Consider the following 57,671-nt stretch of genomic DNA (forward strand, 5'->3'; position numbering starts at 1 on the left):
TCCTCCGGGAACGACCGGTGTCGAAGAACTTACGGTCAAGGGCATTGCTGAAACGGTTGCCCTGGAATTCGATACGGATTTGATGGCGCTTTCGAGCAAGCGTCAAGATGCTGGTGTCGCTTTGCCGCGCAAGGTTGCCATGTACCTTAGCCGCGAAATGACAAATACCTCTCTTGTGAATATCGGCGAATTCTTTAATAGGGATTACTCTTCTGTTATCGCCGCAATCCGTTCACTTGTAAAGCAGATGGATAATGACGAAGACCTTGCCCGCAAGGTCAAGGATATCCGCTATTTGCTGGAAGCCTAGCAATGATTGCTTTGGTGACGGGTGGCGCAGGCGTCGTAGGGAAGGCGCTCTGTCGGGAACTTTTAGCGTGCGGTGTGTGTGTTCGCGTGCTTGTGCTCCCGGGCGATACCCAGGCTGGGTTTTTACCCGAGGGGGTGGAGGTTTTTTATGGGGATGTGTCGGACGCGGAATCGATCCGCGAAGCCTTTGTCGGCGTAGATTTGGTGTACCATCTCGCCGCGATACTCCTTTCGACTAAACCGGGTGCCTTTGAGCGCATCAATGCCGGTGGAACGTGCAATGTCGTTGCCGTTGCCCAAGAGGCCCACGTAAAGCGCTTGGTCTATGTTTCTAGCATTTCGGTAACGTATCCCGTGCTGACGGAGTATGGCAAAAGTAAGTTGGCGGGGGAGTCGTATGTCAAGAATTCCGGTTTGCAATGGACAATCGTTCGCCCGACGCTTGTCATCAGTTCTCCTATCGGTACCGGCGGAATTGAATTCAATATGTTCGTAGCCTACGTGAAGCGTTTCCCGGTGTATTTGATGCCGGGTGGGGGCAAGTGCCTCAAGCGCCCCGTTAAAAGTACGGATTTGGTCAAGGGCATCGCCTTGGCGGGCCTTTCTGAACGTGCGGTCGGTAAAACGTATGCCCTGGCTGGGGAGATTGTGCTTTCGATGGCGGATATGGCCAAGGCGGTCTTGAAACAGGCCGGTAAGCACCATTTGATGATTCCGCTCCCGTGGTGGATTTCCAAAAAACTCGCTGTCCTTAAAAGTTGGATTGGCGGGCGCCCGGTGACTGCGGAACAAGCCTTGGCTGGCTTTTTGTATGACGCCGCGCCCGATATCGAGAATGCCAAGGCCGATTTAGGCTATGAGCCCGGTTCTCCCTTAGAAATTTGAGTCAAAAAGCGTTTTTTATCACAAAAAAACGCATTCTGTTTACATCGCCGGCATTTTTGTATATATTCGTATGCAGAAAAACGAGGTATTTATGAATTTTAAAGCTTGTTCGGCGGTCGCTTCCGCCTTTGCCATGTCTTTGATGCTTGCCGCTTGCGGCAGCGATGACAATTCGTCGAATGTGGAACGCGGTGAAGACAGTTCTTCGAGCGTTAAGGAATCGTCTTCTTCTGTCGAAGAATCTTCGTCTTCTGCCGCTCCGGAACTTCCGAAGGGCTTGCGTGCTGCAACCTTGGAAGATCTTGAAAAGAACATGACTCTTGGTGAAATGTTCGGAACGCAGATTTATCTTGCTGCCGGTGCAAAGCAGGGGGTGTTCTCTATCTGGATTCCCGATACGGCATGGATTGCGGTCCGCTCGGATTTCGAAAACGGCGTGATTGAATACGGCAAGTCCAACGGTTCGTTCATGGGTATCAATTCGAAGGCTTCGGATGATATGCAGAAGTTCTTTGAAAAATCCGGCAAGCTCCAGTTTGTCGTCAAGGACGAAAAGAAACTGCAGGTCTCGATCAACGATGGCGACTATATCGATGTCGAAAAGGCCAATGTGCCCGTATCTACGAACTGGATTTCGGACGGTACCCAGTTGCAGGGTGTCAAGCTTTCTTGCAAGAACGGTGACACCAAGCAGGTCTATTCGTTCTACAAGGGCCGCTATGTTGTCGAAGAAACGGTCAAGGAAGAATCGAGCTGGTCTGCGGGCTACTACGATATCGAACGCAGCCACTTGCTGATGCTTCCGGTATTCTTCGATCAGGCGGTTTATTCGCTGGTCTCGACCCAGGTCAGCACCGATTTCGACCTGAATATGGATACGGGGGAATCGTACAAGTGCGAAAAGTCCTCGATTAAGTATAAGGATATCGACAAGGAATCCTTGGCGGGCGAATGGGTCGCTCCTGAAAATGGCCTTGACTGGACGCTTACGCTCAAGAAATCGGGCGATTACTCCGTTGTCGCTAAGAAGGGTGCCAATACCGAAGAACTCAAGTCCGGCATTTGGGATGTCTATGGTGATGTCCTTATGCTCAAGAATTCCAGCTGCATGCGCCCCAGCGAATGCGCCTCGGCGGTCAAGGGTTCTATCGAAGGCTTTGACGCCAAGAAGGGTTTCACCTTCAACCATGATGACGACGATACTCCGGCGGTGCCCACGACTTGGACGCTCCCGCAGTACGAATAAGCGTCGATGAACGTGCTTTTCTAGAAAACAAAACGCTCCGCTTCAAAGCGGGGCGTTTTAATTTTTTTTAAAAGGCTTTTGATTACTTGTTATGGTGCTTGTCGTGGTTGGGGCAGCCGCAGCCACCGTTACCGTCGCAGTTTTCCTTGTGGCCTTCGCCGCCACATTCGCATTCGTGGCCTTCTTCGCCGCACTTGCATTCGCTTTCGCCGTCGCCACCGCAGCAGCAGTGGTGACCCATAGGCTTCAGGTCTTCTTCGGTAGCTTCGCGCACGGAAACGACTTCGATGGCGAAATTCAGGTTCTGGCCGGCGAGTTCGTGGTTGGCGTCGATGACGGCGGTCTTTTCAGAAACGGACTTCACGCGGATCGGCATCGGGCCGGCCGGAGTCTGGGCGTAGAACATCATGCCTTCGACCACCTTGTCGACACCCTGGAAAACGTCCAGCGGGACTTCCTGGGTCATTTCTTCGTTGTATTCGCCGTAGCCTTCGGACGGAATCACCTTGACGTCGAACTTGTCGCCCACGTCGTGGCCGACCATTGCCTTTTCGAGACCGACCACGATCATGTGGGCGCCCTGAATGTACTGCAGCGGTTCGCGGCCTTCGGAGGAATCGATGACCTTGCCTTCGTCGGAGGTCAGGGTGTAGTGCATCTGGACAACGGTCTTGTCAGCAATCTTCATAGAAAATCCTTTGTTTGATTTGGCGAGGAGCCGTAAGAATGGATGTGCAAATATAGTAAAAAACTATTGCTTTTGATTTTCGGGCGAGGGAATAAATCGCACTACGTCGGTGCTGCCGTTCTTTTGCGTAAGCGTCGGCGGTAATTTCTTGCCGAATCCCTGGAACTTGAGGCGTTCTTTGCGGATTCCTTTCTTGACGAGGTAGTTATAAATGAATTCGGCACGCTCGTTAGAGATTCGTTCGGCGTTTGCTCCGGCTTCGCTTGCAGAACACTGGATCTCGAGATTCATGGGGTATTGACGCATGTAGTAAACGATGTCGTTCAATGCGGTGTAGCTCGAATTCACCAGGACCGTGTCGATACCCTTGAAGCGGATATGCTTTGCAAACGTATTGAAGTTGTGCCTCTGGTTGGTGGGGCAGCCGGAAATGTCGATAAAGGTGTTGGGTGCGGTTCCCGGGCATTGGTCTGCCCAGTCGGCGATACCGTCTCCGTCGGAATCGAGCGGGCAACCGAGGCTGTCGATCGGGGCGCCTTCAGGTGTACCGGGACATTTGTCCTCTTCGTCAAAGATACCGTCGCCATCTTGGTCTATGCGGCAGCCGAGAATATTGACTGCGACGCCTTCGGGGGTATCGGCACATTCGTCCTTTGTGTCGGGAACGCCGTCCTTGTCGGAATCCAGGGGACATCCCGATTCGCCGACTAGTTCGCCTAGCTTGCTGTTGGGGCAGTTGTCGATATCGTCGGGGACTCCGTCACCATCGAAGTCGAGCGGGCAGCCGTTCTTGTCAATCGAAATGCCTTCGGGGGTGTCGGGACATTGGTCCGTTTCGTTGGGAATGCCGTCTTTATCCTGGTCCAAGGGGCAACCGTCATTTCCGACGGGTTCTCCGTGCGGAGTCTCGTGGCACTTGTCGTTGTTGTCGTCAATGCCGTCGCCATCGGTGTCGAGCATGCAGCCGGTAGAATCGACTGCAAAGCCGTTCGTCGTATTGGGGCACTTGTCGAGGTAATCGGCGACGCCGTCGTTGTCGTGATCCAGGGGGCAACCATTGTAATCGACTTCAAGGCCCGTGGGCGTGTTCGGGCAAAGGTCAACGATGTTGAGGATTCCGTCCTGGTCTTCGTCAACAGGGCATCCGCGGGGGTTTACCTTCTGGCCTTTAAATGTGTTCGGGCACATGTCTTTACGGTCAATGACGCCGTCGTTGTCGTCGTCGCCCCAGCTCAGGTTGAATACCTTGCTAAGGCTAATGGCGATGGCGACTTCAGGCGAGCCGGATGTCTTGTAATGCAGGTTGTTTTTGCCAGATTTGAGGTTGACTGACAAGGCGTCTTCGGAATCGAGCTCCTTGAAGTAATGGAAACCCACGTCGCCCGAAAGGGTGAGATAGGCTTCGTAAGGCAAGTGCAGTCGCAAGCCCGGAGTGAGTCTGAAGGGGCTATTCAAGAAATGATAGCTCATTCGCGTGGAGCGCATGGGTGTTTCGCCCGATGCTTCGAAAATCAGCGTAAGGGTCTTTTCGGGGAAGATATTGAAGCCGGCTCCCCACAGGAGGTATTTTGCCTTTTCGCCGAAATCGCTCAGAAGACCGGCGTATCCGTTAAAGGTCAGGTATTGCCTAAGGTCAAACGAAAAATGGACGTTGACGTTGGCGGCCGGATAGTTCGAGGTGAAGGCATAGGCTTCTCCATCCGACTTGACATACCAGCGGTGCCTGGGGCGGAATCCCTTTTCGGTAGAACCTGTCGGGGCAAAAAGTTCACCGCTAAGACCCAGATAAAACCATTCGTTCACGGGAATGGAACCTTTCGCGGACAAATGCAGGTCGCCGAGACCGAAACCGTCCAAATCCGTGTTGTTGATGTCACCTTCGTAATGGAACGGTATCGATACGCCTAGTTCAAGGTTGTCCAGGACGGCGAAACTCGCGTAAAAGGTTTCATCGTTCGAGGGCGTATTCTTTTCGAGGGTGACAAAATTGCCTTTGGAATCGGTGTAGCCGCCGTCCAGGCTCAAGGGGTTTCCGTCGCTCACCATTTCGAAGGTGCCGGAAATGTAAAGAAATCCTTGTGGAAGCGTCTTTGCCGAGGGGGCGTGAATGCCGCTCGTTGACCTTACGATTCCTACCTGAGCCAAGGCAGGAATACACATTAGGCTTAATGCGGCAAACAGCTTCTTCATAATCCGCTGTATAACATAGAAATTTAACGGATAGGGAAATTGCGATTTGTTATATTTAACCCCGCAATGAATGAATCGAATGAAAAACAGGAACTGCCGTCTTGGCACCGTAAGTCGCAAAAGGCCTACCGCGTAAACCGCATTATCATCATTTTGCAAATGGTTGCTGCGTTTGTCTTGGCTGGTGTCATTTGGTTCGGTGTGGAACGCGTGACTGGCAATTAGGTGGCCTGTAATTAGGTGTCTGGAATTTTTTTGATGAGATTTTTCTTTTTTGGCATAGTATCTTTATTCGTGTTGTTGGTGTCCGGTTGCGCAAGCAAGCCCGATATGACGCCCAAGGTTGACTCAGCAAATTCGTCCGATACGGAATCTTTTTCGGAACGGGCCCTCAAAGAAAAAATCTCGGATTCCCTTGCGATTCGTCCCTCTTGGACCTATTACCAGTATGCCTTGCAGGCCATGGACAATCAGGAATGGCTCTTGGCCAGGCATTATCTGGATGAATCCTTAAGACAGTTGGTTTCCGAACGGTTTGATTCGACCTATAAGAATGTTTCTGCCGCTGAAGATTCGGCCTACCGTGCCAAAATGCCGCTTCGCATTGTGCGCGCCCTCGATGAAGTTTACCCCAATGTGGCTGAACTTGGCGAAAATGCCGAAAATTTTGTGCGAAACGAAGTCTCGATCGAAGGTGTGGACGCCCTTGATGAAAGTGAAGCCGACAGCGCCGCCTTGCTTGTAATCGAAAGCTTCTTGGATACGCTCGATGTGTCGCAGTTTACGCTCCCGGTAAGGTTTAACGAACGCGTGCTGCAAGAAATCTACTATATGACCAATTCGGCTCGAGCCTTTATGTCGGGCTCGCTGAACCGAAAGACTGCCTATGATTCGCTGATTTATGCACAGCTCGATGCGGCAAAAATGCCTCGCGACTTGATTTACCTCGCCCTTGTGGAATCGGGCTTCAAGCTCAAGGCCTATAGCCGCGCCAAGGCTTCCGGCATGTGGCAGTTCATTCCGGAAACAGGCAAGCGTTACGGACTCGAAGTGGATTACTGGGTCGACATGCGCCGCAATCCGGAACTGGCGACGATGGCAGCCCTCAAGTACTTGAACCGCCTGCACGATGAATTTGGCGACTGGCTTTTGGCTATGGCTGCCTACAACTGCGGCGAAGGACGTGTGCGCAGGCTCTTGCGTGAAATGCAGGAAGATTCGACCCGCGACACGTCGGTGGCGGTGACTTATTGGGACTTGGAACTCCCGAAAGAAACCATGCGCTACGTGCCGAGAATTCTTGCGGCCATGGTCATCGGTCATTATCCGGAACAGTACGAAATGACGGTCGAACAAACGTACCGCCCTGATTTCGATACCGTAACCGTATTTGATTCGTTCCCGCTCGAAGAAGTGGCAAAGCTTTTGAAGGTTACCGAAGATACGCTGCGCAGCCTGAACATGGAACTGGTGAAGTGGTGTACGCCTCCGAACAAGGAATCTTACCTGTTACGCTTGCCGGTCGGAACCCGTACCGCATTTGTCGATGGCTACGACAAGATGGAAAAGAACAGTTTCTCCAGCTGGCACCACCATAAGGTCCGCAAGGGCGAAAACCTTGGCGTGATTGCACGCCAGTACGGTATCAAGGTGTCTGAATTGCAGCAGGCGAACGACATGAAGAGTTCCCGCATTCGCGCCGGCCAGACCTTGCTGATTCCCATCAAGGTGACTCCGAAGCCCAAGGCAAACAAGGGCAAGAAACCGCACAAGGTCCGTACCTATGTCGTGCAGTCCGGCGATGATGTGGCCTCTGTCGCACGCAAGTTTGGCATTTCCCAGGATTCCGTGCGTTCCTGGAATTCTCTGGATGTCGCTGCAATCGTAAAAACGGGTGATACCCTGGTTGTTTCTAAACCCGAACCGATACCCCAGGTTGAAAGTGAACGCCCGCAAAAGGATCGTCCCAAGATTTCGAAGGGCGCCAAGTATGCGGTGCGCGAAGGCGATACCTTTGCCGACATTGCAAAGTCTTACGGAGTGCCGGTCGTGATGCTCATGCAGGCAAACCAGGGATTCAACAAGCGTCTTACGGTAGGCGATTCCCTGGTGATTCCGGAATACGTGAAGAAAAAGGCCGAAAAGAAGCCCGCCAAGTCCGAATCCAAGCCTGCAGCCAAGAAGACCTCTAACGAAAAGGTATCTGTCTATGTTGTGCAGCAGGGCGATAACTTGAGCAGTATTTCCCGCAAGTTCGGCACCACCGTGGCCAAGATCCAGGAACTCAACAACATGGGTAAGTCCACGAGCTTGAGCGTCGGTCAAAAGCTGAAGGTCGCTTCTGCTCCTGAAGCCGAATACAAGGTCCATACCGTTAAAAAAGGCGAGGGTCTCTGGGACATCGCTCGCCAATATAATGTGACCATCGAAGATATCGTCAAGTGGAATGACTTGAAGGATACCAAGATCAAGATGGGCGAAAAACTTAAGATTAAGAAATAAGCTTTCCTAGAAAAATGACTGTTAGAACAGCGTAATTCCGAGGCTTACGTAAGGCTGGAAATACGTGGTGTAATCCAACATGAATTCGTCGTTTTCGCGGTCAGTGCCCGTTTTACGCTCGAAATAGGTGTGGAAGTATTCGTGGTTGTTTCTAAACCCGGAAGACAGGAAGAATCCGTGCCATGCGGTACGGATGCCTGCGCCGTAGGCGTAGCCGTAAATAGCGGGCGAGGTGAACTTGGTATCGTCGGCAAAGAATGTCTTGCCGAATACGGCACCGCCAAAGGCGTAAAGCTTGATCATGAATTGGTGCTTGTAGTTCATCACCAGCGGTAGGGCGAAATCGAAACCCAGCTGGAAAAGGGCGGTGTGGATTTCGTGGCGACCTTCGATGTCGCTGGAATCGAACGGGGCTTCAAAGAAATCGTCCCAGTCTTCGAGATCCTTGTAGGCGGCATCCTTGTTGCGCGGCTTGTGGCTTACGCCCAGGTACTGATAGCCGGCCATCAGGTAAATGTCGAACCATTCCGTGAGGGGGAGGCTACCCGAGGCACCGTAAATGTAGGTGTTGTCGACCGTGATGTCGTGCTTTCTCCCGTTTACCTTGTAGGAGTATTCCACGTTTTTCATCTTGATGTTGTTGAATTCGACATAGGGGCCAAAGGAACCTCGGTCCTCGAATTCTCGGTCTTCGCTGTTGGTGGAGGCTGCCATGGTGGTGTCGATGACCACTCGGTCGGCAAAAGTGAGGGTGCTGAAAAGCAAAATCAGGGTGTAAATTCTCTTTCTCATGTCCTAAATATAAAAGGTTTGTCTTAAATTGAGAAAAAGGGCTGTGGAGCCGTAGGGGATATTTTGGTAAAAAAAAGTTGTGATTTGAGTTTTTTTGTGTTAATTGGCCAAAAATTGTTTATTTTTTAGACCAAAAATAAGAAAAACCTCATTTGGAGCACAATTTTATGAAAAAGCAGTTGTTGGCCCTTTGCGCCGCCACTATGATGATGTCCATGACCGCTTGCGACAGCAAAATGGACCCGAATGATCCTCAGTCCGTGCGCAAGTACCTGACCAAGCAGCAGATTGCCTTTACCCCGAACCAGTTCGTTTCTTATGCCGTGAACGGCGATACTGCCAAGATGACCCTCTTCTTGCAGGCTTCTTTCGAAATTGACGCTCCGGCCGATAACGGCAACAACGCTGTGGCTATCGCTGCTAACAAGGGCAACATGGTTGTGCTTAACTACTTGTTCGATCATGGTGCTAAGGCCGACGTGAAGAACGGCAACGGCGAAGCCGTGCTCGACAACGCCGTGATGATGGGCAACAAGGAAGTGGTGAACCGCCTCTTGACTCAGCTCAAGGCTGAAGGCGCTGAATCCCAGACGCTCGGTACTGCAGTGCTTCTCGCTGCCAAGTCTGGCAAGGTTGATATGCTCGAAATTCTGGCCGATGCCGGTGCTCCGCTCGATTCCCGCAGCGCTGACGGCTACCTCCCGATTCACTGGACCGTGAAGAACGGCAACTACGACGCCATGATGTTCCTCATCAACAAGGGTGTCGACGTGAACGCCAAGTGCGGTCAGGGTTATTCTGTGCTCGACTGGGCCACCAACGAAGGCTATACCCGCCTGATCAAGGCCCTTAAGAAGGCCGGTGCCAAGAATACTCCGCAGTACTTCAAGGATTCCAAGAAGTAATTCTTGAAATTTACGCAAATTTCGCGATTTTCTCGCTTAGAACCGTGGTCTAGTGGCCGCGGTTCTTTGTATTTTTTCGCATATGAAATTTCATTTACTCACCAAGATATTCCTTTGCCTGAGCCTTGCGGGCGTTGTTTCGCAGGCGCAGGAAACGGTAGAAAGTGTCCGTCGCCAGATTAAGGCGGTCGAAGCCGAAACTGCCCGCGAAAAATCGCTCCATGACGCTGAAAAGAAACGCCATGCTGAATTTGTCGAGGTTGGCCGTAAAAAAGTGCAGGCTCTTGCTTCTCAGAACAAGACCTTGAAGGCCGAAATCGATTCCCTGAAGGCGGAACTTCAGAATTTGGCAAGCGTGCGCCAAAAGTCCTTGGGTACGGTCAAGTACTTTGAAAACCGTAAGGCCAAGTACGGCGAATCGCTCGCCATGGTCATTGATTCCTTGGTGCCGGTGTTTGAATCGGACTTTCCGTACCGCAACGATGAAACCGTCAAGAGCATTCAGGAAATTGCAAACCAGCTCCATAAGGGTTTGATTGAAGCGGATGACGGTTTGAACCGTGCGCTCGAAGTCTTTTACGACCGCATTCGCCTAGGTTACACCACCGAAGTGTATAAGGGTTTCCTGCAGGTGGATGCCCGCAATGTTCCGGGAACTTATTTGCGCTATGGTGCGGTTGCCTCGGTTTTCGTGAGTAACGACGGCAACGACGTGTTGTGGCTTACCCGGACGGCCGATGGCGGTTATGTCTGGAAAAACGTGTCCGATGACCTTACCATGCGAACGGTCTTGAAAGACGTGATGAAAGTTGCCGAAGGAAAAACCGCTCCGAGACTTGTCTTGATTCCGGTAACGATTCCGAAGGAGGGCAAGTAATGTTTAGACTAAAGAACGCTCGCAAGCTCGCTACAGACGAAAGACGAAAGATTGTTTCTAAAAAAACTCTCGTCTCTCGTCTCTCGTCTCTCGTCTTCATAGCCTCTCTCGCTACATTGGCTCCGCTTTCTTATGCCCAGCAAAATGCTGATATTGACGCTGTCAAGAAACGTGCCGCGTTGAACAGCGCTAAGGCTGATTTGGAAGAAGCCCGCAAGAAACGTGATATGGCGGTTGCCGCCCGCTGGAAGGATCGTGAAACGGCCAACCAGGAACGCGAACTCTTTAACGAAAAGTATAACGAAAGCAAGGAAAAGGTCGACGCCTTGATGTCGGAACGTGCACGCCTGTTCGAAGACGTGCGTGTTGCCCGTGAAGACTTGGCGCAGGTCAAGTTGCAGGCAGAAAAGGCTCGCGCCGAATACCTGTCGTTGGCCGCTGGTCCTGAACGCTTGGAAACGCTAGCGAAGTTCAGCGAACAGGGAATCCCGTTCAAGATTGCAGAACGCGTCGAAGTGCAGAACAAAGTCAAAAAGGAAATGGGCCTTTATAGGGATGATCCTTTGCGCATAGCCCAGTCTGTTTTGAATGCAGCGAAGAACGAACTTGAATTCACCCGTGAAATTCAGGTGGAAAAAGCGGAACTCGTTTTCGGCAATGCTGTGGCTCAGGGTGGCCGCATGCGCCTAGGCGGGCTTTACGCGATGCAGATGGCTAATGCTGTCGATATCAACGGCTTGCATCCGGCGGCTTTGATGCTTCCGGTAGCTGGCGAAAAGAAGCGCGTGTTCAGCTGGCAGGAAAACTTGACGCCCGATACGAAGGGCGATATTAGCAAGGTCTTTGCATCGGCTAATGATTCCGCCTTTGTGATGGTGCCGGTGGATGTGCTCTTGAGTACCGAACTTTCGTCTGAAATGGCGAACCACCAGGAAACCACCTGGAAAGACGACTTGAGGGAATTCTTCAAGAACGGCGGTCTTCTGATGTATCCGCTGTCGGTGCTCTTTGCACTTGGCCTTTTGATTGCTCTGTGGCGCTTCGTGTGGCTTTCTTACAAGGGCTTTGGCTCCATTGCTGCACACCGCGTGATCAAGGCTCTGAAGGCGGGCGATATCGAAGGTGCCCGCAAGCTTGCCGTAAAGACCCACGGCGAAGTGGGCCGTGTGCTCAAGACGGTGCTGACCAAGAATTACAAGGACCGCGAAAGTGCAGAACGTGCTCTCGAAGAACTTTTCTCTGCCGAAGTTCCCAAGCTGGACTTTGGTCTGAACTGGATTTCTGTGTTTGCGGCTGTGGCTCCGTTGCTTGGCCTTTTGGGTACGGTGATGGGTATGATCGAACTTTTTGACGTGATTACCATGCACGGTACTTCTGATCCGAAGCTTTTGGCAGGCGGTATTTCGATTGCCCTTGTCACGACGGAAACGGGCTTGATTGTCGCCATTCCCTTGCAGTTGATCCACACGTTCCTGGTTAACCGTTCCGAGGCCTTGCGCGGTCGCATGGAAAAGGCCGGCCTTGCCGTGTTGAACGCCCTTTGGATTAAGGAAAAGTAGTGCCAGCGGTAGACCAAAATTCCGTACTTGAAGCAGCAATGTCCATCCTCTTTAGAGGTGGCTGGGTGCTTGCCCCGATCTTTGTATTGGGGTGGTTCGGCTGGTTTTTGATGCTAGAACGCTACGCCTATTACTTTATGCTGCGTGGCGGAACTGTCAATGGCGTGGTCGGTGGATTCTGGAAAAATCTCGAGAAGAAGGGCGAAGATTTTGCCTTCGAAAAACTTTCGCACCATCGTTATGGATATTTCTATGCGCTGGCTCGCGATGTCCGCCATTACCGCGATCAGGGGCCTACCGCTGTTCGCAATGCCATGGAAGAAACGCGACACCGCATATCGCTTAATCTGTCCAGGTCGCTCAAGACTATTTCGACATGCGCCGCCCTTTCTCCGATGCTTGGCCTGTTGGGTACGGTTTCGGGCATGGTCCATACGTTTGAAAATATCAAGCTGTTCGGTTTTGGAAATCCGGTGCTTTTTGCCGATGGCATTTCTGAAGCTCTACTTACGACGCAGGCGGGACTCTTGATGTCGTTCCCGCTGATGCTTGCCTATAACTTCTTGGCAGGCCGTGTCGAAAAAATCGAGGAACTGGCCTGGAGCGAAGCGCTCAAGTACGAAAGCTACGTTTTTAAAGAAGGAAAGTTTGAGGTCAAATAATGAGTTTTATCCGTAAAAGAGTTCTTGATACAGGAAAGATTGACGTGTCGCCGATGCTCGACTGCGTCTTTATCCTGCTTATCTTCTTTATTGTGACGTCAACTTTCACGCGCGAAACGGGCGTGGACGTTACCAAGCCCAAGGCCAGTTCTGCAAAGGACTTGGCCAAGGAAAGCATTTTGATTGGCGTGACTCGCCAGGGAACGATTCACATTAACGAAACCCAGGTGAATCTCTCGACTTTGAATACGGTGCTCCGTCAGATGATGGCCGAAGCCCCTGACCGCCCGGTGATTATCGTGAGTGACCGCGATGCCCCTAACGGTGTTGTCGTCGACATTCTCGATGAATGCAACCTCGCCAAGGTTCGCAAAGTTTCGATTTCGGCGAATAAGGAAGAATAGTCCCGTTTTTTATGCTTGATTTTGTTGGAAAATACCTCCGTTACCCGATTGCACTGGTGCTCTCCTTTGTGTTGAGCGCGGTGTTTTTCCTTGCGATTCCGGTAATCAATGTGTTGATTTCGGACAAGGGTGTAAAGGGTCAAAAGGAACTCGAGGCCGTGACCGAGGTCGAAGTCCTGGTGAGCGAAAAGAAGCCCGAGGTCAAGCAGAAAGTGATTCGCACGATTGTGAACCCGAACCCGTTCAAGATTACCTCGAATATGGGCGTGTCTCGCAGCCAGAATTTCCAGATGGACTTGTCGCTTGCCCGCGGTGCCGCTGGCGATGGCGTGGCCGTAGGAACGGGCTCCATGGAAAACGTGGTGTATGAGGCTGGCGAAGTGGACGAACAGGCTCAAGTATTGCGTGAAATCCAGCCCAAGTTTCCCGAAAAGGCGAAACGCATGGGTATTTCGGGTTACGTGAAAGTCTTGATTGTGATTGATGTGTATGGCGATGTGGCGCAGGCCCAGGTGCTGACGCAGGAACCTGCCGGCTATGGATTTGATAACGAAGCCTTGAAGGCTGTAAGACAGTGGAAGTTTAGTCCGGCTCAGTTGGGTGGATTCCCCGTGGCACAGAAGGCCACAAAGGAGTTCCGCTTTGTTAACTAGACTCTTCGCGCTCGTTTTTTTCTTGACGCTCCCGCTGCTTGCTGCTGAAGATTACTTCTTCAAGGCTAACGAACTTTATGACCAAGGCAAATTCAAGGAAGCGGTGCCGCTGTATCGTGCGGCGATTGACGAAGGCCGCTACGAACCCTTTGCCTGGTTTAACTTGGGCAATGCGATGGTGCAACTGGATCGCAAGCAGGTGGCCATGGTTGCTTACAAGCGTACGGTAGAACTTTTGCCGACGTTTGAAAAGGCCTGGATGCTCCTTGGCGACCTTTACTACTTGGGTGGCGATGTGGGCGAGGCCATTGCGGCCTACCAGCGTGCCGTAGAACTTGGCGTGGAATCGGACCATGTACATTTTGCCTTGGCAGAATGCTACTTGAAGGGCCGCGATTGGACCCTTGCCCAGAAGAACTTTGAACGCGCCCTGCAGCTGAACCCGGACCGTATGGATGCGTGGTATGGCCTTGCAGAAGTCTACGAAAAATTGGGCGACTACGAATACGCCATCAAGACGCTTCAGAATGCGTTGCAGATGACCGCTACCGCGGGCGCCGATGTTCACTTTACTATGGCCTATTACTACCGCAGCATGGATTCCACGAGACAATCCTTGAACGAAATGGAAAACGGAATCTTGATGGATCCGGAAAATGTTTCTGCCCGCCGCTACTTGGCGCAAATGTATGTGCAGAACAATTCTCCGTGGATGGCTATTTTCACGCTTGAAGAAGGACTTCGACACAATAAGGGCAAGGCGGATTTGAACCTGGATTTGGGACAAATTTACTTTACCCAGAAACGCTACGACGAAGCGTTCGATTGCTACATGAAGGCTTGGCTTGCGGGAAATTCGCAAGGGCGCATCGGTGCCGAAAACGTAGGCCACGTATTCTCGAATGCAGGCGATGTTGAAAAAGCCGAAAGCCTGTACAAGCGCATTCGCGAGAAAAAGTAGATCCTTCGTGGTGTAGCGCTTGCTTTTACTCGTTGTCATATATGCGGCCTTTATTGGCCTAGGGCTTCCTGATACAGTGCTTGGGGCTGCATGGCCCGTGATGCAGCTTGACCTGAATGCGCCTCTTTCGGCGGCGGGGCTTTTGTCGATTATTGTAAGTGTCGGAACGATTGTTTCGAGCTTGTGGACTCCCGCGCTTTTGCGTTTGATGGGGACTGGTAAACTTGTTTTTGTGAGTATTGCGCTTACGGCGGTGGCTTCGTTTGGTTACGGATTTTCGACGACATTTTGGATGATGTGCCTGTTTGCGGTTCCTATGGGAATCGGGGCGGGCGCGATTGATGTCGCGATGAATAATTTTGCAGCCATATACTTGGAATCGAAGCATACGAGTTGGCTGCATGCCAGCTGGGGCGTGGGTGCATGCCTTGGCCCGGCTCTGTTTTCGATTTCGGTGGTGACTGGTGTCGGCTGGCGTGGTGCCTATGACATGGTCGCCTTGCTGCTTGCGGTGATTGCCGCGATGATGCTTATAACGCTCCCGATTTGGAAGAAGATGGAGAAACGCGACGCCTCGCAACAGGAGTCGGCGGTAAAAGATATCTCGCTGCGGGCGGCCCTCAAGGTGCCCGGAATGAAGCTTTCTTTTTGGGTGTTCTTCTTTTATTCGTCGCTTGAAATTTCTACGAGCCTTTGGTGCGGTACTTATTTGGTGGCCCGCGGCTTTGAACCAGAAATCGGAGCAATTGCGGTTTCGCTCATGTTTGCCGCTGTCATGGTTGGGCGCATTCTGAGCGGATTTTTCGCCATCAAGTTTACGGATATGCGCTTGGTGCATGCGGGTATTGCGATTGTGGTGTTTGGTTGCCTGGTGTTGGTGCTGCCTTTGCCGCTCTGGTTTACTCCGGTGTGTATTTGCCTGCTTGGGCTTGGCTGCGCTCCTGTTTATCCGTCTCTTATTCATGCGACTCCGGCACGATTTGGCGAAGAACTTTCGGGCCGCGCCATCAGTATTCAAATGGCGGGGTCTTACGTGGGCTCCATTTTGATGCCGCCCGCATTTGGCCTTGTGGCGAGCAAGACATCGGTGATTGTGTGGCCTGTGGCGCTTGCGGTGTTTGTGGGCTGCCTTTTGCTATGCGTGTGTTTGCTCGATTATGTGACGCGGAAAAAGTTACATAATGCTTTTGCGACCGAGCGAATCAAGGACATTTTGCACCAGGTGGAGGTTATGGCAGAACTCCGCCGCAAGCTCCGTAAGGAACGCCGCCGTGAACGCCGTAAAAACAAGCTGAAACAAGCGCGAATCAAACGAAAGCTGGACCGGCATTAAATAGAGGACTGTGTCTTTTTCTACATTTGGTCTCATGGCAAAGAAGAAAAAGGTATGGAAATCTCCTGCCATGGCACAGGCCATGCGCAGCAAAGAAGACAAACTCCGTGAAACGCTTACGCAGATTGTGAGCGGACAGAGCAGACTTTTACACCGCCCCGAAGACTTGTACGAGGCAATTGCAAACGGCATTGACGATATCGAAAACTTCAAGAATCCGAAAGACCAGCTGGAACTTTTGGCCTGGACGTTGCGTGCCGACTTTATTTCGTTCAAGGCTGACACCGACGAAGAAAAGGAATACTGGGACAACCTCTTTTACGATGCCGGAACGTTCTTTGTGGAACTCGCATCGCAGTATACCGACAAGGATTATGTTGCAGACTTGGTTCATGACCTTGCCATGCGCCATGTAGGTGGCGAAGGCCGCTCGGTGGTGTTCTTGAGTGTCGAAGAAATTTTGCCAAAGGAACGTGCGCAGGCTTTGCTCGAAGAACTGATCAACAAGGTTACCGAAGTCGATCAGGGCAACCGCGAAGATATTCTGGATGCCATTTGCGATATGGCTGATTCTATCAAGGATGCCGCGAACTTTGCGAAAGCCGCCCTCCTTAAGGACCCGGACAAGAGCAACGCCACGCTTATTGATATTGCTAATGCCCAGTTTATGGCAGGGAATATTGAGCTTGCCAAGCAGTGGCTCGGCGATGTCCGCAACCCCGGCTCCGAAGACGAAGAAGCGTACCTGGATTTGCAGGCCGCCATTGCCGACAAGGAAGGCCGCAAGTCCGATTGCATCAAGATTGCACGCACACTGTACGAGACATTCCCGAAGGTGATGAACCTCGGACGTTTGGCAGCCTTCTTGCCTGATGCCGAAGCCGATCGCGTGCTCAAGGAACATGAACAGTTCCGTAACGGCAATACGGCGAATCTTGAATTTATGCAGTTGCTCGCCGGCATGAAGCGTTACAACCAGCTTTCGGGCTACGTGGACCGCTTTGAAAAGGACTTGACGACGCTCGATGCCGAAGAACTGACGGACCTTGCCGATGCAATCGAAAAGGACGGCCAGAAGGCTCTTGCAGACCACATCCGCGACTGGATTGTGGAAGAACCCGAAGAAGCTCAGGCCTTTGATAACAAGGATTAAGTTCTGATGGCGAATTTTGGTCATGTTTACTTGATTGGTGCAGGTCCTGGCGATCCGGGGCTCTTGACGATTCGCGGAAAAGAAATTCTGGAACGCGCCGACGTGGTGGTGTACGACCGCCTGGTTTCTCCGGCGGTTCTGGGAATGTGCAATTCAAAGGCGAAGATGGTCGACGTGGGCAAAATGCCGACACACCACAAGGTGAAACAGTCCGAAATCAATAAACTCCTGGTGCAGTATGCGCAGGAGTACCCGCAGGGCATTATTGCTCGCTTGAAGGGTGGCGATCCGTTCGTGTTCGGGCGTGGCGGCGAAGAAGCGTTGGAACTGGTGGATGCAGGCGTGGAATTCGAAGTCGTGCCGGGCATTACCTCGGCAATTTCCGTGCCGGCTTACGCGGGCATTCCCGTGAGCCACCGCGGCATCGCGACGAGTTTCCATATCATTACCGGGCACGAAAAAGCCGAATCGAACGGAGAACTTTCGCTCGATTTTGAAAATCTCGCGAAGTGCCAGGGCACTCTCATCTTCTTGATGGGCATTGCCAATATGGACTTTATCGCCAAGCGCCTTATGGAATGTGGCAAGGCCCCTAAAACTCCGCTTGCTTTTATCGAAAAGGGAACCACGCCGTACCAGCGTACGGTCATGGCGACGCTTGAAACGGCGGGGGAGACGATTGTTCGCGAAAATGTGACGGCTCCCGCGATTACGATTATGGGCGGTGTCGTTGAACTGGGTAAGACTCTTGCCTGGAAAAAGAATTTGCCGCTTTCGGGCAAGCGCCTGGTGGTGACTCGCGCTGCCAAGCAGGCTAGCGGAATTACCGCCCGCCTTACGGCCCTCGGTGCCGAAGTCATCGAGACTCCGATGATTGAAACGCGAGCGGTTGAGGGCTCGTTCAATTGGGCGGACCTTGCGAACTTTGACGTACTCGCCTTCACAAGTACGAACGGCGTCGAATCTTTCTTTACGCAGTTGCTCGCTTCGGGCAATGACATTCGCGTTCTTGCTGGCAAGAAGATTGCAAGCGTGGGCAAAATTACCGAAAAGAAATTGCTTGAATATGGCATCCGCTGCGATTACGTGCCCGAAGACCATACCGGCGAAGGCCTCGGAAAACTGTTGGTCTCACACGTCATTGCGAGCGAGCAAGGCGAGCGTGGCAATCTTATTGACGAATCCCGCATCCTTCTCTTACAGGGCAATCTCGCTGATGACACCCTGCTGAAACTTTTACCGCAGGCAACGCGCTGGGTTGTTTACGAAACGCTCCCGGTGGCTGAACTCCCTGAATGGAAACGCGAAGCCGTTGAATCCGCCGATGCAATCGTCTTCGCCAGCACTAGCGCCGTTGAGAACTACGTTAAGATGACGGATGCGCGACCTCGCACCTCGTTCTGCATTGGTCGCATGACAGAATCCGCCGCCCGCAAGCATGGTTTTGGAACCGTCACCTCCGACGAAACCACCATGGATTCCCTCGTCAAGAAAATCGCGGAATATTACGCAGGGGGGCGTGCATAATGAAGGCAATCCTGATTATCGCGCATCACTGCATTTTGCCGGGGGCCTACAAGGGCTTCGAAGAAATCATGGATAAACTGCACCATGATTTGCCCGGTACGCGCGTGGCAAGTACGAGCCTGTTGGATTTGGAAAATGACTTGCGCACGCTCTTACGCGAAGATGTTGAATCGGTGACGCTTTTACCGTACTTGCTGCTGAATGGTCAGCATACCAAGAATGATGTGCCCAAGGTCGTGGCACACCTGCAGGCGGAATTCCCGCAGATTCCGATTACGCTTTTGCCTTGTCTTGGCGACTGGAAAGAATTTGCCGACATGGTTGTGGATGGTATTCGTTCTGCCCAGAAGAAAACTGAACCCGTCATTGCGAGCGAAGCGATATACAAGACTAGGGACTTTAGTCCCTTAGTCGCGTTAGATTCGCAGGAGCAGCAATCTACGCCATCACAGAATCGATCCCTTTTTTCCATCGAACTGAATCTCGAAGGCAAGAATGTTCTCGTGGTGGGCGGTGGCCGCATTGCCCTTCGCAAGGTGAAAACACTTTTGCCCACGGGTGCCCGCATTACCGTAGTCGCCCCGCAGTTCGATCCGGAATTTGCTGCGATACCGTCTCTCGTCTTGAAAAATCGTCCCTACGAGCCGCTTGACCTCCGCGGAATCTTTATGGTCTTCATTTGCACCGATCAGCCTGCGGTCAATGCCCAGGTCAGTAACGATGCCCGTGCTCGCCGTATCTTGGTCAATAACGCCTGCGACTACCTTGACGGCGACTTTATCGTGCCCGCCCGTATGGATTTCGGTGAAAATATCGCCGTAACGGTCTCTACACAGGGCCGCGCCCCCTCGCTCGCCAAAAAACTTAAACAGAAAATTCAAACGGATTGGGCCGAAGAACTTTCGCAAATTGAGCGAAATTTCGACAAATAAGGCGATTCCTTTCTAAACCATTCGTGATTGATATCACCCCTATTCCGAGTTGGAATAGGGGTTGGCGTTCTTTTTCTCCAACAAAAGTATAGTTTTTTAAACAAAATTATAACAAGGAGCAAAATATGAAAAAGTCACTGTTCTTAGCCATGGCTATCTCCATGGGTTTACTGGTTGGCTGCGGCGACAGCTCTTCCGAAAATTCCAATCCTGTCGGAGGCAATGGTGATAGCTCCATCGTCAAAGATGGTGACGTTTCCCTTACGGCGTTTTTCCCTGCGGAACTTAATGCGAGCGATGTGGTGGCATGGTATGCAACCGATGTCGAGACCGAAAGTCGAGAAGGAGTGGCGCTGACTTATGTGTCTGCGGTATACTTGTTTAAGGACGGCTCCTTTATTGTGACAGAAAGTCAATTGAGAGATTCTAAAGGCTACCATAAGGGTGTCGTTGCTGAAGGTGGATGGTCCGGCTCCGATTACAGCAATGGAATCATTGAAATCACGATGAATGGCAATAAACTTCCGCTCGAAATCAAGAATGGAAAGTTCTCGATCAATCCTGATGGCGAGGGGGAAATGCACTACACTCTCATGAAATCGGACGTGCCGAAGGCCAGTAATGGCGGAAGCAGTGTAGAAGACAATAGCCAAGTCGTGGAAGAAAGCCGCAACGGCACTGAAGAACAGCTTGAAAAAGCGAAGTTGCTTATTCAGGGTTCCGGAGCAGAAGCTGCGGAGGGAATTGCCTTTGAAATTGCTGAACCGGAATGGGAACAAGTTGGCGTAGTGTATAAGGCTGTTTATACAATTACGGTAGCTTGGGATGACGAAAAATTCGCAATTGACGATTCTGAAAATGCGATAGGAATCGGCCAGTACCCGGTACACGCCATTGGTGTGCAGGAAGAGTCCTTGCCGCGTGATTGGAATAATAACGAGTGGGATCTTCTGAATATCTCTCGTGGAGAAAAATCGGTAACGGTAACCATTTCTCAGAAGATTGATAACCTGAAAATTGCTCGCGCTTATGTTGTCGGTCAGTATAAGGGAAAACTCTTGACGTTGTACAGCAAGGCTTTCTTCATTATTCCTCCGGGAACCGAAGTTGAGGGCTATACCTCTTCTCCTGCATCTTCGGGTGATGATGTCGGTTCTGATATTGAGGTTCCTGAAAACAAGGATGATCATCTGCCGGAAACTGTAGATGCGCAGGATGCAGAAACTGTTGAAGTGACTCCGTTCTTCCCGACAGGCTACAATGCCGAAGATGTGGTTGCATGGTATGCGAGTGGCTTGGATACGCTTGTGGAATCGAGCCAAACCAAAATTATGGTGATTGCGGTTTACCTGCTTAAAGACGGATCCTATGTGGTGACAGAAAGCAAGGTGAAATATAAAACGGACCGCACCGTCATTGAAAAGGAAGTTTCAACTACAGGAACTTGGAGCGGCTCTGGTGAAGATTACCGGAATGGAAACTTTGAAATGACTGTCGAAGACATGGTTATGCCGATTGAAATCGTGGACGGCTCCTTTGTAATCGAAGGGGAGGAATCGCCGATGGCATTCTCGCTGATGACATCGGATGTGCCGGAGCCTAGCGAACCTTCTAAAATTGAAAAATAGACTCTGATTAAAAATGAATCCAGCCTCCGGGCTGGATTTTTCTATTATTGGGACATGATTATACGTCCACGTCGCTTACGCAAGAATGCAACAATCCGCAACATGGTGGCAGAAACCGCCGTGAATCCCGATTCTCTCGTTTACCCGATGTTCGTGGTCGAAGGGGAGAATGTCAAAGAAGAAATTCCTTCGATGCCGAACCAATATCGTTTTAGCATCGATGAAATCCTGAAGGAACTGGAAAGCTGTGTGGCGTTGGGCGTCAAGTCCATCTTGCTTTTTGGCATTCCCAGCTACAAGGATGAAATGGCATCGTCCGCTTACGACGATGATGGAATCGTGCAGCGTGCGGTTCGCTCCATTAAGGCGAAGTTCCCCGAACTGTACGTGATTACCGACGTTTGCCTTTGCGAATACATGAGCCATGGTCATTGCGGGATTGTCAAGGAAGATGGCGATGTGGATAACGACCCGACGCTTGAACTTTTGGCAAAGACGGCGCTTTCCCATGCCGAAGCCGGTGCCGACATGGTTGCCCCCTCTGACATGATGGATGGCCGCGTGGCGGCGATTCGCGAAAAGTTGGACGCGAATGGTTTTACGAATTTGCCGATTATGGCCTATAGTGCCAAGTTCGCGAGTGCTTACTACGGTCCGTTCCGCGATGCGGCTGACTCTGCACCACATTTTGGTGACCGCAAGAGCTACCAGATGGATGTTCGCAATGGTCGCGAAGCCTTGCACGAAGTGGAACTTGATTTGGAAGAAGGTGCCGATATCGTGATGGTCAAGCCTGGGCTTGCTTTCCTCGATGTTTTGCGCGAAACGGCTGAATTGAGCAATGTGCCGGTGGCTGTGTACAATGTGAGTGGCGAGTATTCCATGGTGAAGGCTGCTGCCCAAAACGGTTGGATCAACGAAGATGCGATTATCCGTGAAAACTTGATCGCCTTCAAGCGTGCCGGTGCCGATATCATTATCACTTACCATGCTAAAGAAGCTCTTGAAAAAGGGTTGCTGAAATGAATCATTCGTTGAGCGAAAAGCTTTTTGCCGAAGCCAAGACTTTGATGCCGGGTGGCGTGAATAGCCCGGTGCGTGCCTATAGCAATGTGGGGGCGACGCCTCCGTTTATCAAGCGTGCCAAGGGTAGCCACATTTACGATGTGGACGGTAATGACTATATCGATTACGTGGGCAGTTGGGGCCCGATGCTTTTGGGACATGCTCACGATGCCGTCATCAAGGCGGTGGCCGATACGGCCCAGAATGGCCTTAGTTTTGGCGCACCTTGCGGACTGGAATCGGAACTTGCGAAGCTCGTGATGGAACTTGTTCCGAGTGTCGAGATGATTCGCATGGTGAACAGCGGCACCGAAGCCACCATGAGTGCGATTCGTGCGGCGCGTGGTTTCACGGGCCGCGACAAGATTGTCAAGTTTGAAGGTTGTTACCACGGCCATAGCGATAGCTTGCTGATTAAGGCGGGCTCGGGGATGCTTACCACCGGTAAGCCGAGCAGCAAAGGCGTGCCGGCGGACCTCGCTAAATATACGCTGACGCTGCAATACAATGACGTGGCCGGCGTCCACGAATTGTTCGATAAGATTGGCGACGAAATTGCAGGCGTCATTGTAGAACCCGTGGCCGGCAATATGGGCGTGGTGCCCGCAAAGCCGGAATTCTTGAAGGCTCTCTCCGAAGAAACCAAGAAGCATGGCGCACTCTTGATTGTAGACGAAGTCATGACGGGTTTCCGCGTCGGCATTCACTGCGCGCAGGGCTTGTACGGAATCAAACCGGATCTGACCACTTTCGGTAAGATTATCGGCGGCGGCATGCCGGTGGGCGCTTATGGTGGTCGCTTGGATGTCATGCAGCAGATTGCGCCGCTCGGCGGAATTTACCAGGCGGGAACCTTGTCAGGTAACCCGGTGGCGATGGCGGCAGGGCTCGCCACGATGCGCGAATTGAATTCGCACCCCGAATATTATGTCCGAGCCGAAAATAGCACCAAGAAGTTGATTACAGGCCTGCAGGAAGCGGCAAAGTCGGCTGGAATTCCGCTGGCTACAAATCAGGTGGGCTCCATGGGCTGTATCTTCTTTACCGAAGGTCCCGTCACCTGCTTTGCCGATGTGCAAAAGTCCGACTTGGAACTGTTCCGCAGGTATTTCCTCGGCATGCTTGACGAAGGTATTTACCTTGCCCCGAGCCAGTTTGAGGCGATTTTTGTGAGTGCGGCCCATACCGAATCGGATATCGACCGTACCATTGATGCTGCCCGCAAGGTTTTCAAGTCGCTATAATTTCTATTTTTGGACTTCGAAAAATTGAGGATTTAAATGATTGTATCTTGGATGACTACCAACAAGTGTAACCTGACCTGTAAGCACTGCTATCAGGACGCAGGCGAGAACAAGGCTGCCGAACTCACGACTGCCGAGGCCATGAAGTTGATTGACGAAATCGCGAAGGCGGGGTTCAAGATTATGATCTTTAGCGGCGGCGAACCGATGACCCGCCCCGACATTGTGGACCTGGTTGCCCATGCCTCGAGCAAGGGACTGCGCCCGGTGTTCGGTACCAACGGCACGCTCATCACGCATGACTTGGCTTTCAAGCTGAAGGCCGCCGGTGCCATGGCCATGGGTATCAGCATCGACAGTATCGATCATGACCGACACAATGATTTCCGCGGTCTCCCGAATGCATTCGAGCTCACGATGATGGGCATCGAGAACTGCAAGGCGGCTGGCCTCCCGTTCCAGATTCACACGACCATCATGGACTGGAATCAGAACGAAATTTTCGACATTATGGACTGGGTCAAGGAAATCGGCGCGGTGAACCACCAGATTTTCTTCCTCATCCCCGTGGGTCGCGGCAAGGAAATTGAAGGGCATGCCCTGCGCGTCGCCGAATACGAGGGACTCCTCCGCAAGATTATGGAAAAGAGCCGTACGCTCGGCATCCCGGTGAAGCCTACTTGCGCGCCGCAGTTCCTGCGCATTGCCGACCAACTCGATATCAAGACGCGCTACAGCCGCGGCTGCCTCGCCGGTCTCGACTACTGCATTGTAAGCCCGATAGGGAAGGTTCGCCCTTGCGCTTACATGATGGAAGAGGCGGGTGATGTGCATGATACGCCTTTCGACGAAATCTGGGCGAATGCCGAAGTCTTCAAGAAGCTCCGCACCAAGGCCTACGCCGGTGCCTGTGGCAAGTGCAAGTTTAACGACCGCTGCGGTGGTTGCCGTGCCCGCGCCGCCTACTACCACGATGGCGACTACATGCAAGAAGATTCCTACTGCGCTTACGGGAGAGGCCTGTGAGTTTCACTGCCGACGACGAAAAGTTTATGCGCATGGCCCTCCGCGAAGCGGAGAAAGCTTTTGACGAAAAGGAAATCCCTATCGGTTGCGTTATCGTGAAAGATGGGGTAGTTATCGGAAAAGGCCACAATCAGATTGAAATGCTCAAAGACGCTACCGCCCACGCCGAGATTTTGTCGATCGGGACGGCGGCAAGCAGCCTTGAAAATTGGCGTTTGGATGGCTGTACCTTGTACGTGACTCTTGAACCCTGCCCGATGTGTGCAGGAGCCATCCTCAATAGCCGCGTTTCCCGCGTGGTCTATGGTTCCCCGGACACCCGTTTTGGCGGCTGCGGTACTACCGTTGACGTTATTTCGAACAACGCCCTCAAACGCGAAGTCGAAGTGGTTGGCGGCCTCCTTGCCGACGAATGTTTAGGCATTTTAAAGGCTTTTTTTCAAAAGATGCGCCTAGAAAAAGGCGATAGCGGCAACAAGGGTGAATTTCAGGGTTCTCCCAGCTAAGTTTAGCCGACGATTTACTACATTCTAAATATGAATTTCTTAAAGCTTTTTACGAGCGCTAGCGCTCTTTTTGCCCTTTGTGCCTGTGACGGAAATGAGTTTGCTCTTTCGTTCAACACTCAGAATGCTCCTCAGCAGACATACTACCTCGAATCTTCCTTGAACGCAATCCTTCCGACAACGGATTCCGTGTCCGGAACGCCCGAAGCGATGAATACGCACCTCAATGTTCGTGCGACCAATTCGCTTTTGACCGCGTACGACGATGGTTCTGCAAAGTTCCAGCTCAAGATCGACTCGGTGGACTACAAGTCCGACAAGCGTACGGTCGAAGAATTTAGCAGCATGGAACGCTACATGTCTACCGAACATTTCCAGTTCAAGATGGCAAAAGATGGCGATATCCGCGATGCCGTCATCGAAGATTCCGTGATGCTGGGGACCGAGGCTTTGGACCTTATCCGCATTTTCCTCAAGGTGCAGCCGCTTTTGCCGGGTAAGCCGGTCAAATTGGGTGAAACTTGGGACCGTCAGGTCGAAATTCCGGGTGCTTCTAAAAAGACGGTGGTGTATAAGTCCTTTACGCTTGAAGACCATTACGTTCATGATGGTGTCCAGATGGCCAAGATCGGCATGAACATCAAGTACAAGGAAATTGCCGATTCGACCTCTGACTTGCGCATGGAAAGCAAGGGCTTTATCGTGGGTACAGGAACAATCCTGTTCGATATGACGCATGGTGCAATTTCGAGTGTGAAAATGGAATTGTCTGGCGACCTGAGCGTTAACGACATTGTCGCCGACAACGTGATTCCCGATATGCATGTGATTCAGAAAATCAAGCTGAGGAGTGAATTTTGATTTTAGGCATTAAAAAATGGTCGGGGTTAGCCTTAACGTCGCTTTTGTTTGCCTGTGTCGCGGTAGCAGGGGAGATGCCCTTTCCGCCAATTGAAAATGGCAAGGTAAAACTAGTGGTGGCGGATAGCCCTTACTTGTTGGAACAGGGTGCCGTTTTCTCTGCAAAGGATACCCTGGAAATTGAACCGGGTGTAACGGTCTTGATGGGCGAATATGCAAAGCTCATGTTCCGTGGCTCGGTAAAGATTATCGGTACCGAAGCGGCTCCCGTGGTCTTCAAGAGCGCTGATTCCGTCAAGAGCTGGAACGGTGTCCACTTTGTGTCGGCCAACCGCCCGTTTGAAATCAAGAACTTGGTCATTGAAAATGCGTTCCGCAATACGGTGTTCCGTTCCAAGGGCATTTTCGAAAACGTGAAGTTCGTGAACAACTACTACGGCCTCTGGATTGACGATGTGCCCGAAGTATTCTTGGCCCGTTGCGAGTTCGTGCGCAACCGTTTCGCTCTTTCGATTCGTGCAGGCCAGGTGGTCTCTGCCGATACCAAGATCAGCGACAACGTTTATGGCCTCTATCTTGAACCCGGTGGAAAGTTCGATGGCGACAAGAGCTTGATCAAGGATAACCTTGAAGCCGACGTGCGTAACGAAGCCGAAGAACTTGCCGCACAGGGCAAACGCGTGAACAGGAATATTTGGCATCGTATTGAAACAGCTTTCTAAGAGGTTGACTTAAGTGCAAGAAGCTTTTCGCAGGTCCATACGCAAGATGACGGGCAGTAGCGTCCGTCTATCGGTATGCCCGAACCGCTCGACGATGGTGGCGACACTTTCGCAGTCGATGATGGTGACCTGGTCGATTGTATTGCATGAACACTTGGATGCCATGCTGAATGATCCGGCGGTGAACGTCGGAACGACAGAATTGATTTCTTTCAGCGAGACTGCCTGGAAACTGGCCGATTCCAGTTTTCCGCAGATCATTGCGGACGCCAACAAGCTTTACGATGAATTCCGCACCAAGTGGATGCAGCGCTTTTCGACTGACGAAGTGATGCGCCTGTTGCTTGAAGGCGGAGATTTCTTGCATCATGACGAAGAAAAAGGCTGGGCGCTCACGGTCAAGAATAACAAGCAGGACATCAATGCTTTTTATTCCGCGACGATTCACTTGCTGGTGAGCGACGCCGAACCGTTGTTCGTCCGCATGCACGGGCGCGTGATGCAGTTGCAGGAAAAGTTGTGCAAGTACTGGCATTCCGAAAGCGCCGTGGATGCGGTGTCCAAACTGCTCCCCAGTTTGGAAGCGTCGCTCCGCGATAAAGAAAATGCCATGGTCGTTTCGCTTCGTAGCTCGCTGAATGCGCTTGCCAAGAAACGCTTTGCAGCCGCCTTCAATACCAAGAGCCCTGCTCATTACTATAGTTCTGCGGCTTCTTGTGCGCGCAATGTGGGCCGTTTCTGGAATCCACATTACGCTTATGAAAACGGCTTCCTCGCATTTACCGATGATTTTTGTGATTACGCCCGCGGGCTTACCATTCAGATTATTGAATGGTACCAGAGCAAGTGGGCTTTGTTCTTGCGCGGATTCTCGCGCGGTCAATTGAATTTGTTCGAAACAACAGGCCCTACAAGGTCTTAAAAGATGCAGGTATGAAATGAAAAATGCATTCCAGATAATTTTAGCGCTTACCATCGTAGGACTCCTTGCCCTTGTGGTCGCCGCCTTCTATTTTGGCGCTCCGCTCTTTGGCTGGATTATCATGGCGGCCATTTTTGCCGTGTTTATCGGAGAACAACTTGTCGCTCTCAAGATGGTGAAGCAGATTGCCACCGAAACGGATATTCTTGAAACATGCGAAAAGCGTGGTGGTTATGTGACTGGCGATGGCGTGGTTGCAAAGCGCGTGGCTCTTGCCCGTAACTTGCTCGCCAAGAACATCCGCCTCGATTCTTCGATGGCCTACGAAGTGCTTTCGAACAGCGTTGAAATTGCAGTTCCGAAGAGTGCCGGCGGTACGGTGATTCTGCTTGGCTTGATGGGTACGTTCTTTGGTCTTATGTATTCTGTGGCAACGGCCGGCGGTGCAATCGACAATTCCACGACGCAGGGCACGCTCGATACCATCCAGCTCTTGTTCCAGAACATGAAGGGTATTTTTGGCACGAGCCTTTGTGGCTTGTTTGCTGCCTTGATTTTGAATGCTAGCCGCAACATGATGGTTTCTGCCCGTGATGCCTTTGTGGCACGCCTCGATGCCCTGACGCTTGACTTGCAGGGTGCTGCCGGCGATGGCAGCGAAGAGGCCCAGGCCCAGACGGAACTCGAACGCCTGTTTGATTCTGTCGAAAAGAATTTGGCTGTCGTGGCCTCTTCTGTAAAGGATGGCCTCTCTGGCGTTGTCGCCATGGTGGGTGATGAACTTTCTGCCATGACGACGAAGTTGAACGAATCTCTTGCCAATGTTTCGCAGAACATGAACAAGGCTGTCGAAAACTTGGGCCCCTCTGTCAAGGATTCCTTGGCCGGTGCATTCACTCCGATGGAACAGAACATCAAGACGCTTTCTGCTTCTGTGGAATCGATCCCGGGCAAGCTCGACGAAAAGTTGAACGGTATTTCTTCGACGCTCAAGGCTTCTCTCGAAGGCGTTGCTTCTGCAACGGAATCGGCCATGAATGATTCGACGAAGAATGTGGCCGCCGCCGTGGCCGATCAGGTCAAACAGTCTGGCGAACAGTGGAAATCCTTCATGGAACGCCTTGCCGCTGAAACTTCTGCCAATGTGGACAGCCAGAAAGAAGGTCTCGAAACCCTCAAGAACGTGGCCTTGCAGGTGGCCGAAAAGGCTCAGGCCGGTTCTGCCGAACTCAGCAATTCTGTTGCCGAAAAACTTTCTGCTCTTTCTTCGGATATTCTCGGCGCATTCCAGAAACTTTCCGAAACCTCTGCCGTGCTGCTTGAAGCCCAGAAGGCCCTTACCGAAAGCATTGACAACCGCGTGGTCAAGGAAAAGGAAGCAACCGACGCCTTGGGCGGCAACATCGTGGAAACCGCGGAACTCATGCGCGTGAACCAGTCCGAACTCAGTGCGAACCTCGAAATGCTGCGCGCCGGCCTCGAAACGATTTTGGAAAAGCTCTCGGGCGATACCGCAGAACGCGACGACGAAGAAAGCTTTGTGGAACACCTCAACCAGTCTCTGGAAGCCTTCCACGAACGCGCCAGCGAAGTGCTTATGGAAAACGCCGTCAAGACGCAGGAAATATTGCTCGAAGTTTTGGAACAGACTCAACGTTCTGCCGTTCAGCAGCCTAAGGTCGAGGGCTAAGCATGCGCTTTAAGAAAGACGAAAACAGCAATCCTTGGATGGCGTACACGGACTTGGGTGTTGCCCTGGTTTCGTTGTTCATCCTTGCGTTTGTGGCGATGGCGACCCTGAAGGAACAAAAGGCCGAAGACCTGACCCGTACCGAAGAAGAAGTCTTGACTTGCCAGGAACAGATGCGTAAAATTGCGGCAGAACGCAATGCGCTTTTGTCCAAGAGCTTGCAGACCTCCATCGAGGCGGGGCTCATTGCTCTCGAAGACGGCAAGATTCAGATTCAGGCTTCGTTCTTATTTCCGATTAACGGTGCAGACCTTACCAAAGAAGGCGAGGGCGTGATTCGCGGCATTAGCAAGGGCCTTCTGGAAGCTCTTGATTCTACGGATGTGATTATGGTGAGTGGCTTTACCGACGATACTCCGGTGAAGTCCAAGACTTATACCAACTGGAACCTTTCTACCGAACGTGCCGTGAACGTGGTCAAGACTTTGATTGCGCAAGGGTTCCCGCCCGACAGGCTTTTTGCTGCAGGCTTTGGCGAACACATGCCCAAGTACCCGAACGACAGCGAAGAACACCGCCGTTTGAACCGTCGCGTAGAAATCGGTGTAACTCCGCTCCAGAAGATGACGCAGGAATAGTTAGGCTTTTATGCAGGAACGCTTGGAAACATTGCGTACGGGAATCGATGCTATCCGCAAGAGCGGAAAGCTGCCCCATTGGCGTATGGTCTATGCCGAAAACCTGCTGAATCGTGCCGGAGAATATCTGGCGGTCGATAGGCTTCCTGAAGCGAACATGGTGGCCGATAAATTGGATCGCTGGATCAAGACGCATACTCCGCGAGTCGATTCGTCTGAACGGTTTTCCGAAAATCCCATGGTTTTCTGGAATGCGGAAATGCTTTTGGGCATGTCTGCCAAATTGAAGCAGACGCTGCTTGAAAAACGCCAGCTGGTGCCTTCTACGGAACGTGAATCGACGATCCGCCGCTTGAACCTGGTGGAAGGCTGGATCCGCGAAGGCCAGCTCTTGCAGGCCCACGACGAGCTTCTGGCTCTCCGTACAGCGCTCATTGCCCGCTTAAGGCGTAGTTTTCGTGCCCGCTTGGTGGCAACCGATTTGTACCACGGCTCGGTACAGCCCGCAGGAAGCCTGGTCGGCCCGTACAACGCCTTGCATACGCTCGAAGAGACCTTCCATGTGGTGGGCGAGCGCGACCCGATTTGGATCGAAGACTTCCTCGAAATTTATAACGACTTGTTCCGTGTGGTGGAACGCCTCGTTCCTCAAGACAAAAAATAAGTCACAAAATAAGTTTGACGATAAAAAAGAGCTCCCGGAGGAGCTCTTTTAAATTTTGGGGTGTGAGCGATTAGAAACCGATGCTCAGCTGGCCCATGTAGATTCGTTCTTCGTCCTGGCCGGTGTAGTAGCCGAGTTCTTCTGCCCAGGTAGCGAATTCGACCGTAATGAAGCGCAGGGCTTCGATGGCGAAACCGGCAGAGGGGTAGCCGCCCTTGAAACCGCCCGAAAGGCGCAAGGCGAGGGCGCGGATTTCGTTGTTGTAGCCCGGCCATGCAAGCAAGTTCTGCTCGACTTCAAGACCCATGTTCAGGTGAGAGAATACCTTGTAGTTTTTTTCGTTGCTGAATGCGTCGGCATAGTCGCAAGCGATATTGAACTTACGGGCGTAACCGGTGTTCTTGTTGAAGAATCGGGGGCTGTAGTTGAAACCGGCGGTAAAGTTCGGCGTGATTTTGTCGCCGGCCAGTTCCTTAAAGTAGACATCACGAAGCGATGCGCCGACTCTGAATTCACGGGTGAGCTGGTAGAGCACGCCCAAGTCGATACCGGCAGAAACGGATTTGAAGTCGAAAATGTTGTCGGTGACATCGTGGTAGCGGTCTTCAAGAGTATCTTGCAGGGCGTCGTAGTTCAAGACGTCCACGGTAATCATTTCGACCTTCTGGCGCTTGGCCATCTTGACACCCAAACCGACAGAGAGGTTGTTGGTGAATCCGTACGAGATACCGGCCTGAGCCACACCGTCGACGTAGAAGGTATCGATGGCGAGGAACGGAAGAATAAGGCCTCCGTCCAGGTAAGGGGCGACATTACCGTCAACCCAGATTGCACCGCCGAATCCGTGGAATGCCATTTCGGCATCCATCTTGATTTTCATGGTCAGGTACTTGTGGTCATAATTGTTCAGCTTGTGTACCAGTTCGGGGTGGGCTGCGAGAGTGTCTAGGAGCACGTTTGACTGGCTTAGACCGTTATCATTGGCGTAGTTTCTTGCGTTCTTGTAAATCTTCTGCAAGTCCTTGGCCACGTTGTAGGTCGAAAAATAGGTTTCGAACGGACCTGCGCCGCCCAAGTTCAAGCGCATGTCGCCCAAGAAGTTGCGGGGATAGTAACCTTGTTCCGGGCGCATTTCGTAGTTGCCCAGACGGTTAATCTGGCTTAAGCCTGCGTAGTTGAAGTAGATGGCTTCCTTGTCGTCTACAAGGGCCACATGGGCGTTACCCATGGCTTCGGCACGTAGGGAGTGGTGCGTCGGGGCCTTGGCCGCAAAAGAGGCGACTGCAAGTACAAAAATCAAGAAAAACAGAATCTTTTTCATCGCTTAGTTCCTCCCTTCAAACCACTGCATAAAGCGCTGCTCGTTGTAGTTTACCCAGCATCCGCCGATGTACTTCTTTCGGAAAGCGAGATCGTAGGCAGGGGGATAATGGGTATCCTTGGCAACAGCCCTCTTGTAGGCGTCGTATTCTTCGAAGGGCAGGTTTTCCGGATTGAAAATGATTCCGGCTGCAAAGACGAAGCGGTGGTCGCCAGCGGCTACGCGGTTCTTGTATTCGGGATAGATAAACTTCCATTCGCGATCGAGTTCGCTATTGGTTTCGGAAACCGTCTTGCCGTTCATGTCGATATCAACGGTGGTGTACTTCTCGTTCGGTGCAGCCCTCTTGACCACGCGGAGGTCCTTGATGGCGGTCTTTCCGGCAGCGACATTCTTGAGAATCATGTCGTTGTCGTATTCGATTTCGTTCGTCTTGTCGCTCACGTCTTCGTCGATTTCGCCATCGCCGTCGTTGTCTTCGCCGTCGTAGAGTTCTTCGTCGACGCATCCGTCGCCATCGTCATCGAGAATGTCGCTGTAGCCGAACTGGCCGATGATGATGTTCAAAGTCTTGGTCTGCTGGTCTTCGTTATTCTTGGCTTCTTCGGTTTCTTGGGCCAGAGCGCCACACATGCTGCTCACGGCAGAGCGCTGGGCTTCGTCCTTCAGGTTGTCAAAGCCTTGCAGGTAGCTGTCGAACATCTTGGTCATGCTTTCGGGGCTTTCTTCGCAAGTCTTGAAGACCGCGTTGAACGATTCCACGGTTTCGGCCGGGTCATTCTTGAGGTTGTTCAAAACGGAAGCCATGTCGCAAGAGTTTTCTTCGCCTTTTTTCAGGGAACAGCCATCCATACCCTTGGTCGTCTTTCTTAACACGAGCATGGTCTTCATCATCTGGAGAACCATGTAGCCTTCAGAAATCGTCTTGTAGGTTACGATGCCGTCGGTTTTTCCGCTCTTGTCTCGTTCGATAAAGGCGTCTGCAATGACGTTTACGGAATCGATGGTTGTCTGGAGTTGTCCGGCAACTTCGTCAGACATGCCCGAGAAAGGAACCTTGGAATCGCGGCTTGAATTTACGTAGGCAAGAAGCGAAAATACGTTGGTTTCCTGGGTGCCGTTCAACATGCGGTTCAGAGTCGCCTTCATGAGTCCGAACCAGGCTTGAGAATGGTTAGAGTCGGCGGCAATGGCCTTATTGAAATAATTCTCGGCTTCGGAGTATTCGTTGCTGCGGATTTTCTTGTAGCCTTCGTAGGTGAGGGCATCCGCGTCGCCGTCCTTGATGTTAATGCTTTCAGTCGGGTTAAAGATGTTGCATCCGGCAATCCCCAAAGAAATTATAAATGCCGAAGCCCATAAAAATTTGGATTTACGTACGTTTTTCATGACACTTTTTCCCATTTTCCTAAAAGATAACATTATTCTTACAAAAAGACATCTATAATCTGTTTTTTGTGAGGTTTTTTGAAATTCTTTCGATAATCGCGGGTTTTTAGGGCTGTTTTTTCATAATTTGGTAAAATATCTATCTTTGTAGTATGGAATCTTATCGAGAGTATTTTCCGACAAAGGCGTTTCGTGTAGCGGAAATGCGCCTTGCAACCCTTTTGAGGGCGGAAAGAGATCGCCTAGATGCGATTGCTGCATCTTTGGGGCGAGAATCGGCGATAGGTCCGGACAATCTTCTCGAAGAACTCCCTCGAATCAAGGATTTTACGCGGGAATACCACAGGCTTTTTTCGGAGTATTTGGAAGCGGTTTTGCCGCAGCAACCGCGCCCGATCCAATGCAGGCCCGCTTGCGGAAACTGCTGCCATCATTACCCGATGTCGGTAGAACCTTTTGAGCTGGTGACATTGTATTGCGACCTCCGGGGGCGGAATGACCTCTTGGATATCATGGAAGCTTGCCAGGTAAGGTCGTCGCTTTTCAGTAAATTTTTTGAGACGAGAAGGGCCGAAGGCGGTGTTCCTGATCAGATGGATTTGGACGATTATGCCGAAGACAAGGCCCTGCACGACTATTTTAGCGCCTGGAACCCCTGCCCGTTCTCGGACAAAAAGGGGGATTGCACGGTGTATCCGTTGCGTCCGGTGTCTTGCCGCATGTATTTTAGCGAAACGGACCCGAAGTTTTGCACCCCGGAGCATTTGCAGACGCCCGAGAACGATAGCTATATTGTTTATTTGCCGGACAGCATCGAAGATGCCGTGTACGGAATATCGGAACATTACGCCCTATTGGATTTGCCCGAAAGCTATTTTGGCGGACTTTTGGCGGTAAACCGTTTCGAAGGCCTGATAGGCGAAAATAGAGAATGAATTTGTTTGGAATGCAATTAGACCTGTTCGGGAACAATTCCGATTCTCCCGAGAAACCGGCAAAGCCGAAAGTGCCGGCTTCGGTTTCGCAGAACGGGCTGGTGCATTTCAAGTACAATTCCCAATTGAAGAAGAGTATCCGTTGTAAGGGGGGAGTGCTGTTTGGGCACCCCGAGGTGATTTTGCCTGCCTACATGAAGGATGCGGAATTTGCCCCGGCGCGTGAATTGGCGGCCGAGTGGGCGGAACATGCCATCAAACGCAAGACGGCCAAGAACAAGGCTATTATCAAGGATTTAGTCAGCCGTTTTTGGACGCTGGTGGAACAGATCCTCTCTGATCGAGGCGATGAATCCTTGTCGAGCAAGGGCCGCCTTCCGCCCATTAAGCCGCAGGGGAAGTATCACAACTTGAATGATGTGCTTGCCGCAATCAATAGCACTTATTTTGAAGACAAATTAACTTGCCGCATCACCTGGAGCAATCGCGTGGGCGGACTCAGTTTCCATTCGGTCCGCCAGGATCCCGTAACCGGCGAAGAATTCCATTTGATCAGCATCAGCAAGGGCTACGATGCGGCCAACTGCCCGGAATATGCCGTGGCCGGAGTCGTGTACCATGAATGCCTGCATATCGCGATTCCGGTCGAAATCAAGAATGGCCGTCGCATTGTGCATGGCTGTAACTTTAGGCGCCGCGAACGCCAGTACATCTATTACGACGAGTGGATTAAGTGGCATAATCAAGTTTTACCGCTTAATATCCGTAAAATGCGTCGCCACGGGGAATTGTAGTTTTTCTATCTTTGCATTGTTCAAAATTTCACGTGACTAAGTCACAGGATTAGATCAATATGGCAATGCAAGACATGAATGACCAGGTGCAGGCTCGCCTCGCGAAGCTTGACAAGTTCAAGGAAATGGGTGTGGAGGCTTATCCGCACAAGTTCAACCGTACGCATGATTCCAAGGTTTTGAAAGAAAATAAGGAAGCCCTGATGGCTTCTGGCGAAAGTATTGCTTTCGCTGGCCGTGTGGTTCGCTTCAACCGTAAGGGCAAAATGTGTTTTATGCACCTCAAGGACCGTTATGGCCGCTTGCAGGTGGTGGTCGCCCGTGACGAAGTGGGCGAAGAAAACTATGAAATCGTGAAGATGACCGACCTCGGTGACTTTATTGGCGTGAACGGTACCATGTTCGAAACCCAGACGGGCGAATACTCCGTGCACGTGAAGAAGGTGACCATGCTTTCGAAGGCTGTGCGCCCGCTTCCGGTGGCCAAGGAAAAGGTGGACGAGAACGGCAACAAGGTGGTGTTCAACGAATTTGCCGACGTGGATACCCGTTACCGCCAGCGCTATATCGACATGGCCTTGAACGACGACGTGAAGGACGTGTTCATCAAGCGTTTCAAGATTCTGCAGGCTATCCGCGAATACCTCATCGAAAAGGGATTCATCGAAGTCGAAACTCCGACGCTCCAGCCGATTTACGGCGGCGCGAACGCCCGTCCGTTCACCACGCACCACAACGCCTGCGACATGACGCTCTACCTGCGCGTGGCTCCGGAACTTTACCTGAAGCGCTGCATCGTGGGCGGCATGGAAAAGGTGTTCGAGTTCAGCAAGAACTTCCGCAACGAAGGTATGGACCGCACCCATAGCCCGGAATTCACCGGCCTCGAATTCTACGAAGCCTACGCTGACTACAACGACATGATGGTGCACTTCGAAAATATCTACGAACGCGCCTGCATTGCCGCCAACGGCACCACCAAGATTGAATACCAGGGGAAGGAAATCGACTTCAAGGCCCCGTGGCCCCGCTACAGCATGATTGAAGCCATCGAAAAGTTCGGCGGCCTGAAGGTCAACGAAATGAGCGACGACGAAATCAAGGCCAAGATGGAAGAACTCGGCGGACACCTGGATGGCGAATTCAGCCGCGGCCGCGGTATCCTCGAACTGTTCGAGCTCACCGTGGAAGACAAGCTCATCCAGCCGACCTTCATCAAGGATATGCCGACCGAAAGTACTCCGCTCTGCAAGAAGCACCGTACCATCGAAGGCCTTATCGAACAGTTCGAGCCCTACGCTAATGGCTGGGAACTGGGCAACGCCTATACCGAACTTAATGACCCCATCCGTCAGCGTGAGCTCCTGGAAGACCAGGTGCGCCGCGGCCGCGGTGGCGAAGGCGAAACCCACCCGATGGACGAAAACTTCATGCACGCCATTGAATCTGGCCTGCCGCCTACCGGTGGCGTGGGCTTCGGTATCGACCGCATGGTCATGCTCCTCACGAACCAGCAGACCATCCGCGACGTGCAGCTCTTCCCGCTCATGAAGCCGGAGACCTAATTATCGATGAATAAATTGGAATGGCTCATTGCCTGGCGTTACCTGGGGGCTCAACGTAAGAGTCTCTTCGTTTCGCTTATCGGCATCTTCAGTATGCTTGGTGTCTCCATCGGCGTTTTTGCGCTTGTGGTGGCCCTTGCCGCAGTAAATGGTTTCGAAGAAGAAGTCACTGCGCAGATGATTGGTAAAGACGCTCACTTCGAAGTGATGGCTTACAATGGCGATTTCATTGCGCCTTACGACAGCCTCATTAAAGAAGTGCGCGCCCGTGATTCGCGCGTGGTCGCCTCGTCTCCGTTTATTATTTACAAGGTGGGAGTCAGTTCCAAAAAGGTAAATGACGGCATTGTCATTTACGGTATTGACACCGAAACCGCGAAGGGCGTGACCGATATCCACAAATACATCAAGTGGGGAAACTATTCGGTCGACAGTCTCGAAGACTTGAGCGGGACCTTGCGCCCGGGCATCATTCTCGGTTCGGGCCTTGCCAATAGGCTTCGTGTGGTGGTCGGCGATAAGCTGGTGCTGCAGACTTTCCAGAGCCCCGATGCCATGGTTACAAGCGGTGGCCCGAAGATGATGATGTGCGTGGTGAGCGGCATCTTCGAAACGGGTACCTACGAATACGATGGCAACCTCGCTTACGTGGGCATTCCGGAACTCCAGAAATTGCTTGGTCTCGACGACGTGGTTACAGGCATTCAGTTCCGCCTGAATAACCATTGGCTTGCGGGCGAAGCGGTAGATAGCCTGGCCTCTTGGCTCGGTTATCCGTACTATGCCATGGACTGGAAGACGAAAAACATCACGCTGCTCAAGTGGATGAACTACGAAAAGTTCATTGTGGCGGCGGTGATTTGCTTGATTATTCTGGTGGCTGCATTCAATATCATCAGCTCCCTGATCATGGTGGTAATCGACAAGACCAAGGAAATCGGAATCCTCCGCAGCATGGGCTTTAGCAAGGCGGGCATTATGCGCGTCTTTATGCTCATGGGCAGCTTTATTGGCGTGGGCGGTACGATTGTCGGCGGTACGATCGGCCTTGTACTTTGCAAGTTGCAAGAGGCCTACCACTTCATCAAGCTCCCGGGCGATGTCTACGTGATTCCGTACTTCCCGATTTCGGTGCATGTTGTTGATGTGATTTTGATTTTTGTAATTGGCATTGCGCTTTGCGTTCTGGCGACTTTGTTGCCGGCATGGAAGGCTAGCCGCTTGGATCCGGTGGGGGCCATTAGACATGAATAGTTTGTTGCAGACTGTAGACCTCCGTCGTGAATTCTCCGAGACGGGTGAAAAGCTCGAAATCTTGAAGGGCGTGAATTTCTCCATGGAAGAAGGCGAACTCGTGGCCCTCACGGGTTCTTCGGGTTCGGGTAAGTCAACGTTCCTGAATTTGGTGGGTATGCTCGATACGCCGACGTCTGGCGAAATCCTTTTTAAGGGGAAGGCCCTTTCCAAGTTCAACGATGCAGAACGTGACCGTTACCACCGCGTGCAGGTGGGATTCGTGTTTCAGTTCCATCACCTGTTGAGCGAATTTACGGCGATTGAAAACGTTTGCGTGCCGGGCCGCATTCTCGGAACGTCTGAAAAGGAATGCAAGGAACGTGCCGCCATGCTTTTGGAAACGGTGGGCCTGAAGGACCGCCTCAAGCATTTGCCGCGTGAACTTTCCGGTGGTGAACGCCAGCGTGTGGCCATTGCCCGCGCGCTCATGAACCATCCGGACCTGGTGTTGGCCGATGAACCGAGCGGTAACTTGGACGAAGCCAATTCCGCAATGCTGAATGAATTGATTGGTGAACTCAACGAAAAGTTTAATCAGGCTTTCCTGATTGTGACGCACGACGAAAAATTGGCTAGCTTTGCCAAAAGGCGTGTCGTGATGCACGGCGGCGTCATTCAGTAGCTTAAGGAGAAATATGTCAGATATCAACGGTATTTTTTCGAAGAAAGCAAAGGCCGTATTGCAGGCGGCAAGAATTGCGGCCCGTAACTTGGGCAGCGACAGCGTTACGACCGAGCATTTGCTGCTCGGCCTTGTCCGCGAAGATTCCGGCTTTGCAGCCGAAACCTTGCGCGCTCTCAAAATCAATTTGAATGAACTTGGTGAAAATGTACAGCGCTCGTTGACAACGAACGGTGGCATTATGACTGTGGGCGATGCTCACGGTGCGTTGCTTTCTTTTACGACTCGCTGTAAGGCGGCCCTTTTTAATGCCGCTAAAATTGCAAAAGAAGAAGGCGACCAGTATATTGGCCCGGAACACTTGATGCTTGCCATTTTGCAGCAGGCCGAATCTCCGGCGGCAGGCACGCTTTCAACCTTCGGCGTGACTTACGAAAATTTTGAAAGTACTCTGCAGCAAATCAAGCGCGAAGCCATGAATGGCCAGCCTTCTGGCGAAGACGGTGAATATGCCGAAGACGATGACCGCTTTATGGGACAGGGCCGCGGTGGCGACACGCGCCAGCAGGTGCGTAGCCAGAGCCGTTCCAAGACTCCGATTCTCGATCACTTCGGTCGCGACTTGACGGCGCTTGCCAAGCAGGGCAAACTCGACCCGATTATCGGTCGCGGTCGCGAAATTGAACGCTTGATCCAGATTCTTTGCCGCCGCAAAAAGAATAACCCGGCGCTTATCGGTGAACCGGGCGTGGGCAAGACGGCGATTATTGAAGGTCTAGCCCAGAAGATTGTCCAGAAGAAGATTCCGGAACTCTTGATGAACAAGCGCGTGGTGACGCTTGACGTGGCCGCCATGGTGGCAGGCACCAAGTATCGCGGCCAGTTCGAAGAACGCGTGAAGGGCCTGATTATGGAACTCCAGCGCGTGGACAACTCGGTGATTCTCTTTATCGACGAATTGCATACGATTGTGGGCGCGGGCGGTTCCGAAGGTAGCCTTGATGCCAGCAATATCTTTAAGCCGGCGCTCGCCCGAGGCGAGCTCCAGTGCATCGGAGCCACGACGATCGATGAATACCGCAAGTACATTGAAAAAGATGCTGCGCTTGAACGCCGCTTCCAGACGATTGTCGTGAATCCGCCTAATTCCGAAGATTCTATCCAGATTCTGGAAGGACTTCGCCCGAAGTACGAGCAGCACCACAAGGTGCATTACACGCCCGAAGCCATTCGTGCGGCGGTGACGCTTGCCGAACGCTACATTACCGACCGTTTCCTGCCGGACAAGGCCATTGACGTGCTCGATGAAGCCGGTGCCCGCGTGCGCTTGAATTCAATCCGTACGCCGCAAGACCTCAAGGAAATGGAAGACGAACTTGCCGTGACCATGCAAAAGAAGGAAGAGGCCATCGCCGATCAGCAGTACGAAACGGCTGCCACCCTCCGCGACAAGATTGAAGAATTGACAAACCGCATCGCCGAACGCCGCGAAGCCTTGAACAAGGAAGATTCGGCGGATTTCCCGATTGTCGACGAAAACGAAATTCGCGATTGCATCAGCAAGATGACGGGTATTCCGGTGAGCCGCCTCGCTGGTGAAGAAACGCAGAAGCTCCTGAAGCTCGGCGACGAAATCAAGGAACGCGTGATTGGCCAGGACCAGGCTGTAGATGCTGTAGTGAAGGCCATTCGCCGTACCCGCGCAGGCATTCGCGACACCAAGCGCCCCATGGGCAGTTTCTTGTTCCTCGGCCCCACAGGTGTGGGTAAGACGGAACTTGCAAAGGTTCTTAGTCAGAGCCTGTTCGGCAGCGAAGATTCCATGATCCGTATCGACATGAGCGAATACATGGAAAAGCATAGCGTGAGCCGCTTGATCGGTGCGCCTCCGGGATACGTAGGCTTCGAAGATAACGGGGGCCAGCTCAGCGAAAAAGTGCGCAAGCGCCCCTATTGCGTGGTTCTCCTGGATGAAATCGAAAAGGCCCATCCAGATATCTATAATTTGCTTTTGCAGATTCTGGACGACGGTATCCTTACGGATAGCTATGGCCGTAAAATCAATTTCAAGAACACCATCATTATCATGACGAGTAATGCGGGTGCCCGCGAAGTGCGCCACAGTTCGGGCATGGGATTCACCAAGATGGGCGAGACCGACGACTACGAACGTATGGAAACTGCCATCCGTGAAGAAGTCAAGCGCGTGTTCTCTCCGGAATTCTTGAACCGAGTCGACGAACAGATCGTGTTCCGTCCGCTGACCAAGAAGGACCTTTCCTCTGTCGTAGACATCCAGCTGACCTTCTTGCAGAAGAACTTGTCCGAACGCGGAATCCTTTTGGAAGTTTCCGAAGCCGCCAAGGAATTCATCGTTTCGCACAACTACGATTCTGCGCTGGGCGCTCGTCCGATTCGCCGTTCCATCCAGAACCTAGTCGAAGACGAAATTGCCGAAGGCTTGCTGCTTGGAATCTACAAGGACTTTACGACAATTTCGATCGATGTCGAAAACAACAAGCTCAAGTTCACGTCAGAGGCTCTTCCAAGTTAAATTGATTTTAACTATATTTGACCCCGAATTTCAACACTAAACCCAAGAGGTTATACAATGGCTAAAATTCCTGCAGTTCTTATCTTTGGCGCACCGGGTTCCGGCAAGGGTACCGTCGGCGCAAAGCTCGCTGCTACCACGTCCCTCAAGCACATTTCCACGGGTGACATCTTCCGTGGCATTGCTCCTTCCAGTGAATCCGGCAAGCTTCTCGCTTCTTATTCCAGCAAGGGCCTCCTGGTTCCGGACGAAGCCACTGTCGAAATTTTCGGCCGCTTCATCGAAGGCCTCATCAATACGAACAAGGTAAATCCGGATAAGGATACCCTCCTCCTCGACGGTATTCCTCGCACGGTTGCCCAGGTCAAGCTCATCGAATCCGTGGTCGACGTGAAGCACATCTTCGTGCTCGACATCAAGGACGAAAAGACCATCGTGGCACGCCTCCTGAACCGCGCCAAGATCGAAGGCCGTAAGGATGACGCCGACGAAGCCGTGATCAAGAACCGCCTCAAGGTGTACAAGGAATCCACCGCCAAGGTGCTTGGCAAGTACAGCAAGTCCATCATCAGCCGCATCAACGGCGACAACACTCCGGACGAAGTGTTCTGCGACACTCTCGCTGCCTACGTGAAGTTCTGCAAGGCCTCCGCAAAGAAGCCCGCAGCCAAGAAGAAGGCTCCGGCTAAGAAAGCCAAGTAAGGCGAGCGTCGCGACGGCAAGCTTGCTTGCCGGCATGACCGAGCCGATTGGCTTGCGCTACGAAGTAGCGCAACGCTTCCAAAAAGAAGTAATTGGACTCAAGCCCCAAAGCTTAAAGAGACCGTGGAAAATCCGCGGTCTTTTTTTGTTCTAAATCGGTAAACGCTTTTTCTTGCTCATTGACGATTTTCTATTTTTGTAATTGAAGAACAAGAAAGGATGAAAATGGAACCGAATAATCAGTATAATTCTACAGGCTCTACTTCTTCTGCAAAGCACAAGGACGAAGACGAAATCGATATCCTCGAAGTCTTGAGCTTGCTCTTGAAGCATAAGCTGTTTTTGGCTTGTTGTATCGTTCTCGGCTGTGTGGCAGGTTTCCTGGCTTCGAACTGGATGCGCCCGCAGTATACGAGCGATGCCCTTTTGCAGATTGATGTGAAGGGTAACAAGGCGGGTAAGGCCATGGGCGAAATGGGTGCCCTTTTGGATGTCGCTTCTCCTGCCGAAGCCGAAATCGAGCTTTTGAAGAGCCGTATGGTTCTGACCTATGTTGTTGAACAGGAACGTCTTTGCTTTAATGCCTACCCGAAGGGCGCCATCGACCGCTTGCTCCATCAGGAAGGCCGCATGGACCTTGAAGACCTTTATATTCCTGAAATTGCCCGTATCGAAAAGTGGACTGCCGAAGTGGTTGGCGAAAACGAATTTGCCGTTTATACCCCCGAAGGCGTAAAGCTTTTGCAGGGCAAGGTGGGCGAGGCTCTTGCCGCTCCCTATGGTGGCGATACTCTTAGAATCAATGTCAAGCACCTGCTTGCAAGGCCCGGTCAGCTCTTTGTGCTTGCCCAGTCCGAACCGCTGGATGCAGTCCGAGGCCTGGTCAAAAAGCTCGATGTTGGCGAAAAGGGTAAGCAGACGGGTATCATCGGTGTGTCTTACACGGACCGCTATGCAGACAAGGCTGCTTCTGTCTTGAATACGATTGCAAATATCTACCTGCGCCAGAATGTGGAAATGCGTAGTGCCGAAGCTGAAAAGACTTTGGAATTCCTAGAAGAACAGCTTCCGGGCGTGAAGGCCAAGCTTGATACGGCCGAAAAGAAATTGGCGGATTACCGTTTGAAGATCGGCTCCGTGGATATGACGGGTGAAACCAGGGTCCACTTGGAAAAGGTTTCCGAACTGGAAAAGCAGGTTCTGGAATTGGAACAGCAGCGCCAGGAAGCGACTCGTTTGTTCAAGGAAGAACACCCGGCTGTCCAGACGATTATGCAACAGCAAAGCCGTTTGCGTTCGGAACTTTCCCGTTTGAAGAAGTCTGCCGAAAACATGCCGCGTACCCAGCAGGACGTGATGAGCTTGCAGGAAGAAGTGGCTGTGAACAACGCCCAGTATACGGCTATGCTTAACAATATCCAGCAGCTTCGCGTGGTGCGTGCCGGTGAAGTCGGTAACGTCCGTATTGTGGACTACGCCCAGATTGAACGCAGACCCTCTAAGCCGAACAAGAAGATGATCTTCCTCGCTTGCGTGGGTGGTGCATTCTTGCTGGGTGCCTTGCTGATTTACCTGTTGCAGATGACCAAGCGCGGAGTCCGCAGTTCTCTTGAAATCGAACGCGAAACGGGCATTAGCGTTTACGCCAAAATTCCGAAGGCTGAAAATGCAATTCTTTCGAAGCGTAACAAGGGTAAGAATACCAAGCCCCTTGTGGAAGACGATCCTGATTCGCCCTCCAGCGAAGCGCTCCGTTCCCTGTATACGGCTATTGAATTTGCAACGTCTGACATGCGCGTGATGATGGTGACCGGTATGGTGCCTGGCGTGGGTAAGTCCTTTGTTTCCAAGAACGTTTCTGCACTCTTTGCGGGTTCTGGCAAAAAGACCTTGCTCATCGATGCCGACATGCGCCGCGGTGTGGTGTATAGTCATCACAAGCAGGGCCTTGGCGATGTGCTTTCGGGCCATTGCTCCTTGGATAGCGCGGTTGCCGATTCCATTACCAAGAACCTTTATGTGCTTGGTGCCGGCAAGACCGATGTGTCGCCGAGCGAACTCTTGCGCGGTGATAATTTCAAGAATCTTTTGGATGAAGCAAAGGCCAAGTTTGACATTGTGATTGTGGATACGCCGCCTCTGGAACTGGTGACGGATTCCGAACTGATTTACCCGATTGTTGATTTCGCCCTGTTCGTGCTCCACTACGGCAAGCATACGATGGACCAGATCAAGGAATCCATGATGAAGCTTGACCGCTGCTGCGAAGGCAAGCCGCGCGCATTTGTAATGAACCATTGCGAATCCGACGGCCATGGCTACGGCTACGGTGGATACGGCTATTACGGCAAGTACAGCTATTACGGCAAAGACAAAAAGAAAAAGTAATTAGAGCTCATGAAAGTTTTTCTCTACGACACGACCCTACGCGATGGTAACCAGGATCGCAGAATCAGTTTGTCTTTAGCGGACAAGTTACAGATTGCACGCCTTTTGGACCATTTCGGTTTTGACTATATCGAAGGTGGTTGGCCCAATCCGAGTAACCCGACCGACGAAGAATTCTTCCAGAAGATTAAGGAAGTCAAGCTGAAGCATGCAAAGATTGCTGCGTTCGGTTCTACGCGCCGTCCCGGAACGATTCCCGAAAAGGATCCTCTGCTGCAGGCTCTCGTAAAGTCGGGTGCCCCGGTCAAGACCATTTTTGGCAAGAGCTGGGACCTGCATGTGACAGATGTGATTCGCACGACGCTCGAAGAAAACCTCGACATGATCGAGTCTTCTGTCGCATACCTCAAGGAAAACTCCGAAGAAGTCATTTACGATGCAGAACACTTCTTCGATGGCTACAAGGCTAACCCCGAGTATGCCATGGAAACCTTGCGCGCCGCAGAAAAGGGCCACGCCGACTATATCGTGCTTTGCGATACCAATGGCGGAACCATGCCGTGGGAACTCGAAGAAATTGTCAAGGATGTCAAGAAGCGTGTCTCGACTCCGATTGGAATCCATGTCCACGACGATTCGGGCCTGGGCGTGTGCAACAGCATTTATGCCGTCAAGAACGGTGCGACCATGGTGCAGGGCGTGGTGAACGGCTTTGGTGAACGTTGCGGTAACGCAAACCTTACGACTATCGCTGCCGATCTCCATTTCAAAATGGGCGCCAAGTTCTTTGCCGCGAAAAAGATTGCAAGACTCCGCCAGCTGAGCGGAAACATTGACCAGATTGTGAACCTGCCGAGTGACCCGCATGCTCCGTATGTGGGCGATGCCGCCTTTGCTCACAAGGGCGGTGCCCATATCGATGGCGTGATGAAGGTGTCTCGCAGCTTTGAACACATCGACCCGCATGCTGTCGGTAATGACCGCGTATTTGTCACGAGCGACCAGGCGGGCGGTTCTCTGGTAGTCGAAAAACTCAAGGCTATCAAGCCGGGTATCGACAAGAAGGATCCTGTGGTGGGCAAGCTCCTGACGCTCATCAAGGAACGCGAAAATGCCGGCTGGCATTTCGACAGCGCCGAAGCAAGTTTCAAGATGCTCGTTTACCGTCATTTGGGCATGGTCCAGGAACCGTTCAAGGTCTTGGGCTACCGCGTCATCGAAGACAAGACGACCCAGGGTGTGTCTGTTTCTCAGGCCACCGTGAAACTCCAGATTGGTGACAAGATCAGCCACCAGGTGAGCGAAGGTGACGGCCCGGTGAACGCTTTGGATGCCGCTCTCCGTAAGGCGCTCTTGCCCTTCTTCCCGAATATGGCGAAGGTCAAGCTGGACGACTATAAGGTGCGCGTGCTGGGATCCAAGGTGGCCTCCGATGCAACCGTTCGCGTGTGGACGACCTTCGGCGACGAAAAGGGCTACTGGAATGTGGTCGGCGTCTCGAGCAACATTATCGAAGCGTCCTGGATGGCATTCGTTGACGGCTTGACCTACAAGATTCTTGTCGATGAAAAGGTGATTGAAGGTGCTTACAAGCATCTGGACGTAAAGCCTGTTGCGCCTGTAGCCAAAGAAGAACCCGCTCCGACGAAAACGAAAAAATTGACTGCCCGCAAGGTTCGCAATCTTGCCGGTGTTTCAAGGAAGAAATAATCCATGCAAATCGTAAAAGTTACTCCGAAGTCTGCTGAAATCGAACGCATTTGTGGGCGCGAAGTTGCCCCGTCTAAAGAAATTCATGACAAGGTCATGAACATTCTTGCCGATATCAAGAAGGGCGGCATTGCCAAGGCGACTGAATACGCCCAGAAGTTTGACGGCCTCAAGGGCAAGAACATCCGCGTGCCGGCTTCCTCTATTGCCAAGTCTGCAGCCAAGTGCCCGAAGGAACTCCAGAAGGCCCTGAAGCAGGCTATCAAGAACGTGCGCGATTTCCACCAGAACCAGATGGAAGAATCCTGGCTCATGGAAGGCAAGGACGGCGTGGTTCTCGGTCAGCGCATTCGCCCGATGAAGCGCGTGGGCCTTTACGTGCCGGGTGGTGCAGGCATTTACCCGAGCACCGTGATTATGAATGCGGTTCCGGCTCTCGTTGCCGGCGTGCAGGACATTGTGGTGGTGACCCCGATCAAGGGTGAAATCAACCGCGCTGTGGCCTTCGTGCTTCAGGAACTCGGCATTGACGAAGTCTACCACATCGGTGGCGCCCAGGCTATCGGCCTGCTCGCTTACGGTGCGAAGGATGCCAAGGGCAAGACCATCGTGGAACGCGTCGACAAGATTGTGGGCCCGGGTAACGTGTTTGCCGCTATCGCCAAGAAAGAAGTCTTCGGTGTCGTGGATATCGACATGGTGGCAGGCCCTTCCGAAGTGCTCGTGATGGCCGACAACACTTGCGATCCGGACTTTGTGGCTGCTGACCTTTTGAGCCAGGCTGAACATGGTTCCGGCTTTGAAGCTGCAATCTGCATTACCGACAACATGGAAACCGCCCAGATGATTAGCGCCTGCGTGGATGTCCAGGTCGAAAATTCCCCGAAGCGTGAACTTCTCGAAAAGGTGCTCGGCAACTTCGGTCGAATCCTTTTGGTGAAGGACTGGTTCGACGGCGTGGAAATCGCGAACCGCATTGCTCCTGAACACTTGGAAGTGATGACTGCCGAAGCCGAATCCATGGCTGCCCAGATCGAAAATGCGGGTGCCGTGTTTATCGGTCCGTGGTCCAGCGAACCGGTGGGTGACTACTTTGCCGGCCCGAACCACGTGCTGCCTACCAATGGCACGGGCCGCTTCTTCAGCCCGCTCGGCGTGTACGATTTCTTGAAGCGTATGAGCATCATCCGCTACAGCGAAAAAGCCATCAAGAAGAATGCGAAGGCGATTGCCGCCGTCGCTACCGAAGAAGGCTTTATCCATCACGCGGCTGCCGTGCTGAAGCGCCTGTAATCGCAGTTACATTTAATACGAAAGACTCCTTGCTTGAGGAGTCTTTTTTTTGCAAGCTTGTTCGGCGAGCCTTGTTAAAACAGAAACATGGAGTCTTCGCCCAAGTTGAGGCATACGCGGTTACGCCCCGATTCTTTGGCGTGGTACAAGGCGTCATCGGCGCGCTTGATGATGGTTTCGACGGTGTCCCCTTGCTGCCTTTCGGTAAAGCCTACGCTGACGGTGACCGAGATGACTTCGCCCGAAGAGAGGGCGATTTGCATTTTCTCAACGCTGGAACGCAGGCGTTCTGCGATGATCTTGGCGTTTTCGCTAGTGGTATTCGGCAGGAATACGGTGAATTCTTCGCCGCCGTAACGAACGGGCATGTCCGAGGGCCTTAGGCAATTCGTGATGCACTTGGCGACGGCAATGAGCACCTGGTCGCCGGCGATATGCCCGTAGGAATCGTTGATATTCTTGAAGTGGTCGATGTCGAGCATGAACGCCGAAAGGTGGAAATCGCCTTCGTTACTGCGCTTGAGTTCACGGGTATACATGTCTTCGAGCCATCGACGGTTGTGGAGTCCGGTCAGGGAATCCGCTTTCGCGTTTTCTTCGATACAGCGAATGTGGTATTCTTCTTCGCAGACGACTTTGTTGTTGTTGCGCAGTCTATTGCTGAGCAACTGCAAAAAGTTGAGGCACAAATCGTGGGAGGCGTTAAGCATGGCGAGCGCCGTGCCTGCATCAATCACGAGAAGCGAACTCTTCTCTTTGGCGAAAACTTGAGCGCTGGGCTTGACATTGTCGAAGATGGACATTTCGCCGGCGCAGTGGCCGGGGAGAATCGTGTCGGAAAAAGAACCGCCCTTGGATTCCAGGACAACCTGAAGCAAGCCATCCAGCAAAATCAGCAATCTGCGTTTGGGCTGATTCGGGTCGATGAGTAATGTTCCCGGTTCTACGGTAATGGTTTCGCACCCGAGAAGATAACCGGCGAGGCTTTCAAAAGCAACATTCTTGAAAATGTCCAATTTCTGAAATTGGGCTCTTGAAATAGGGAGTGTCTCCAGTTCGTCCATCTTCATACCATAATTATATACTAAAACCATTAAAAACGCTCCCGAATTATTCTACTTTTCGTGTAAATCAGTTTCAAGGGTGAAAAATATGGCAAAAATGATACTTAAATCCGTACTATTTCAAGGTAAAAAACAGGATATCTTGATTTCGGGGAAGAAATTCTCGAAGGTCGGGCGTACTCTTTCTGCCCGCGATTACGAAAATGCCGAAATTGTCAAGTGCGATGGTTTAGCCATTGTGCCGCCCTTTTATAATGGTCATACCCATGCCGCCATGACGCTTTTGCGCGGTTATGCCGACGACATGCCTCTCCAGAAATGGCTTACGGAATACATTTGGCCCTTCGAGGCGAAGCTCACGGCCAAGGATATCGAAATCGGGTCTCGCCTCGCCGTGCTTGAAATGATCAAGTCCGGAACGGTTTTTTTCTCGGACATGTATTGGCGTCGAGAAGTCACCATGAAGGTGGTGAAGGAAATGGGAATCCGCGCGGCGATCGGCGTGACGATTGCCGAGAACCTGGATACCCCTGAACATATCGAAGAAAACTTCAAGTTCCTGCAGGATCACCGTTTTGAATCGGACCGCGTGAAGCTTGCCGTGATGCCGCACTCCATTTATACCGTTGGCGAAAAGATTTTCAAGCGTTGCGCCAAGGTGGCTCGCGAAGAGAACTATATCTTGCATACCCATTTGTCCGAAACGCTCAAGGAAGTCAAGGACTGCCAAAAACAATATGGCTGTACTCCCGTAGAATTGCTCGACAAGTGGGGGATCCTCGGCGATAACTTTGTGGGCGCGCACTGCGTTCATTTGAACGAATACGAAATGTCGCTGATGGCCGAATCGGAATCTGCGGCGATCCTGAATCCGTGTTCGAACTTGAAACTCGGCAGTGGCATTCCGAAGGTGAACGCGCTTATGGATAGCGGCGTGCTTGTGGGCCTTGGTACCGATGGCGCATCGTCGAACAACAACCTCGACATGCACGAAGAAATGAAGTTGGTTTCGCTTCTCGCAAAGGTGGAACCGAAAACTGGCAAGGCGGAATCGCTGCCGGCGATAGAGGCGCTAGAAATGGCGACTTGGAATACGGCGCTTGCCTATGGAATCCCGGCGGGCCTGATTGCCGATGATTTCTTGGCGGATGCCTTGTTGCTAGACTTGAAGAATGAACGCCTTGTGCCCAATTACAACTTGGTGAGTAACTGGGTGTATGCGGGCGATTCTAGTGCCATCCATTCTGTGATTTGTAACGGCAAGTTTGTGATGCGCAATCATCACGTCGACGGCGAAGACGATATTATTAAAGAAGCGCGCAAGTACGCAACAAAATAAGACGGCTATTTAGCGGCTTCTTTTGCTTCTTTAGCGGTGCTCTTGAGCGAGTCGACGGCGTCCTTGACCGATTCCTTGGCGACTTCGGCTGCCTTGTCGGCGGCTTCCTTGGCAGATTCCTTGACCACTTCAGTTGCCTTGTCCGCTGCTTCCTTGGCCGCTTCGGATGCCTTTTCGGCTGCCTTGTCCGTAATGGACTTGGTGATTTCGTTGGCCTTCTTTTCGGCAACGTCGAGCAAGTTCACCGGCTTCGAAGAGTAACCCATCAGTTCCAGGGTTGCCTTATAGGCGTCGTAAGCGAAAGCGTTATCGCGGGTTTCCGGAATAATTCCGCCGAAGGGGAACAGGTGCAGAATCGTCAGCAATACAAAGCAAATGAGCAATGCCTTGATGACGCCAAAAATTCCTCCGAGAATTCGGTCGGCCTTGCCCACGGTCGTGTTCTCGGTAATGTGCTGGAGGAATCGCCCCACAAAAAGGAACAGCAGGAACGGAACCAAGAAACCAATGCACATGCAAACCAGCTTTGTCGAAAAAGCGCTGGCCTGCAAGGTGCTTGAAATAAAGTCAGAAAGCAAGTCGCATGCAAAATAGGCGCCCACAATGCCTGCGGCCCAGGCGATCAGTCGGAATATCCCGCGGAAAAATCCGTACCATAATCCGAGCAACATTAAAAAGAGAATGATGATGAGACAGACGATGTCTATTGCGTTCATGGAATTTGTTTTCTAAAAAAGTTCACTAAATAAATCGTGTGATGATAAAACAAATTAAAAAGCCAATAATAGCGCCGATGCCTAGTCCCTTGAAAAAGTGGAACTTGATGTGCGTCGGATAAATCGGGGGTTCGGTGTAAAGCGTTTCGTCGATAGAGTCGGTTTTCTGCTTGATAGAATCCTTGATGGCGTAAATCCACATGGCCGTATACGGAACCATGTCGCGCGGATAATTGCGCATGACAAGCGAAACCTGCTCGGCGGCATCGAATGCGGTGAGCGGACGCTTGCGCGGATCCTTGTTCAGCATCTTGGCAATCAACTTCTTTAAGCGGCGGGGGAGTTCCTTGTCGAAAGCCTTTTCAGTGACGCGGAGCTTCTGGATTCTCTGGAGCGTGTCGCTGAAGTTCGTGCCGCGGAAAATGTTTTGGCCCATGAGCATTTCGCTGGCGATAATGCCTACGGCAAACAGGTCGGAGGCCGGAGTGGCTTCTTCGCCGACAGTCTGTTCGGGGCTCATGTAGGTGACTGTGCCGAGAATGGCTCCTGTCTGCGTGAGGCGTTCGGCGTCTTCGCCCTTGTTGAACTTGAGCGGAGATTCGGTGTGCGCAATGCCGAAGTCAAGCAAATGGATTCGCCCGTCGTTATCGACCATGATGTTGGCGGGCTTGATGTCGCGATGGACGATTCCCTTGCGGTGTGCTTCGCCCAAGGCGCATAGGATTTCGTGCAAGATGTTCAGAACCACCCACAGAGGCGGCTGCTTTACTTTGTCAAGAATCTGGCGCAGCGTGAGCCCGTGTACGAATTCCATGGACAGCGAAAGCTTGCCGTCTTTTTCTTTCCAAAGGGCGTAGGGCTTGGTAATGGCGGGGTGGTTCAAGTGCGCAAGAATGTTGCCTTCTTGCATAAAGCGGCGGACATTCACATCGTTGTCTTCGATGTCCTGCTGCATTTGCTTGACCACGACCATGCGGTCGAGCGACTTGTCATGGCAAAGCCACAGCTGGCCCATGGCGCCGGAACCTAATTCCTGCGTCGGTGTGTATCCACCAATCTTCGAAGGCTTTTTTGTTTCGCTTGACACTTCCAACTTCCTAAATACACCAACCACAATTTATTTATTTTTTGCAGTCCAAGTAAATCGTGTGATGCTTTGTCTTCGGGTCAAGATTCGGATAATCCAGAATGTAATGGAGTCCGCGAGATTCCTTGCGGTGCAGTGCTGCAATCAGAATCATCTTCGACACCTGCAGTGCATTCAGGAATTCAAGGTAGTACAGGTTTTCGGTTTCCTTGTTCTTGATGGCGGCATCGACATCCTTTTCAAGTTCTTCGACAACCTTGAGACCCTGATTCAAGCCGGCAATCGTGCGCACGATGCCGCAATGCGTCCACATCATGTCTTGCAGAATTTTCTTGCGCTTGCGCCAGTAGGCAGACTTGGTGAACGAAACTTTTTCTTTCTTGTTCGACTTGCTTGTGGTGATCTTTTCTTTCAGGAGACCGCTTTCGCTAATGTTGTCGACGGCGCGAATCGCGAAGACGACGCTTTCCAGAAGCGAGTTCGAAGCCAGACGGTTTGCGCCGTGGACGCCGGTAGCGGCGACTTCGCCGCAGGCGTACAGACCCTTAATCTCGGTGCGGGACCATGTGTCGACCAGTACGCCACCGCACATGTAATGTGCGGCCGGCACCACCGGAATCCATTGCTTGGTGATGTCGATGCCTGCTTCCATGCACTTGGCGTAGATGTTCGGGAAATGGCTCTTGATGTCTTTGGGCGTGCGGCCCGAAAGATCGATAAACATGTTGGGCTTGCCCAAGCGCTGCATTTCGCTGTGAATGGCGCGGGCCACGATGTCGCGCGGTGCAAGGGAGTGCAACGGATGCACCTGGTTCATGAATTCTTCGCCCTTGTCGTTCTTCAAGATTCCGCCAAAGCCGCGCACGGCTTCCGAAATCAGGAACGGCTTCTTGAGGTTCGGGGCGTAAAGGCTCGTGGGGTGGAACTGCATGAATTCAATATCTTGCAAGGCTGCGCCTGCGCGGGCTGCAATGGCCATGCCGTCGCCGCAGCTATCGGGCGGGCAAACGGTGTACTGCCAGATTCGACCGGCACCGCCAGTAGAAAGGATAGAAGCCTTTGCGTAAAGGTTTTCAACAAGGCCTGTCTTCTGGTGAATGATCTTGGCGCCGATGCAACGCTTGTTCTTGCCTTCGCCCTTGCAGATCAAGTCCTTGATGTAGCAGTTTTCGATGTAGTGAATGTTTTCGTGTTTGTGGAGTTCCGCAAGCAATGCGCGCATGATTTCTTTACCCGTAAGGTCTGCGGCATGCAAAATGCGGTGGTGGCTGTGGCCGCCTTCCAAGTGCAAGTCGAACTGGGTCTTGTCGGCGGGCGAGGGCGTGAACTGCACGCCCCACTTGACCAGCTGGCGAATGGTGTTCGGGCCGCTCTTGGTCAGGATGTTCACGGGTTCCTTTTTGCAAAGACCTGCGCCGGCTTCCAACGTGTCGTCGATATGGAACTTGAATTTGTCTGTTTTTTCGGTAACGGTGGCAATGCCGCCTTGAGCGTAGTTCGATGAGCCGTCCGGTTTTGCTCCTTTAGTGAGGATAACAACCGAAAAGCCTTTTTCTGCTGCATGGAGTGCTGCACTCAAACCAGAAATTCCTGCTCCCAGAACCAAAATGTCGTACATGACCGAACTCCGTTGACTAAACTTTGTTTTTTTCGGTATATATAGATAGAAAAAAACGGCTATTTCGGCATTATTTGAATGCAAAATAAAAGTAATAGATTTTTTTTGCTACATTTTGCCCGACAAAAATTTCTATGGAGTCTACTCTATGTTAACGTGGATTAATGAAAAAGCCAAGTGGATTATCGTTATCTTTGCCGCGGGTATCGTGGTGGGCCTTTTGGCCATGGACCGCGTCCCGAACCAAGGACACAGCTATCCGGTCGGCGTTGTAAACGACAAGAAGATTACTTATGCCGAGTTCGACTCCCGTATCAAGAACATCGTGCAGAACCAGTACCAGGGTCAGCACCTCGAAGACGAACAGTACAACCAGCTGCGTAGCGAAGTCTTCCGTAGCTTTGTTCGCCAGATTCTCTTGAACGAACAGTTCGAAAAGGCTGAACTGAGCGCCTCGGTTGCCGAACTCGAATCTGAATTCAGCCGCAATCCGGATGCCGTGCGTGCCCGCTTGGTGCAAGAAGCCCAGCGCCGCCTGTACATGATCCAGCAGCAGGCTACCAGTCAGGAAGACCTGATGCAGCGTAGCAATGCCTACATTGCAAGCCTCCCGAAGTTCCTTACCGATTCTACCTTCAACAAGGATGAATACGACGCTTGGCTCAAGACTCCCGAAGCTTTCCGCTGGGGCGTGATGCTTCAGCTCGAAGATGACCTGAAGACGAACACCATTCCGGTGCGCCAACTGCAGGCGCTGGTCGGCGCTTCTGTTCACCCGACGTCTCTCGAAGCTAACTGGAGTGCTAACCGCCGCATGACCGACTACGAACTGCAGGTGGCGGTTGCAACTGGTGCAGACTTCAAGGTTGACGAAAATGCCGTGGATAGCGTGATGGTCGCTGGCTACTTCAATGCCCATCGCGACAGCTTCTTCGTGAAGAAGGACATGGCCCAGTTTGAATTTGCATACCTCCCGGTCGAAGCTACTGCCGGTGATGACGCCCGCATTCGCGAATACGCCATGACCCTTTACTACCAGCTGACCGATTCCTCTTCGACCACCACGTTCGAAGACATGGCCCGTATTTCTTCTGAAGATGCTTCCACTGCTGAAAAGGGTGGTGTCTTGAGCGACGACTATGTGGGTCGCGGTGTCTACGTGAAGGAATTCGAAGATGTCGCTTTCGGTCTCGATTCCGGTGCCGTTTCCGAACCGGTTCGTACCCGCTTTGGCTACCACATCATCAAGAGCCTCGGCAAGTCCAAGGACTCTACCGGTGCTGATCTCGTGAAGGTGGCTCACATCCTCCTCGTCGTGAACGCTTCTTCCGAAACCATCGATAGCCTCGAAGGCATCCTCACCAAGGTCAAGGCTTCTGTCGACGCCGGCAAGACCTTCGCCGATGCCGCTAAGGAACAGAACCTCGACGTTCATACTTCTAACTGGATTTCTCGTGGCGACAATATCGAAGGTGTCGGCTACCTGAAGGGTCTCGCCGCTTACGCCTGGCCGAACGAAAACCTCCCGGACGAAGCCAGCAAGGTTTCTCCGATCCTGAAGAACAACAAGTGGGTTGTCGTTGCCGAAAAGGTCAAGGATCTCAAGGCCGGCGAACGTAGCCTCGATCTGTACTTCAACAACATCAAGAGCACATTGCTCCGCAACAAGGCCGCTGCCGCTGCTGAAGCTTACCTCGCTTCTGTTGCCGACAAGGTGAAGGCTTGGGCTCCGGCTGATAGCGCTGCTGATTCTGCCGCTGTTGCAGCCAACAAGATTGAAAAGGTGAATGTGGAAAAGGCAACCGCCTCTGTCGACGGCTATGTGCCGGGCTTCGGCTATGGCAGCAACCGTATCTCCAAGATTCTCGAAAATACCAAGGAAGGCGAATGGAGCTCTGCCGTCGCTACCGAAAACGGTGCCGTGATGGTCAAGGTCGTTTCCAAGAAGGTTCCTGAAGAAGCTGCCGTCAAGGAAGCCGTCAAGTCCGATATCGCCAATGCTTCCAGCTACGCCGCAATGACCTTGTTCAACGAATTTGTGAACAACCTCGAAAATTCGACCGCTGTAGAAAGCAATCTCGACCTCTACTACAGAGACTAGACAGAAAATTGGTGGTTTGCTATATTTGGCGTCGCCTTAAAAACGCGCTAAATAGGCAAATTTCGGTGCCATCGTCTAGTGGTCCAGGACACTGGCCTCTCACGCCGGTAACAAGGGTTCGAGTCCCTTTGGCACTATTAAAACGGATCCGTCGGGTCCGTTTTTCTGTTTTCGTGTAACTATCCACTATCAAAAAAAACATAAAATTTTTAGTTACACTGTTAAAATTTATTTATATATTAAGCCCATACGGATGGGTAAATGAGATTATTTGACGAAAAAGTGGTCTTAAGGTTCTTGCTGGTTATAGCAAGCGTTTTCTTTGCAGCATTCATTCCAGAAATTCTATCGGGTAAGGAGCGTCTCATTTGGGCGATCCCTTACATTCTTGCAGACTTTTTCTTGGTTGTAGTGGCTGTTTTGTATCGTTTTCCGATTATTGGCAACCGCAAGCGCATGCGCGAAGATGTCAATATCGCCCCTCCGACTGCCGATCCGACCCCCATCCGTGATTTCAAGAAAGACCTCATGGAACGTGACGAACTGTTCCAGATGATGGTCGATATCTCTGCCAGCGGATTCTGGACTTTTGACGTCATTACCGGAAAAGTCTACTGGTCTCGCCGTGCCATCAAGCTCTTGCAGGCCGAATCGAGTACCATGCTCGATTCCTTTGACTTGCTCAAGGAACGCATTGTCGAAAGTGACTGGCTCCAGTTCAAGAAGGCCTTGCAGGTCGCCCTCGAAAATGGCGAAAAGTTCAGCTTGACGGTCAATTTGCTGAAGGCAAAGTCCGGCGAAGGCAGCCTGATGCTTTCTGGCCACGTGCAGATGAACGATTCCGGGCATCCCATCCGTATTGTCGGTGCCTTGAACGAATATTCCGACAAGCAGGCCCAGGCCAAGCAGAATTACTACTACGCCTATCAAGATGCCCTGACCGGCGTTTATAACCGCAAGTTCTTCCTTGAAAAGCTCAAAGTCGATGTCGACATGGCTCTCAAGAGACCCGATTACCTGTTTGCGGTGGCCCTTTTGGACATCGACCGTTTTGGCGCAATCAATACATCTTATTCCATTAATGTAGGCGACAGCGTTTTGCGCGTGGTCGCCGACCGTATTAAGGCCCAGTGCCGCGTGGGTGACACGATTGCACGAATTGGTCCCGATGTGTTTGCTATTGTTTTGCACGATATCAAGTTTAATGACGACGATAACGATATCAAGGCTGTAGTCCGCAGAATCCACAATGCGGTCAAGCAGCCCATCCAACTGGAAGGTCGTGAACTTTATATTGGCGTTTCGATGGCGGTGGCCCTCAACCGCGAAGTGGACTGCGTCGAAGACATCATGGCGAACGTCACCTCCAGCCTTCGCGAAATGAAGAAGAGCGTGGCTCATGGCGGAATCCAGTTCTTTAGCGGTGGCATCCGTGAAAAGGCCATGAAGCTCTACAAGCTTGAATTCGATATCCGCAGGGCTCTCCAGGCTCGCGAATTCGTGCTGTTCTACCAGCCGATTGTCGATATCGCTAACGGAAACCGCGTGTCCGCCTTCGAGGCGCTTGTCCGTTGGAACCAGTCCGAAAACAGGTTTATTTCGCCGGCAGAATTTATCCCGATTGCCGAAGAGACTGGCCTCATTATCCCGATGGGTGCCCAGATTCTGAGAATGGCGTGCTTGCAGGCTAAAGCTTGGGTTGACCAGGGATTTACCGATATCCAGGTGGCCGTGAACTTCTCGGCAAAGCAGTTTGCGCTCGACAACATGATCGACGACATCAAGCAGGTGTTGCTCGAAACGCATTTGAACCCCAAGAACCTGAAGCTCGAAATTACCGAATACACAGCCGTTTGCGAAGCCGAAAAGACGGTGAAGATCATGAAGGCTCTTTCGGGAATGGGTATCCAGATTTCGATTGACGACTTCGGTACGGGTTACAGCAGCCTTTCTTACCTCAAACAGTTCCCGATTCATACGCTCAAGATGGACAAGTCCTTCATTGACCACGTGACCGACGACGAAGAAGATGCCTCTTTTGCCCGCATGGTGATTGGCATTGCCAAGTCCCTGAATCTGGACCTGATTGCAGAAGGCGTCGAAAGCGAAGAACAGCTCGACTTCTTGAAGTCCGAAGGCTGCAAGCTGATTCAGGGCTTCTATTTCAGCAAACCGCTATCTGCCGACAAGGCTTACGAATACCTGCAGCAGCATTATCTGCCAGCATCGTCTGCCACTGCAGAAAAGGCCGCGATGGATATCCCTGTAATCGAAAGAGGTTACGTTGGGGAAAGCTATATCCCGTAACAGCGACGCGTATTTTCACGACAGTCCCTGTAGAGTTGTTCTACAGGGATTTCTTTTACTTGGGCGAGAGCCTGTGCAATGTAGGGAATATAGCCCGAATGGCAGGGCTTTCCGCGGTAAGGAATGGGGGCCATGTAAGGGGAGTCCGTTTCTAGGAGCATCTGGTCCATGGGCACGAGCGCCGCGGCGTCGCGCACGTTTTGTGCATTCTTGAACGTCACGATTCCCGTAAAGCCCACAAAAATGCTTGCTCCACGGTATTTCAAGTCCAGCAACTGGGCGCAGAATTTGGGCGAACCCGTAAAGCAGTGAACGTGAATCTTGCT

The 57,671-nt window shown here is 51.9% G+C and carries 50 protein-coding genes and 1 tRNA gene (2 of these 51 cut by a window edge); 41 read left to right on the forward strand and 10 right to left on the reverse strand.

The features are described 5' to 3' along the window. From B7989_RS12370 to B7989_RS12380, 3 genes are all read left to right on the forward strand, one after another. Positions 1-310 carry the end of a DnaA ATPase domain-containing protein gene (locus tag B7989_RS12370; protein WP_088628783.1) on the forward strand. 1,166 nt of this gene lie to the left of the window's left edge, so 310 of the gene's 1,476 nt are visible here — the last part of the coding sequence; the start codon falls outside the window, past its left edge; it ends in the stop codon at positions 308-310. Between the two features lie 2 nt (positions 311-312). Beyond that, complete coding sequence (locus B7989_RS12375; protein WP_088628784.1) at positions 313-1,194, forward strand: NAD(P)-dependent oxidoreductase; 882 nt, start codon at positions 313-315, stop codon at positions 1,192-1,194. A 91-nt stretch (positions 1,195-1,285) separates the two neighbouring features. Then, entirely contained in the window at positions 1,286-2,440 is a 1,155-nt protein-coding gene (locus B7989_RS12380; protein ID WP_088628785.1) for a hypothetical protein, read from the forward strand. Between the two features lie 82 nt (positions 2,441-2,522). On the opposite strand, the gene B7989_RS12385 is transcribed toward B7989_RS12380, so the two are convergent. Both B7989_RS12385 and B7989_RS12390 read right to left on the reverse strand, forming a co-directional pair. Further along, a complete protein-coding gene (locus B7989_RS12385) occupies positions 2,523-3,128 on the reverse strand; it encodes a peptidylprolyl isomerase (RefSeq protein ID WP_088628786.1) in 606 nt (201 codons plus the stop codon). Between the two features lie 63 nt (positions 3,129-3,191). Beyond that, complete coding sequence (locus B7989_RS12390) at positions 3,192-5,318, reverse strand: OmpA family protein (RefSeq protein WP_088628787.1); 2,127 nt, start codon at positions 5,316-5,318, stop codon at positions 3,192-3,194. 66 nt (positions 5,319-5,384) lie between these two features. Here B7989_RS12390 and B7989_RS14040 point away from each other — a divergent pair, with 66 nt between their 5' ends. Next, positions 5,385-5,543 carry a hypothetical protein gene (locus B7989_RS14040; protein ID WP_158212921.1) on the forward strand — a complete coding sequence of 53 codons (159 nt, stop codon included), beginning with the start codon at positions 5,385-5,387 and terminating at the stop codon, positions 5,541-5,543. 69 nt (positions 5,544-5,612) lie between these two features. Further along, positions 5,613-7,820: a LysM peptidoglycan-binding domain-containing protein gene (locus B7989_RS12395; RefSeq protein WP_233144418.1), complete on the forward strand. Its 2,208-nt coding sequence runs from the start codon at positions 5,613-5,615 to the stop codon at positions 7,818-7,820. A gap of 21 nt (positions 7,821-7,841) precedes the next feature. On the opposite strand, the gene B7989_RS12400 is transcribed toward B7989_RS12395, so the two are convergent. Next, on the reverse strand, positions 7,842-8,612 hold the full coding sequence (locus tag B7989_RS12400; protein ID WP_088628789.1) for a hypothetical protein: 771 nt from the start codon (positions 8,610-8,612) through the stop codon (positions 7,842-7,844). A gap of 167 nt (positions 8,613-8,779) precedes the next feature. Here B7989_RS12400 and B7989_RS12405 point away from each other — a divergent pair, with 167 nt between their 5' ends. The 22 genes from B7989_RS12405 (at position 8,780) to B7989_RS12510 (ending at position 30,544) form a co-directional block, all read left to right on the forward strand. Then, entirely contained in the window at positions 8,780-9,517 is a 738-nt protein-coding gene (locus B7989_RS12405) for an ankyrin repeat domain-containing protein (RefSeq protein WP_088628790.1), read from the forward strand. 82 nt (positions 9,518-9,599) lie between these two features. Next, on the forward strand, positions 9,600-10,394 hold the full coding sequence (locus B7989_RS12410; protein ID WP_088628840.1) for a DUF3450 family protein: 795 nt from the start codon (positions 9,600-9,602) through the stop codon (positions 10,392-10,394). After that, the gene (locus tag B7989_RS12415) at positions 10,394-11,953 is read left to right on the forward strand and encodes a MotA/TolQ/ExbB proton channel family protein (protein WP_088628791.1); all 1,560 of its coding nucleotides are present in this window, start codon (positions 10,394-10,396) and stop codon (positions 11,951-11,953) included. The genes B7989_RS12410 and B7989_RS12415 overlap by 1 nt, the downstream gene beginning before the upstream one ends. Next, positions 11,953-12,615 (forward strand): MotA/TolQ/ExbB proton channel family protein, encoded by a 663-nt coding sequence (locus B7989_RS12420; RefSeq protein ID WP_233144419.1) that lies wholly within the window; start codon positions 11,953-11,955, stop codon positions 12,613-12,615. Before B7989_RS12415 ends, B7989_RS12420 begins: the two co-directional genes overlap by 1 nt. Next, complete coding sequence (locus tag B7989_RS12425; protein WP_088628793.1) at positions 12,615-13,019, forward strand: biopolymer transporter ExbD; 405 nt, start codon at positions 12,615-12,617, stop codon at positions 13,017-13,019. The genes B7989_RS12420 and B7989_RS12425 overlap by 1 nt, the downstream gene beginning before the upstream one ends. Positions 13,020-13,030: 11 nt before the next feature. Beyond that, the gene (locus B7989_RS12430; protein WP_088628794.1) at positions 13,031-13,672 is read left to right on the forward strand and encodes an energy transducer TonB; all 642 of its coding nucleotides are present in this window, start codon (positions 13,031-13,033) and stop codon (positions 13,670-13,672) included. Next, the gene (locus tag B7989_RS12435) at positions 13,662-14,633 is read left to right on the forward strand and encodes a lipopolysaccharide assembly protein LapB (RefSeq protein ID WP_233144420.1); all 972 of its coding nucleotides are present in this window, start codon (positions 13,662-13,664) and stop codon (positions 14,631-14,633) included. Before B7989_RS12430 ends, B7989_RS12435 begins: the two co-directional genes overlap by 11 nt. 19 nt (positions 14,634-14,652) lie before the next feature. Continuing rightward, the gene (locus tag B7989_RS12440; protein ID WP_088628796.1) at positions 14,653-15,966 is read left to right on the forward strand and encodes a sugar MFS transporter; all 1,314 of its coding nucleotides are present in this window, start codon (positions 14,653-14,655) and stop codon (positions 15,964-15,966) included. Between the two features lie 34 nt (positions 15,967-16,000). Beyond that, positions 16,001-17,119, forward strand: a complete 1,119-nt coding sequence (locus tag B7989_RS12445) for a hypothetical protein (RefSeq protein WP_088628797.1) — start codon at positions 16,001-16,003, stop codon at positions 17,117-17,119. Positions 17,120-17,125: 6 nt separating this feature from the next. Continuing rightward, a complete protein-coding gene (gene cobA, locus B7989_RS12450) occupies positions 17,126-18,646 on the forward strand; it encodes a uroporphyrinogen-III C-methyltransferase (RefSeq protein ID WP_088628798.1) in 1,521 nt (506 codons plus the stop codon). After that, complete coding sequence (locus B7989_RS12455; RefSeq protein ID WP_088628799.1) at positions 18,646-19,578, forward strand: NAD(P)-dependent oxidoreductase; 933 nt, start codon at positions 18,646-18,648, stop codon at positions 19,576-19,578. Before cobA ends, B7989_RS12455 begins: the two co-directional genes overlap by 1 nt. Before the next feature lie 125 nt (positions 19,579-19,703). After that, positions 19,704-21,206, forward strand: coding sequence for a hypothetical protein (locus B7989_RS12460; protein WP_144265061.1), 1,503 nt, complete (start codon positions 19,704-19,706; stop codon positions 21,204-21,206). A 54-nt stretch (positions 21,207-21,260) separates the two neighbouring features. Further along, a complete protein-coding gene (gene hemB, locus B7989_RS12465) occupies positions 21,261-22,232 on the forward strand; it encodes a porphobilinogen synthase (protein WP_088628801.1) in 972 nt (323 codons plus the stop codon). Beyond that, a complete protein-coding gene (gene hemL / locus B7989_RS12470; RefSeq protein ID WP_088628802.1) occupies positions 22,229-23,515 on the forward strand; it encodes a glutamate-1-semialdehyde 2,1-aminomutase in 1,287 nt (428 codons plus the stop codon). Before hemB ends, hemL begins: the two co-directional genes overlap by 4 nt. Before the next feature lie 36 nt (positions 23,516-23,551). After that, positions 23,552-24,541, forward strand: a complete 990-nt coding sequence (gene nirJ2 / locus B7989_RS12475) for a putative heme d1 biosynthesis radical SAM protein NirJ2 (RefSeq protein ID WP_088628803.1) — start codon at positions 23,552-23,554, stop codon at positions 24,539-24,541. After that, positions 24,538-25,047 (forward strand): tRNA adenosine(34) deaminase TadA, encoded by a 510-nt coding sequence (tadA, locus tag B7989_RS12480; RefSeq protein ID WP_233144421.1) that lies wholly within the window; start codon positions 24,538-24,540, stop codon positions 25,045-25,047. Before nirJ2 ends, tadA begins: the two co-directional genes overlap by 4 nt. A gap of 30 nt (positions 25,048-25,077) precedes the next feature. Beyond that, positions 25,078-25,908: a hypothetical protein gene (locus B7989_RS12485; protein ID WP_088628804.1), complete on the forward strand. Its 831-nt coding sequence runs from the start codon at positions 25,078-25,080 to the stop codon at positions 25,906-25,908. 74 nt (positions 25,909-25,982) lie between these two features. Further along, positions 25,983-26,630, forward strand: coding sequence for a hypothetical protein (locus B7989_RS12490; protein WP_233144422.1), 648 nt, complete (start codon positions 25,983-25,985; stop codon positions 26,628-26,630). A gap of 13 nt (positions 26,631-26,643) precedes the next feature. Beyond that, a complete protein-coding gene (locus B7989_RS12495) occupies positions 26,644-27,552 on the forward strand; it encodes a hypothetical protein (protein WP_088628805.1) in 909 nt (302 codons plus the stop codon). Between the two features lie 16 nt (positions 27,553-27,568). Then, positions 27,569-29,242 (forward strand): fimbrial protein, encoded by a 1,674-nt coding sequence (locus B7989_RS12500; RefSeq protein WP_088628806.1) that lies wholly within the window; start codon positions 27,569-27,571, stop codon positions 29,240-29,242. A gap of 2 nt (positions 29,243-29,244) precedes the next feature. After that, a complete protein-coding gene (locus B7989_RS12505; RefSeq protein ID WP_088628807.1) occupies positions 29,245-29,880 on the forward strand; it encodes an OmpA family protein in 636 nt (211 codons plus the stop codon). A 10-nt stretch (positions 29,881-29,890) separates the two neighbouring features. Beyond that, positions 29,891-30,544 (forward strand): hypothetical protein, encoded by a 654-nt coding sequence (locus B7989_RS12510; RefSeq protein WP_088628808.1) that lies wholly within the window; start codon positions 29,891-29,893, stop codon positions 30,542-30,544. A gap of 70 nt (positions 30,545-30,614) precedes the next feature. On the opposite strand, the gene B7989_RS12515 is transcribed toward B7989_RS12510, so the two are convergent. Next, on the reverse strand, positions 30,615-31,865 hold the full coding sequence (locus B7989_RS12515; RefSeq protein ID WP_088628809.1) for a hypothetical protein: 1,251 nt from the start codon (positions 31,863-31,865) through the stop codon (positions 30,615-30,617). A gap of 3 nt (positions 31,866-31,868) precedes the next feature. Beyond that, complete coding sequence (locus tag B7989_RS12520; RefSeq protein WP_144265062.1) at positions 31,869-33,254, reverse strand: hypothetical protein; 1,386 nt, start codon at positions 33,252-33,254, stop codon at positions 31,869-31,871. Positions 33,255-33,406: 152 nt separating this feature from the next. Here B7989_RS12520 and B7989_RS12525 point away from each other — a divergent pair, with 152 nt between their 5' ends. The 10 genes from B7989_RS12525 (at position 33,407) to hisD (ending at position 47,113) form a co-directional block, all read left to right on the forward strand. Further along, positions 33,407-34,189, forward strand: coding sequence for a YkgJ family cysteine cluster protein (locus B7989_RS12525; RefSeq protein ID WP_088628811.1), 783 nt, complete (start codon positions 33,407-33,409; stop codon positions 34,187-34,189). Beyond that, positions 34,186-34,983, forward strand: a complete 798-nt coding sequence (locus B7989_RS12530; RefSeq protein ID WP_233144423.1) for a hypothetical protein — start codon at positions 34,186-34,188, stop codon at positions 34,981-34,983. The genes B7989_RS12525 and B7989_RS12530 overlap by 4 nt, the downstream gene beginning before the upstream one ends. Positions 34,984-35,042: 59 nt before the next feature. After that, positions 35,043-36,548: a lysine--tRNA ligase gene (gene lysS / locus B7989_RS12535; protein ID WP_088628812.1), complete on the forward strand. Its 1,506-nt coding sequence runs from the start codon at positions 35,043-35,045 to the stop codon at positions 36,546-36,548. A 6-nt stretch (positions 36,549-36,554) separates the two neighbouring features. Further along, on the forward strand, positions 36,555-37,802 hold the full coding sequence (locus B7989_RS12540; RefSeq protein ID WP_088628813.1) for an FtsX-like permease family protein: 1,248 nt from the start codon (positions 36,555-36,557) through the stop codon (positions 37,800-37,802). Next, entirely contained in the window at positions 37,795-38,466 is a 672-nt protein-coding gene (locus tag B7989_RS12545; protein ID WP_088628814.1) for an ABC transporter ATP-binding protein, read from the forward strand. Before B7989_RS12540 ends, B7989_RS12545 begins: the two co-directional genes overlap by 8 nt. A gap of 13 nt (positions 38,467-38,479) precedes the next feature. Further along, positions 38,480-41,020 carry an ATP-dependent Clp protease ATP-binding subunit gene (locus B7989_RS12550; RefSeq protein WP_088628815.1) on the forward strand — a complete coding sequence of 847 codons (2,541 nt, stop codon included), beginning with the start codon at positions 38,480-38,482 and terminating at the stop codon, positions 41,018-41,020. Between the two features lie 57 nt (positions 41,021-41,077). Then, positions 41,078-41,722 carry a nucleoside monophosphate kinase gene (locus B7989_RS12555; RefSeq protein ID WP_088628816.1) on the forward strand — a complete coding sequence of 215 codons (645 nt, stop codon included), beginning with the start codon at positions 41,078-41,080 and terminating at the stop codon, positions 41,720-41,722. Positions 41,723-41,947: 225 nt separating this feature from the next. Continuing rightward, positions 41,948-44,110, forward strand: a complete 2,163-nt coding sequence (locus B7989_RS12560; protein WP_088628817.1) for a polysaccharide biosynthesis tyrosine autokinase — start codon at positions 41,948-41,950, stop codon at positions 44,108-44,110. Between the two features lie 9 nt (positions 44,111-44,119). Continuing rightward, positions 44,120-45,820, forward strand: coding sequence for a citramalate synthase (gene cimA / locus B7989_RS12565; protein WP_088628818.1), 1,701 nt, complete (start codon positions 44,120-44,122; stop codon positions 45,818-45,820). Between the two features lie 3 nt (positions 45,821-45,823). Beyond that, on the forward strand, positions 45,824-47,113 hold the full coding sequence (gene hisD, locus B7989_RS12570) for a histidinol dehydrogenase (protein WP_088628819.1): 1,290 nt from the start codon (positions 45,824-45,826) through the stop codon (positions 47,111-47,113). 74 nt (positions 47,114-47,187) lie between these two features. Here the strand turns inward: hisD and B7989_RS12575 are convergent, their stop codons facing one another. Beyond that, positions 47,188-48,207: a diguanylate cyclase gene (locus tag B7989_RS12575; RefSeq protein WP_088628820.1), complete on the reverse strand. Its 1,020-nt coding sequence runs from the start codon at positions 48,205-48,207 to the stop codon at positions 47,188-47,190. Between the two features lie 58 nt (positions 48,208-48,265). Between B7989_RS12575 and B7989_RS12580 the strand changes: the two genes are divergently transcribed. Then, positions 48,266-49,516 carry an amidohydrolase gene (locus B7989_RS12580; protein WP_088628821.1) on the forward strand — a complete coding sequence of 417 codons (1,251 nt, stop codon included), beginning with the start codon at positions 48,266-48,268 and terminating at the stop codon, positions 49,514-49,516. A gap of 5 nt (positions 49,517-49,521) precedes the next feature. Here B7989_RS12580 and B7989_RS12585 read toward each other — a convergent pair whose 3' ends face one another. Genes B7989_RS12585 through nadB form a run of 3 tightly spaced genes read right to left on the reverse strand, consistent with a single transcriptional unit; the run spans position 49,522 to position 52,937 of the window. Then, positions 49,522-50,232 carry a CvpA family protein gene (locus B7989_RS12585; RefSeq protein WP_088628822.1) on the reverse strand — a complete coding sequence of 237 codons (711 nt, stop codon included), beginning with the start codon at positions 50,230-50,232 and terminating at the stop codon, positions 49,522-49,524. Between the two features lie 25 nt (positions 50,233-50,257). Then, entirely contained in the window at positions 50,258-51,319 is a 1,062-nt protein-coding gene (locus tag B7989_RS12590; RefSeq protein WP_144265063.1) for a serine/threonine-protein kinase, read from the reverse strand. Between the two features lie 34 nt (positions 51,320-51,353). Next, on the reverse strand, positions 51,354-52,937 hold the full coding sequence (gene nadB / locus B7989_RS12595; RefSeq protein ID WP_088628824.1) for an L-aspartate oxidase: 1,584 nt from the start codon (positions 52,935-52,937) through the stop codon (positions 51,354-51,356). Positions 52,938-53,085: 148 nt separating this feature from the next. Here nadB and B7989_RS12600 point away from each other — a divergent pair, with 148 nt between their 5' ends. The 3 genes from B7989_RS12600 (at position 53,086) to B7989_RS12610 (ending at position 57,345) form a co-directional block, all read left to right on the forward strand. Further along, complete coding sequence (locus B7989_RS12600; RefSeq protein ID WP_088628825.1) at positions 53,086-55,038, forward strand: peptidylprolyl isomerase; 1,953 nt, start codon at positions 53,086-53,088, stop codon at positions 55,036-55,038. Positions 55,039-55,102: 64 nt separating this feature from the next. Further along, positions 55,103-55,175, forward strand: a tRNA-Glu gene (locus B7989_RS12605). Positions 55,176-55,299: 124 nt separating this feature from the next. Further along, positions 55,300-57,345 (forward strand): bifunctional diguanylate cyclase/phosphodiesterase, encoded by a 2,046-nt coding sequence (locus B7989_RS12610; protein WP_088628826.1) that lies wholly within the window; start codon positions 55,300-55,302, stop codon positions 57,343-57,345. On the opposite strand, the gene B7989_RS12615 is transcribed toward B7989_RS12610, so the two are convergent. After that, a protein-coding gene (locus tag B7989_RS12615) for a TatD family hydrolase (RefSeq protein ID WP_088628827.1) crosses the window boundary here: on the reverse strand, positions 57,333-57,671 show its 3' end. It continues 465 nt past the right edge of the window; only the last 339 of its 804 coding nucleotides appear in the window; its start codon lies off the right edge, out of view; its stop codon occupies positions 57,333-57,335. The two genes, B7989_RS12610 and B7989_RS12615, sit on opposite strands and share 13 nt — an antisense overlap.

Source organism: Fibrobacter sp. UWB5 (assembly GCF_002210295.1).
Classification (GTDB): domain Bacteria; phylum Fibrobacterota; class Fibrobacteria; order Fibrobacterales; family Fibrobacteraceae; genus Fibrobacter.

Bases quoted from the DNA above. Each gene is read 5' to 3' on its own strand.
- B7989_RS12375 (WP_088628784.1), top strand. From the start codon at position 313: ATGATTGCTTTGGTGACGGGTGGCGCAGGCGTCGTAGGGAAGGCGCTC.
- B7989_RS12380 (WP_088628785.1), top strand. From the start codon at position 1,286: ATGAATTTTAAAGCTTGTTCGGCGGTCGCTTCCGCCTTTGCCATGTCT.
- B7989_RS12385 (WP_088628786.1), bottom strand. From the start codon at position 3,128: ATGAAGATTGCTGACAAGACCGTTGTCCAGATGCACTACACCCTGACC.
- B7989_RS12390 (WP_088628787.1), bottom strand. From the start codon at position 5,318: ATGAAGAAGCTGTTTGCCGCATTAAGCCTAATGTGTATTCCTGCCTTG.
- B7989_RS14040 (WP_158212921.1), top strand. From the start codon at position 5,385: ATGAATGAATCGAATGAAAAACAGGAACTGCCGTCTTGGCACCGTAAG.
- B7989_RS12400 (WP_088628789.1), bottom strand. From the start codon at position 8,612: ATGAGAAAGAGAATTTACACCCTGATTTTGCTTTTCAGCACCCTCACT.
- B7989_RS12405 (WP_088628790.1), top strand. From the start codon at position 8,780: ATGAAAAAGCAGTTGTTGGCCCTTTGCGCCGCCACTATGATGATGTCC.
- B7989_RS12410 (WP_088628840.1), top strand. From the start codon at position 9,600: ATGAAATTTCATTTACTCACCAAGATATTCCTTTGCCTGAGCCTTGCG.
- B7989_RS12415 (WP_088628791.1), top strand. From the start codon at position 10,394: ATGTTTAGACTAAAGAACGCTCGCAAGCTCGCTACAGACGAAAGACGA.
- B7989_RS12425 (WP_088628793.1), top strand. From the start codon at position 12,615: ATGAGTTTTATCCGTAAAAGAGTTCTTGATACAGGAAAGATTGACGTG.
- B7989_RS12430 (WP_088628794.1), top strand. From the start codon at position 13,031: ATGCTTGATTTTGTTGGAAAATACCTCCGTTACCCGATTGCACTGGTG.
- B7989_RS12445 (WP_088628797.1), top strand. From the start codon at position 16,001: ATGGCAAAGAAGAAAAAGGTATGGAAATCTCCTGCCATGGCACAGGCC.
- cobA (WP_088628798.1), top strand. From the start codon at position 17,126: ATGGCGAATTTTGGTCATGTTTACTTGATTGGTGCAGGTCCTGGCGAT.
- B7989_RS12455 (WP_088628799.1), top strand. From the start codon at position 18,646: ATGAAGGCAATCCTGATTATCGCGCATCACTGCATTTTGCCGGGGGCC.
- B7989_RS12460 (WP_144265061.1), top strand. From the start codon at position 19,704: ATGAAAAAGTCACTGTTCTTAGCCATGGCTATCTCCATGGGTTTACTG.
- hemB (WP_088628801.1), top strand. From the start codon at position 21,261: ATGATTATACGTCCACGTCGCTTACGCAAGAATGCAACAATCCGCAAC.
- hemL (WP_088628802.1), top strand. From the start codon at position 22,229: ATGAATCATTCGTTGAGCGAAAAGCTTTTTGCCGAAGCCAAGACTTTG.
- nirJ2 (WP_088628803.1), top strand. From the start codon at position 23,552: ATGATTGTATCTTGGATGACTACCAACAAGTGTAACCTGACCTGTAAG.
- B7989_RS12485 (WP_088628804.1), top strand. From the start codon at position 25,078: ATGAATTTCTTAAAGCTTTTTACGAGCGCTAGCGCTCTTTTTGCCCTT.
- B7989_RS12490 (WP_233144422.1), top strand. From the start codon at position 25,983: ATGCCCTTTCCGCCAATTGAAAATGGCAAGGTAAAACTAGTGGTGGCG.
- B7989_RS12500 (WP_088628806.1), top strand. From the start codon at position 27,569: ATGAAAAATGCATTCCAGATAATTTTAGCGCTTACCATCGTAGGACTC.
- B7989_RS12505 (WP_088628807.1), top strand. From the start codon at position 29,245: ATGCGCTTTAAGAAAGACGAAAACAGCAATCCTTGGATGGCGTACACG.
- B7989_RS12510 (WP_088628808.1), top strand. From the start codon at position 29,891: ATGCAGGAACGCTTGGAAACATTGCGTACGGGAATCGATGCTATCCGC.
- B7989_RS12515 (WP_088628809.1), bottom strand. From the start codon at position 31,865: ATGAAAAAGATTCTGTTTTTCTTGATTTTTGTACTTGCAGTCGCCTCT.
- B7989_RS12520 (WP_144265062.1), bottom strand. From the start codon at position 33,254: ATGAAAAACGTACGTAAATCCAAATTTTTATGGGCTTCGGCATTTATA.
- B7989_RS12525 (WP_088628811.1), top strand. From the start codon at position 33,407: ATGGAATCTTATCGAGAGTATTTTCCGACAAAGGCGTTTCGTGTAGCG.
- B7989_RS12530 (WP_233144423.1), top strand. From the start codon at position 34,186: ATGAATTTGTTTGGAATGCAATTAGACCTGTTCGGGAACAATTCCGAT.
- lysS (WP_088628812.1), top strand. From the start codon at position 35,043: ATGGCAATGCAAGACATGAATGACCAGGTGCAGGCTCGCCTCGCGAAG.
- B7989_RS12540 (WP_088628813.1), top strand. From the start codon at position 36,555: ATGAATAAATTGGAATGGCTCATTGCCTGGCGTTACCTGGGGGCTCAA.
- B7989_RS12545 (WP_088628814.1), top strand. From the start codon at position 37,795: ATGAATAGTTTGTTGCAGACTGTAGACCTCCGTCGTGAATTCTCCGAG.
- B7989_RS12550 (WP_088628815.1), top strand. From the start codon at position 38,480: ATGTCAGATATCAACGGTATTTTTTCGAAGAAAGCAAAGGCCGTATTG.
- B7989_RS12555 (WP_088628816.1), top strand. From the start codon at position 41,078: ATGGCTAAAATTCCTGCAGTTCTTATCTTTGGCGCACCGGGTTCCGGC.
- B7989_RS12560 (WP_088628817.1), top strand. From the start codon at position 41,948: ATGGAACCGAATAATCAGTATAATTCTACAGGCTCTACTTCTTCTGCA.
- cimA (WP_088628818.1), top strand. From the start codon at position 44,120: ATGAAAGTTTTTCTCTACGACACGACCCTACGCGATGGTAACCAGGAT.
- hisD (WP_088628819.1), top strand. From the start codon at position 45,824: ATGCAAATCGTAAAAGTTACTCCGAAGTCTGCTGAAATCGAACGCATT.
- B7989_RS12575 (WP_088628820.1), bottom strand. From the start codon at position 48,207: ATGGTTTTAGTATATAATTATGGTATGAAGATGGACGAACTGGAGACA.
- B7989_RS12580 (WP_088628821.1), top strand. From the start codon at position 48,266: ATGGCAAAAATGATACTTAAATCCGTACTATTTCAAGGTAAAAAACAG.
- B7989_RS12585 (WP_088628822.1), bottom strand. From the start codon at position 50,232: ATGAACGCAATAGACATCGTCTGTCTCATCATCATTCTCTTTTTAATG.
- nadB (WP_088628824.1), bottom strand. From the start codon at position 52,937: ATGTACGACATTTTGGTTCTGGGAGCAGGAATTTCTGGTTTGAGTGCA.
- B7989_RS12600 (WP_088628825.1), top strand. From the start codon at position 53,086: ATGTTAACGTGGATTAATGAAAAAGCCAAGTGGATTATCGTTATCTTT.
- B7989_RS12610 (WP_088628826.1), top strand. From the start codon at position 55,300: ATGAGATTATTTGACGAAAAAGTGGTCTTAAGGTTCTTGCTGGTTATA.